At 67.5% G+C, this 56,186-nt stretch carries 53 protein-coding genes; 1 reads left to right on the plus strand and 52 read right to left on the minus strand.

The annotated features are described in order from the left end of the window. Positions 1-86 precede the first annotated feature (86 nt). The 17 genes from ACM0PK_RS14340 to flhB all read right to left on the minus strand — a co-directional run bounded on the left by ACM0PK_RS14340 (position 87) and on the right by flhB (position 20,069). Positions 87-860, minus strand: coding sequence for a flagellar brake protein (locus ACM0PK_RS14340; RefSeq protein ID WP_061480762.1), 774 nt, complete (start codon positions 858-860; stop codon positions 87-89). A 160-nt stretch (positions 861-1,020) separates the two neighbouring features. After that, positions 1,021-3,270 (minus strand): methyl-accepting chemotaxis protein, encoded by a 2,250-nt coding sequence (locus ACM0PK_RS14345; RefSeq protein ID WP_414607986.1) that lies wholly within the window; start codon positions 3,268-3,270, stop codon positions 1,021-1,023. A gap of 372 nt (positions 3,271-3,642) precedes the next feature. Beyond that, a complete protein-coding gene (locus ACM0PK_RS14350; protein ID WP_414607987.1) occupies positions 3,643-5,631 on the minus strand; it encodes a chemotaxis protein CheA in 1,989 nt (662 codons plus the stop codon). A gap of 45 nt (positions 5,632-5,676) precedes the next feature. Then, positions 5,677-6,042 carry a response regulator gene (locus ACM0PK_RS14355; protein ID WP_005409521.1) on the minus strand — a complete coding sequence of 122 codons (366 nt, stop codon included), beginning with the start codon at positions 6,040-6,042 and terminating at the stop codon, positions 5,677-5,679. Further along, entirely contained in the window at positions 6,039-6,347 is a 309-nt protein-coding gene (locus ACM0PK_RS14360; RefSeq protein WP_065184917.1) for an STAS domain-containing protein, read from the minus strand. The genes ACM0PK_RS14355 and ACM0PK_RS14360 overlap by 4 nt, the downstream gene beginning before the upstream one ends. Before the next feature lie 289 nt (positions 6,348-6,636). Continuing rightward, complete coding sequence (locus ACM0PK_RS14365) at positions 6,637-7,896, minus strand: chemotaxis protein CheW (RefSeq protein ID WP_065184914.1); 1,260 nt, start codon at positions 7,894-7,896, stop codon at positions 6,637-6,639. Further along, positions 7,893-8,675, minus strand: a complete 783-nt coding sequence (locus ACM0PK_RS14370; protein ID WP_414607988.1) for a ParA family protein — start codon at positions 8,673-8,675, stop codon at positions 7,893-7,895. Before ACM0PK_RS14370 ends, ACM0PK_RS14365 begins: the two co-directional genes overlap by 4 nt. Before the next feature lie 4 nt (positions 8,676-8,679). Continuing rightward, positions 8,680-9,696: a flagellar motor protein MotD gene (gene motD / locus ACM0PK_RS14375; RefSeq protein WP_065178540.1), complete on the minus strand. Its 1,017-nt coding sequence runs from the start codon at positions 9,694-9,696 to the stop codon at positions 8,680-8,682. 1 nt (position 9,697) lies between these two features. Then, positions 9,698-10,438 carry a flagellar motor protein gene (locus ACM0PK_RS14380; protein WP_049413360.1) on the minus strand — a complete coding sequence of 247 codons (741 nt, stop codon included), beginning with the start codon at positions 10,436-10,438 and terminating at the stop codon, positions 9,698-9,700. Positions 10,439-10,528: 90 nt separating this feature from the next. Beyond that, a complete protein-coding gene (locus ACM0PK_RS14385; protein ID WP_005416421.1) occupies positions 10,529-12,388 on the minus strand; it encodes a chemotaxis protein CheA in 1,860 nt (619 codons plus the stop codon). A 2-nt stretch (positions 12,389-12,390) separates the two neighbouring features. Beyond that, the gene (locus ACM0PK_RS14390) at positions 12,391-12,996 is read right to left on the minus strand and encodes a protein phosphatase CheZ (RefSeq protein ID WP_032129220.1); all 606 of its coding nucleotides are present in this window, start codon (positions 12,994-12,996) and stop codon (positions 12,391-12,393) included. After that, complete coding sequence (gene cheY, locus ACM0PK_RS14395) at positions 12,996-13,388, minus strand: chemotaxis response regulator CheY (protein ID WP_005413247.1); 393 nt, start codon at positions 13,386-13,388, stop codon at positions 12,996-12,998. The genes ACM0PK_RS14390 and cheY overlap by 1 nt, the downstream gene beginning before the upstream one ends. 57 nt (positions 13,389-13,445) lie before the next feature. Continuing rightward, positions 13,446-14,189 carry an RNA polymerase sigma factor FliA gene (locus ACM0PK_RS14400; RefSeq protein ID WP_053498623.1) on the minus strand — a complete coding sequence of 248 codons (744 nt, stop codon included), beginning with the start codon at positions 14,187-14,189 and terminating at the stop codon, positions 13,446-13,448. After that, on the minus strand, positions 14,186-15,073 hold the full coding sequence (locus ACM0PK_RS14405) for a MinD/ParA family ATP-binding protein (RefSeq protein ID WP_072166952.1): 888 nt from the start codon (positions 15,071-15,073) through the stop codon (positions 14,186-14,188). The genes ACM0PK_RS14400 and ACM0PK_RS14405 overlap by 4 nt, the downstream gene beginning before the upstream one ends. After that, positions 15,060-16,688, minus strand: coding sequence for a flagellar biosynthesis GTPase FlhF (flhF, locus tag ACM0PK_RS14410; RefSeq protein ID WP_414607989.1), 1,629 nt, complete (start codon positions 16,686-16,688; stop codon positions 15,060-15,062). Before flhF ends, ACM0PK_RS14405 begins: the two co-directional genes overlap by 14 nt. A gap of 145 nt (positions 16,689-16,833) precedes the next feature. Next, a complete protein-coding gene (flhA, locus tag ACM0PK_RS14415; RefSeq protein WP_172412159.1) occupies positions 16,834-18,894 on the minus strand; it encodes a flagellar biosynthesis protein FlhA in 2,061 nt (686 codons plus the stop codon). A gap of 44 nt (positions 18,895-18,938) precedes the next feature. Further along, positions 18,939-20,069 carry a flagellar biosynthesis protein FlhB gene (gene flhB, locus ACM0PK_RS14420; protein ID WP_346474971.1) on the minus strand — a complete coding sequence of 377 codons (1,131 nt, stop codon included), beginning with the start codon at positions 20,067-20,069 and terminating at the stop codon, positions 18,939-18,941. Positions 20,070-20,265: 196 nt separating this feature from the next. On the opposite strand from flhB, the gene ACM0PK_RS14425 reads away from it, so the two are divergent. Next, entirely contained in the window at positions 20,266-20,685 is a 420-nt protein-coding gene (locus ACM0PK_RS14425; protein WP_235643019.1) for a hypothetical protein, read from the plus strand. 292 nt (positions 20,686-20,977) lie between these two features. Here the strand turns inward: ACM0PK_RS14425 and ACM0PK_RS14430 are convergent, their stop codons facing one another. From ACM0PK_RS14430 to flgE, 35 genes are all read right to left on the minus strand, one after another. Then, positions 20,978-23,113 (minus strand): putative bifunctional diguanylate cyclase/phosphodiesterase, encoded by a 2,136-nt coding sequence (locus ACM0PK_RS14430; RefSeq protein WP_414607990.1) that lies wholly within the window; start codon positions 23,111-23,113, stop codon positions 20,978-20,980. 278 nt (positions 23,114-23,391) lie between these two features. Continuing rightward, positions 23,392-24,183: a flagellar biosynthetic protein FliR gene (gene fliR, locus ACM0PK_RS14435; RefSeq protein ID WP_414607315.1), complete on the minus strand. Its 792-nt coding sequence runs from the start codon at positions 24,181-24,183 to the stop codon at positions 23,392-23,394. A gap of 13 nt (positions 24,184-24,196) precedes the next feature. After that, positions 24,197-24,466 (minus strand): flagellar biosynthetic protein FliQ, encoded by a 270-nt coding sequence (locus ACM0PK_RS14440; protein ID WP_005413254.1) that lies wholly within the window; start codon positions 24,464-24,466, stop codon positions 24,197-24,199. Positions 24,467-24,525: 59 nt separating this feature from the next. Next, positions 24,526-25,305, minus strand: coding sequence for a flagellar type III secretion system pore protein FliP (fliP, locus tag ACM0PK_RS14445; RefSeq protein ID WP_134972542.1), 780 nt, complete (start codon positions 25,303-25,305; stop codon positions 24,526-24,528). Position 25,306: 1 nt separating this feature from the next. Then, the gene (fliO, locus tag ACM0PK_RS14450) at positions 25,307-25,705 is read right to left on the minus strand and encodes a flagellar biosynthetic protein FliO (protein WP_176556944.1); all 399 of its coding nucleotides are present in this window, start codon (positions 25,703-25,705) and stop codon (positions 25,307-25,309) included. 17 nt (positions 25,706-25,722) lie between these two features. Beyond that, positions 25,723-26,058: a flagellar motor switch protein FliN gene (gene fliN, locus ACM0PK_RS14455; protein ID WP_005409543.1), complete on the minus strand. Its 336-nt coding sequence runs from the start codon at positions 26,056-26,058 to the stop codon at positions 25,723-25,725. Beyond that, positions 26,055-27,059 carry a flagellar motor switch protein FliM gene (gene fliM, locus ACM0PK_RS14460; protein ID WP_005416434.1) on the minus strand — a complete coding sequence of 335 codons (1,005 nt, stop codon included), beginning with the start codon at positions 27,057-27,059 and terminating at the stop codon, positions 26,055-26,057. Before fliM ends, fliN begins: the two co-directional genes overlap by 4 nt. A gap of 10 nt (positions 27,060-27,069) precedes the next feature. After that, complete coding sequence (locus tag ACM0PK_RS14465; RefSeq protein WP_005416435.1) at positions 27,070-27,585, minus strand: flagellar basal body-associated FliL family protein; 516 nt, start codon at positions 27,583-27,585, stop codon at positions 27,070-27,072. A 127-nt stretch (positions 27,586-27,712) separates the two neighbouring features. After that, positions 27,713-28,879, minus strand: a complete 1,167-nt coding sequence (locus tag ACM0PK_RS14470; RefSeq protein WP_414607316.1) for a flagellar hook-length control protein FliK — start codon at positions 28,877-28,879, stop codon at positions 27,713-27,715. Further along, a complete protein-coding gene (gene fliJ, locus ACM0PK_RS14475) occupies positions 28,879-29,346 on the minus strand; it encodes a flagellar export protein FliJ (protein ID WP_005416437.1) in 468 nt (155 codons plus the stop codon). The genes ACM0PK_RS14470 and fliJ overlap by 1 nt, the downstream gene beginning before the upstream one ends. 3 nt (positions 29,347-29,349) lie before the next feature. After that, positions 29,350-30,735 carry a FliI/YscN family ATPase gene (locus ACM0PK_RS14480; RefSeq protein ID WP_065178546.1) on the minus strand — a complete coding sequence of 462 codons (1,386 nt, stop codon included), beginning with the start codon at positions 30,733-30,735 and terminating at the stop codon, positions 29,350-29,352. Further along, positions 30,732-31,373: a FliH/SctL family protein gene (locus tag ACM0PK_RS14485; protein WP_414607317.1), complete on the minus strand. Its 642-nt coding sequence runs from the start codon at positions 31,371-31,373 to the stop codon at positions 30,732-30,734. The genes ACM0PK_RS14480 and ACM0PK_RS14485 overlap by 4 nt, the downstream gene beginning before the upstream one ends. After that, entirely contained in the window at positions 31,370-32,356 is a 987-nt protein-coding gene (gene fliG / locus ACM0PK_RS14490) for a flagellar motor switch protein FliG (protein WP_024958226.1), read from the minus strand. The genes ACM0PK_RS14485 and fliG overlap by 4 nt, the downstream gene beginning before the upstream one ends. A 7-nt stretch (positions 32,357-32,363) precedes the next feature. Further along, positions 32,364-34,010 (minus strand): flagellar basal-body MS-ring/collar protein FliF, encoded by a 1,647-nt coding sequence (gene fliF / locus ACM0PK_RS14495; protein WP_180870863.1) that lies wholly within the window; start codon positions 34,008-34,010, stop codon positions 32,364-32,366. Positions 34,011-34,023: 13 nt separating this feature from the next. Then, positions 34,024-34,389: a flagellar hook-basal body complex protein FliE gene (gene fliE, locus ACM0PK_RS14500; protein WP_061478712.1), complete on the minus strand. Its 366-nt coding sequence runs from the start codon at positions 34,387-34,389 to the stop codon at positions 34,024-34,026. Positions 34,390-34,817: 428 nt separating this feature from the next. Then, on the minus strand, positions 34,818-35,234 hold the full coding sequence (locus ACM0PK_RS14505) for a hypothetical protein (protein WP_414607318.1): 417 nt from the start codon (positions 35,232-35,234) through the stop codon (positions 34,818-34,820). 186 nt (positions 35,235-35,420) lie between these two features. Further along, on the minus strand, positions 35,421-36,923 hold the full coding sequence (locus tag ACM0PK_RS14510; protein ID WP_072166963.1) for a sigma-54 dependent transcriptional regulator: 1,503 nt from the start codon (positions 36,921-36,923) through the stop codon (positions 35,421-35,423). Beyond that, positions 36,920-37,297 carry a response regulator gene (locus tag ACM0PK_RS14515; RefSeq protein WP_005409556.1) on the minus strand — a complete coding sequence of 126 codons (378 nt, stop codon included), beginning with the start codon at positions 37,295-37,297 and terminating at the stop codon, positions 36,920-36,922. Before ACM0PK_RS14515 ends, ACM0PK_RS14510 begins: the two co-directional genes overlap by 4 nt. 14 nt (positions 37,298-37,311) lie before the next feature. Beyond that, positions 37,312-38,721 carry an RNA polymerase factor sigma-54 gene (gene rpoN, locus ACM0PK_RS14520; protein ID WP_414607319.1) on the minus strand — a complete coding sequence of 470 codons (1,410 nt, stop codon included), beginning with the start codon at positions 38,719-38,721 and terminating at the stop codon, positions 37,312-37,314. A gap of 284 nt (positions 38,722-39,005) precedes the next feature. Further along, positions 39,006-39,638 (minus strand): response regulator, encoded by a 633-nt coding sequence (locus ACM0PK_RS14525; RefSeq protein ID WP_005413261.1) that lies wholly within the window; start codon positions 39,636-39,638, stop codon positions 39,006-39,008. A gap of 92 nt (positions 39,639-39,730) precedes the next feature. Further along, positions 39,731-40,309, minus strand: coding sequence for a PilZ domain-containing protein (locus tag ACM0PK_RS14530; RefSeq protein ID WP_072166965.1), 579 nt, complete (start codon positions 40,307-40,309; stop codon positions 39,731-39,733). After that, positions 40,306-40,599 (minus strand): hypothetical protein, encoded by a 294-nt coding sequence (locus ACM0PK_RS14535; RefSeq protein ID WP_072166966.1) that lies wholly within the window; start codon positions 40,597-40,599, stop codon positions 40,306-40,308. The genes ACM0PK_RS14530 and ACM0PK_RS14535 overlap by 4 nt, the downstream gene beginning before the upstream one ends. Next, the gene (fliS, locus tag ACM0PK_RS14540) at positions 40,596-41,012 is read right to left on the minus strand and encodes a flagellar export chaperone FliS (RefSeq protein ID WP_005416447.1); all 417 of its coding nucleotides are present in this window, start codon (positions 41,010-41,012) and stop codon (positions 40,596-40,598) included. Before fliS ends, ACM0PK_RS14535 begins: the two co-directional genes overlap by 4 nt. Positions 41,013-41,140: 128 nt before the next feature. Further along, positions 41,141-42,556 carry a flagellar filament capping protein FliD gene (gene fliD, locus ACM0PK_RS14545; protein WP_061478707.1) on the minus strand — a complete coding sequence of 472 codons (1,416 nt, stop codon included), beginning with the start codon at positions 42,554-42,556 and terminating at the stop codon, positions 41,141-41,143. A gap of 441 nt (positions 42,557-42,997) precedes the next feature. After that, a complete protein-coding gene (locus ACM0PK_RS14550) occupies positions 42,998-44,176 on the minus strand; it encodes a flagellin (RefSeq protein ID WP_072166967.1) in 1,179 nt (392 codons plus the stop codon). A gap of 86 nt (positions 44,177-44,262) precedes the next feature. Further along, positions 44,263-45,453 (minus strand): flagellin, encoded by a 1,191-nt coding sequence (locus ACM0PK_RS14555; protein ID WP_072166968.1) that lies wholly within the window; start codon positions 45,451-45,453, stop codon positions 44,263-44,265. A gap of 72 nt (positions 45,454-45,525) precedes the next feature. Beyond that, entirely contained in the window at positions 45,526-46,743 is a 1,218-nt protein-coding gene (locus ACM0PK_RS14560; RefSeq protein WP_005416451.1) for a flagellin, read from the minus strand. Between the two features lie 399 nt (positions 46,744-47,142). After that, entirely contained in the window at positions 47,143-48,345 is a 1,203-nt protein-coding gene (flgL, locus tag ACM0PK_RS14565; RefSeq protein ID WP_414607320.1) for a flagellar hook-associated protein FlgL, read from the minus strand. Then, the gene (flgK, locus tag ACM0PK_RS14570; RefSeq protein WP_053496686.1) at positions 48,342-50,222 is read right to left on the minus strand and encodes a flagellar hook-associated protein FlgK; all 1,881 of its coding nucleotides are present in this window, start codon (positions 50,220-50,222) and stop codon (positions 48,342-48,344) included. The genes flgL and flgK overlap by 4 nt, the downstream gene beginning before the upstream one ends. A gap of 8 nt (positions 50,223-50,230) precedes the next feature. Then, complete coding sequence (flgJ, locus tag ACM0PK_RS14575; RefSeq protein ID WP_072166969.1) at positions 50,231-51,430, minus strand: flagellar assembly peptidoglycan hydrolase FlgJ; 1,200 nt, start codon at positions 51,428-51,430, stop codon at positions 50,231-50,233. A 1-nt stretch (position 51,431) separates the two neighbouring features. Next, complete coding sequence (locus ACM0PK_RS14580; protein WP_072166970.1) at positions 51,432-52,574, minus strand: flagellar basal body P-ring protein FlgI; 1,143 nt, start codon at positions 52,572-52,574, stop codon at positions 51,432-51,434. Positions 52,575-52,576: 2 nt separating this feature from the next. Continuing rightward, positions 52,577-53,269: a flagellar basal body L-ring protein FlgH gene (flgH, locus tag ACM0PK_RS14585; protein WP_414607321.1), complete on the minus strand. Its 693-nt coding sequence runs from the start codon at positions 53,267-53,269 to the stop codon at positions 52,577-52,579. A gap of 22 nt (positions 53,270-53,291) precedes the next feature. Further along, a complete protein-coding gene (gene flgG, locus ACM0PK_RS14590) occupies positions 53,292-54,077 on the minus strand; it encodes a flagellar basal-body rod protein FlgG (protein WP_005416457.1) in 786 nt (261 codons plus the stop codon). A gap of 103 nt (positions 54,078-54,180) precedes the next feature. Beyond that, entirely contained in the window at positions 54,181-54,930 is a 750-nt protein-coding gene (locus tag ACM0PK_RS14595) for a flagellar basal body rod protein FlgF (RefSeq protein WP_188238623.1), read from the minus strand. A gap of 32 nt (positions 54,931-54,962) precedes the next feature. Continuing rightward, positions 54,963-56,186 (minus strand): flagellar hook protein FlgE, encoded by a 1,224-nt coding sequence (flgE, locus tag ACM0PK_RS14600; RefSeq protein WP_005416459.1) that lies wholly within the window; start codon positions 56,184-56,186, stop codon positions 54,963-54,965.

The raw sequence follows: 56,186 nt of genomic DNA on the forward strand, positions 1-56,186 counted from the left end.
TAGTGCGGGCCGCTGGCCGGCAATGGCCGTACCCGCATTGTCGCGACGTTGCCGGCCAGCGGCCGGCACTACCTGTTGGCCGGGCCTTAGAGCTCGCCGTTGCGGCGTGCCTTGCGTTGGCGGTCGATGCGGAAGATGTAGCGCTGGATGGCGCTGTCAGCGCCGCGCGGCAGGCTGTCGAAGCGCATGCCCACGCGCTTGACCTCGATGCCGTTGGGCTGGCGCTGGGGCAACAGGTTGCAGACCACCAGCGCGATGTCCAGGTCGGGGCCGTCCGGCAGCGACAGCTGCGCCGGATAGCGCTTCTGCAGACCAAATACCGCGCAGTCATTGGGCACCACCACGGCCAGGCCGCCACCGCTGATGTCCACCACCCGCATCGACAGCGCTTCGGCCCGCGCTTCGCCGGGGGGCAGCAGCAGCTGCGGTGAATCAGTGACTGGCGTCTCCAGCCGGTATAGTTCGCGGCGCTGCAGGTGCACCAGTTCGTCAGGCAGCGGCGCACGGAAGGCCACGTGGCCGTCGTTGTCCACGCGCTGCAGTTCGTGCAGGCGGAAGCGCACCAGCACCCGTTCGAGCTGGGCGAAGCACAGCAGGTGATCGGCCTGCTCGGCGGCGCGGTTGGAAGCTTCCTGCGGGCTGCCATCGAGCAGCAGGTAGTCCTCGTCTTCGTCGAGGTCGAGCAGCGCAGTGGGGAACGAACGGTCGCGGCCGTCGATGTGCGCGTTGATCAATGATCGCTGGTCGATCAGCGAGCGCAGCAGCTGCCGCAGCTGACGCGGGTTGCGGACCAGGAAGCGCTCGTCAGCGGCGTCGGCCGCGTGGACATCATGCACTGCAGTGTCGTTGCCGTCGGACATGGAATCTACGGTCAGGGGCGGGCGCCAGCACGCATTGGCGCGAGGCTCGATGGGGATATCGGCCTCTGCACCGGATTATGAAGTGAGATTTGCATCACTTTCTACGCGTAAGGGGTCAGATCCCTTTCCTACGGGAAAGGGATCTGACCCCGTGGTTCTGTCAGAACTCCTGCCAGTCGCCGTCAGCGGCCAGTACCGGCTGCGCCGTCGAGCTGCGCAGGGGGCGCGCGGAAGCCGGCTTTGCCGAACGCGCGGCGGCTGCGACCTGGCGGGGTACCGGTGCCGCCAGCGGGCGTGCCGGAATGGCCGTCGTGCCGTGCGATGCCAGCCGGAAGCGGGCCACGGCTTCACCCAGCTGCACGGCCTGGTCCTCCATCGCACGTGCGGCAGCGGTGGCTTCCTCCACCAGCGCGGCGTTCTGCTGGGTGGTCTCGTCCATCTGCACCACGGTCTGGTTGACCTGCTCGATGCCCGCGCTCTGTTCCTGCGAGGCAGCGGAGATCTCGGCCATGATGTCGGTCACACGCTGCACCGAGGCGACGATCTCGCCCATGGTGCTGCCGGCCTGGTGCACCAGGCTGGAGCCTTCGGCGACCTTGCCGACCGAGTCGTCGATCAGGCCCTTGATTTCCTTGGCGGCAGCGGCCGAGCGCTGGGCGAGGGTGCGTACTTCGCTGGCGACCACGGCGAAGCCGCGGCCCTGTTCACCGGCACGCGCGGCTTCCACGGCGGCGTTCAGCGCTAGGATGTTGGTCTGGAACGCGATGCCGTCGATCACCGAGATGATCTCGGCGATCTTCTTCGACGAGGCTTCGATGGCGGACATGGTGGTGACCACCTGGCCGACCACCTCGCCACCCTGCGAGGCGACGCCATGGGCGCCGATGGCGAGCTGGTTGGCCTGGCGGGCGTGTTCGGCGTTCTGGCGCACGGTGGAGGTCAGTTCCTCCATCGAGGCCGCGGTTTCCTCCAGGTTGGCGGCCTGCTGTTCGGTCCGGCGCGACAGGTCGCTGTTGCCGGAGGCGATCTCGCCGGCGGCCAGGGTGATGCTGGAGGCGCTGGCCTGGATCTGGCTGACGATCTGGGTCAGCTGCGCGACCGTGGTGTTGGCATCATCCCGCATGCGGGCGAACACGCCATTGAACTGGCCTTCCATGCGTGCGGTCAGGTCGCCGGTGGCGATCGACTGCAGCAGCTGCGAGAGCTGGCCGAGGTTGCCGTCAGCCACCTGCATCATGGTGTTGAGGTGCTCGATCATCAGCTTGAAGTCGTGCTGGAACCGCTGTACGTCGCCGCGCTGGCTGAAGTCACCGGCGGCGGCCGCCGCAGCCAGGTGCTGGATCTGCGAATTGATGGCCAGCAGGCTGGCCTTGGCCGCGTCCATGGATTCGTGCAGGATCGCGCGGCTGCCGGGCAGGCGGCGTGCATCCGGGCTCAGATTGCCGATGGCGTACTGGTTGAGTACTTCAATGGCATCGACGATCGCATCGAGGTGCTCGAAGATCACCGTGTTGATGCCGTTGGCCAGCTGGCCGTAGACACCCGGGAAATCTTCCGGGATGCGATGGCTGATGTCCGGGCCAGCGTGCATCTGTGCCATCAGCTGTGTCTGCTCGCTGAAGCGTCGTAGCATCGCCGTCATCTCGGCGGTGGCAGCGAGCATCCTGCCGGCTTCGTCACTGCTGGTGGCCTGGGTGCTGACGCTGAGATCACCGCGGGCAACGGCCTGGATGGCATGCACGGCCTTGCCGAGTGGGCCGGTCACTGCACGCGAGATGACGATGGCCAGCGCGGCAGCGACCAGCGACAGCAGCACGATGCAGCCGATGATGGCAATCATGCTGGTGCGGTGGGTGGCGTTGGCGTCGGCGATCTTGCGGTCCATCTGGCCGGCGATGTGGGCTCCCAGTGCCTTCATCGCAGCGAACAGGTCGCGGCGCGCCGGGCGTGACTGTTCGTCGGAGATCTGCCGCGCCAGGACGCCGTTACCGGCGGTCACGGCGTCGCGCATCGCCTTGTTGGCGGCGAAGTAGCGGTCGAGCTGTGCGCTGGCTGCGCGATACAGTTCACGCTCCTTGTCCAGCGCCGGCAGCGCCGCGTACGCCGCCAGCTCGTCATGCACGGCCTTGGCGGTATCGTCCATGCGCTTGTTGTAGTCGGCGACCTTTTCCGGCTGGTCGAGCATGCTCAGCTGGGCCAGTTCGTAGGTGCGGAACTCGCCCAGCTGCGAACGTGCCTCGCCCAGGTGCTGGACCGAAGGGATATCGTTGCCGGCCATGTCGCGCAGCTGCGCGTTGGCCTCGGACAGGCGGATCAAGGCAAAGGCACCCAGTACGACGGTCATCAGGGTGGTGAGGGTGAACCCCACGGCCAGCTTGCGGGCGATGGGCAGATCTTGGAACCACTTCATGCAGGGTGCTCCAGGTGGGCAGAGTGCCGGCGTCTGTGCGCCGGTTTGGGGGTGGTTGCAGAGCGAACGGGGGTGCCCGGTGGGGTTCGGTGACGACCGTCAAGGCGAAATAACGGCGCCGTCCGCGCGGACTTTATGGACGCAGATCACATTCGGTTGCGTAGGGATGACGGCACGAAAGTGCTGGTCTGGCGGGGCTTGCGCTCGGATGAGGTGGTTGCGCGCGAAACCATCGCCTCGACGGAGTTCACAGAAGGGATGGCGTCAGATCCCTTTTCCCTGAAAAGGGATCTGACCCCGGCTGGAATGGAGCACACAAACAAAAACCGCCGCCCCGAAGGGCGGCGGTCCATGACCCGCATGCGGCGTGGATCAGGCGGCCTGCGGTATCCGCAGCGAGCGCACCAGTCCGCCGATGTCAACGATCAACGCGACGCGGCCGTCGCCAAGGATGGTTGCACCGGACACTCCGCCGATACGGCGGTAGTTGTTCTCGATGTTCTTCACCACCACCTGCTGCTGGCCGACCAGTTCGTCCACTTCCAGCGCGATTTTCTGGCCATCGCCTTCCACCACCACCACCAGCGATTCGCTGCCCGGTGCGCGGTTGCCGTAGCCGTAGTACTCGCTCAACGACAGGATCGGCAGGTACTCGCCGCGCACGCGCAGCACGCGGCCTTCGCCGGCCATGCTGCGGATATCCTCGGGCTGCGGCTGCAATGCCTCAAGCACGTAGGCCAGCGGCAGGATCAGGGTTTCGCCGGCCACGGCCACAGTCATGCCATCGAGGATGGCCAGGGTCAGCGGCAGGCGGATCAGCGTGCGGGTGCCGGTACCGAGGCTGCTTTCGATCTGCACCTCGCCACCCAGTGCCTGGATGTTGCGGCGGACCACGTCCATGCCGACGCCACGCCCGGACAGGTCGGTGACCGCATCGGCGGTGGAGAAGCCGGGCTGGAAGATCAGGTCCCAGACCTGCGAATCGGTCGGGTTGTCCGGCACGGCCAGGCCGCGTTCGTAGGCCTTGGCGAGGATCTTGGCGCGGTCCAGGCCACGGCCATCGTCGCTGACTTCGATGACGATATGGCCACCCTGATGCGAGGCCGCCAGCGTGATCGTGCCGGTCTCATCCTTGCCTGCACCGCGACGTACGTCGGGCATTTCCAGGCCGTGGTCGATCGAGTTGCGCACCAGGTGCACCAGCGGATCGGCGATCTTTTCGATCAGGCCCTTGTCCAGTTCGGTGCCTTCGCCGACGGTGCGCAGGCGCACCTGCTTGCCGAGGCGGCTGGACAGGTCGCGGACCAGGCGCGGGAAGCGGCGGAACACCGCATCGACCGGCAGCATGCGCACGCCGATCACCGCTTCCTGCAGGTCGCGGGTGTTGCGTTCAAGCTGGTCCAGCCCGGCGAACAGGCTCTCGGCGTGGACCGGGTCCAGCGCATGCGAGACCTGCTTGAGCATGGCCTGGGTGATGACCAGCTCGCCGACCAGGTTGATCAGCGCATCGACCTTGTCGACGCTGACGCGGATCGAGGTTTCCGCTTCCTGGCTGGCACCACCGCTGGCGGCAGGCGCGGCAGGTGCAGACGGTGCCGCTGCGACCGGAGCGGGAGCCGCAGCGGCCGGTGCCTGGGTGGCCAGGCTCGGCGGCGCGGCGGGACGGATGTCCAGCTCGCAATCGTCCAGCACCCAGGCGAAGGTGTCTTCGATCTTGCTGCGCGGCACCTTGCCGACCAGGCCCAGATCCCACGCAAGATGGGCTTCGAGCGGATCAAGCTGGGCGAAGCCCGGCAGGCGTTCCATGCGCGCAGCGACCTGCAGCGAACCGAGGTGTTCCAGTTCACGGATGATGCGCAATGGATCGTTGCCGCTCATGAACAGCGACGGCGCCGGGGTGAAGCCGATCTGCCAGGCTTCCGGCGTATCGTCCACCTTGGCTGCCGCGGCCGCCGGGGCGCTCGCTGCGGCCTGGCCGGAAAGAACCGCTTCCAGGCGCGCTTTCACCGCAGCGACTGCGGCGGGATCTGCGGCTTGGCCGTGTTCGGCTTCGCGCAGCAGGGCGCGCAGCACGTCCACCGAGGACAGCATGGCGTCGACGGCGTGGCCTTCCAGGGCCCGCTTGCCGGCGCGCAGCTCATCGAGCAGCGTTTCCAGCACGTGGGTCAGGCCGGCGATCGCGTCGAAGCCGAAGGTGCCGGCGCCGCCCTTGATCGAGTGGGCGGCGCGGAACACCGAATTGATGATCTCCGCGTCCTGCTGCCCCGATTCCAGGGCCAGCAGGCCAGCCTCCATCGCATCGAGGCCTTCGCGGCTCTCCTCGAAGAAGGTGGCGTGGAAGCGTTGCAGGTCCATGCTCATGGCAGTGGTGATCCGGAAGCGAGGAGGGGGAGCGGCGCCGGGCGATCAGCCCAGCACTTTCTGCACGGTGGCGACCAGCTGTTCGGGATTGAACGGCTTGACCAGCCAGCCGGTGGCACCGGCGGCCTTGCCTTCGGACTTCTTGTCGGCGGCCGATTCGGTGGTCAGCATCAGCAGCGGGGTGAACTTGTAGTCCGGCAGCTGGCGCAGTTCGCGGATCAGCGCGATGCCGTCCATGTTCGGCATGTTGACGTCGGTCACCACCGCATTGAAGCGCTGGCCCTTGGCACGACCGAGCGCGACCGCGCCGTCTTCAGCTTCTTCGACGGCAAAACCGGCCGAGGTGAGGGCGAAGGACACCATCTGGCGCATCGACGCCGAATCGTCCACCACCAAGATACGTGCGCTCATGCAGCGTTCTCCACAGATTTCAGGTTGTCATGGGTTACGTCCAGGCCCAGGGCCTGGGTGACGCCCAGCAGGCGCGCGGCGTCACTGAAGGTTGCAGTGCAACCGTGGAAGCCGGTGCCCAGGCCTGCCTCGCGGCGGGCCTGCACGAACGCACACAGCACCTGCACGGCGGCCGTGTGGATGCGGGCGACCTGGCTGGCATCCAGGGTCAGCTCGCCAGCCTGGTCCACGAGTGGGGCGAGGCGGTTCTTGAGCTCGGTAGTGCTCTCGATGCCGAGATCCCCACCCAGTTCGACAGTGCTCATCGTTGCTCCGGACAAACGGTTCCGTGATCCATAACGGCACCCCGGTGGGGTTCTTTAGAAGAATCGACGCGGTACGTCGATGCGGTCGCTGCTTAAAAGGGGACGGAGGGAATTAAGTCGCAATCGACCTGGCTCTACTGCAGCTCCCTCGGCAACGGCGACCGCGCAGTGGGGACGTAAGGTGTTGATCCAACGGATCAACTCCTTGCGTCCCCGACAGGCACCCCTTCGGCGCAAAGCGCCGGGTCAGTCGCGACTTAATCCCCTCCGTCCCCTTTTTCTTGGCGGCTCAGCTCAACAGCCGGGTGGCGTCGAGCAGGATCATCGGCCGCTGGCTGACCCGGGCCACGCCGCGGAACAGGTCGTTTGAGATCTGGCAGATGCGCGCGGTATCGGGCGGTTCGATCTGCGAATCGGTGAGGTTGGCGACATCTTCGACCGCTGACACGCGCAGGCCGATGGTTTCGCCGTCCTCCTCCAGGACCACGATGCGGGTCTGTGCGTCGTCTTCGGCGGCCGCGGCGCCAAGGTGCAGGCCCAGATCCATCACCGGTACCACCTGGCCGCGCAGGTTCATGATGCCGAGCATGGCCGCTGCAGTGCCACGCAGTGGCAGCAGCGGCACCGGCAGCACCACTTCCTGCACCTTCAGCAGTTCCAGCGCATAGGCCTGGGTGCCGCAGCGAAGGCGCAGCCAGCGTGAAGTGCGTTCGCCGGCGCGTCGGTTCTGCGGATGCGGGCTGCGAGCCGGTTGGTGGGCCTGCGCCTGCAGCTCCTGCCAGGTGCCGGGACGGTTGCCTGCCGGGGCATCGACGGCGGCGCGCGGCGGCGGAGTGGCGGTGCGCGCGGCCGGGGCCGGGGCTGCAGGTGCAACCGTCGGGGCCACCGGAGCTGCGACCACGGCGGGCGGTGGCGTGGCTACGTCTTCGCCACCGGCGGCCGCTTCGAACGCGGCCTGCAGGCCGGGGCTGTCGGTGTGGGCGAGGCGATGGCTGTCGGCCGGATCGGTCTCGTAGATCACCTCGTCCGGCAGGTCGTCCCAGGTAGGTTCCGGACCGGCGTTTGCAACGACGGCGGGTGCCGGCGCGGTTTCGTGGATGACCTCCTCAGGCAGGTCATCCCAGGTCGGCTCGCGTTCGGAAACCGCTTCTCCCGCCGGACCCTGCCCAGCGCTACCGGAAGCGGCAGCGCTCTCGAAGGCCGCTTCCAGTGCTGCGTCGTCCCGGCTTTGCGCGGCGGCGACGGATTCTGTTTCGTAGATCACCTCGGCGGGCAGGTCATCCCAGGTGGGTTCGCGCGTGGGTGGTGCGGCGCTCTCGAAGGCGGCTTCCAGCGCAGCGCTGTCCCCGCTCGGCGTGGCGGCGATGGTTTCGGTTTCGTAGATCACTTCGGCCGGCAGGTCGTCCCAGGTCGGTTCGCGTTCGGCGACTGCTTCGATCGCCGGGCCTTGCCCGGCGCCTGCGTGCGGCAGCACGGCAGGCGGCGGCGCGACCATCGCTTCGCCCAGCAGTTCGTCCAGGTAATCGTCGAGGATGCCGGTGCTGTTCATGCGGCCTGCTCCGGGGCGCGGGCATCCTCGCCGAGGATCCAGTTCAAGGCGCGCCGGTAGGCGGCCAGGCCACGGCCCGGGTAGTCCTCGCCGGCGCTCGGCAGGGTCAGCCCGGCGGCGTTGCTGATGCGGGTATCGATCGGAATGGCGTCTTCCCACACGCGGCTGCCATGGCGGTCCTGCATGGTGCGCAGCGACTCGTTGCCGGCGCGGGTGCGTCGGTCGAACAGGGTCGGCAGGATCGAGATCGGCAGCAGGCGGCGGCGCGAACGCTCGACCATCTCGCCGGTGCGGACCATGCCATCCAGGCCGTGCAGGGCCAGGGGCTCGGCCTGGGTCGGGATGATCAGGCGATCGGCGGCAGCCAGTGCGTTGATCATCAGCAGGCCGAGGGTGGGTGCGCAGTCCAGCAGGATGTAGTCGTGCTGGCCCTGATGGCGCGCCAGCGCGTTCTGCAGGGCCAGGCCGAGGCCGGGCTGGTTGGCGCTGCGGCGTTCCAGCGTGGCCAGCGCCGACTGTGCGCAGACGTAGTCCAGGCCATGGATATTGCTGGCATGGCACAGGCCGGACAGGTCCGCTGGCGGTGTGCCGAACAGTTCCAGCACGCCGGCCGGCGGCGGGTCCACCGGCACGCCGAAGGCGCGGCTGAGCGAGGCATGCGGATCGAGGTCGATCAGCAGCACGCGATGGCCGAGCGCGGCCAGGCCGCGGCCGAGGGCGAGGGTGGTGGTGGTCTTGCCGACTCCGCCCTTCTGGTTGGCGACTGCCCAGATGCGCATCGGATTACTCCTTCATTGCCGGGGGAACGGCGGCGCCGACGCGGCTGCCAGCCGGCACCGGCGGCAACTTCACCGGTGCGATGGGGGAGGTGGGGGCGCTGGCCGGAGTTGCGTCGGCCTGTTCGGTGACGGTGCTGTCGGTGGCGCCGGTGGCTGCGTTCAGGCGTTGGCCGAGGGGATCCACCGAGTGCGACGTGTCGGCCAGGATGATGACCATCACCCGGCGGTTGCGGTTGCGGCCCTGCGCGCTGTCGTTCTCTTCGCGCGGGCGGAACTGGCCATAGCCGACCATCGCCAGCCGCGACGGCTGCACGCCCTGGTCGGCGAACAGGTGCACTACGCTGGCTGCGCGCCCGGCCGACAGTTCCCAGTTCGACGGGAAAGTGGCGGTGGCGATCGGCACGTTGTCGGTGTGGCCTTCCACGCGCACGCTGTTAGGCACGTCGCGCAGCACCTCGGCCAGGCTGGCCAGGGTCTGCCGCGCATGCACGTCAAGCGCGGCCGAGCCGGTGGGGAACAGGATGTCGCTGTTGATCTCGACTTCGATCCACAGTTCGGTGCGGCGCACGCTGATCATGCCGCGGTCGATCAGCGGCGCCAGTGCGGCGGTGAGGCGATCGGCAATCGTGTTGAGCTGGCGCTCGGCACGGGCGATCTGCTCCTGGTTGTGCACCGACACCGGCATGCGCATCTGCGAGGCCATCGACGGCAGCAGGGTCGGGTCGTGCGAGGGCGCCGGCGCGGAGGGACCGATCTTGGTGCCGGACTTGATCACCGAGGGGCTGTCCCAGCCGCCGCCCTGCACCTGCTTGTTGCCCACCTGCACCGGGTTGATGGTGCGCGGTGCGCCACCGAAGGCATCGGTCAGCGCGTCGGCCATGATCCGGTACTTGCCCTCGTTCACCGAGGAGATCGCGTACATGACCACGAAGAAGGCGAGCAGCAGCGTCATCAGGTCGGCATAGGGGATCGCCCATGCTTCGTGGTTGGCGTGCTCTTCGTGGTGCTTGCGGCGGGCCATGTCAGTGCAGGAAGCCGGAGAGGTTGGTTTCGATGTTGCGCGGGTTCTCGCCCTGGGCGATCGAGATCAGGCCTTCGATGACCATCTCGCGGTCGCGCGTGTTGTGCGAGATCACACTCTTGAGCTTGGCGGCGATCGGCAGGAACAGCAGGTTGGCCGAAGCGATGCCGTAGATGGTGGCGGTGAACGCGGCGGCGATGCCGTGGCCGAGCTTGCTCGGGTCGGCCAGGTTCTTCATCACCGCGATCAGGCCCAGCACGGCACCGATGATGCCGAGCGTCGGTGCATAGATGCCCATCGCCTCGAACACCTTGGCGCCGGCCTGGTCCTGGTGCTCCTGGCTGCCCAGTTCGATTTCCAGCATGTGCCGCATGGATTCGGGCTCGACGCCGTCCACCAGTAGCTGCAGGCCCTTGCGCAGGAACGGGTCCTGCTGTGCTTCCACCTGCGATTCCAGGCCCAGCAGGCCCTGGCGGCGGGCGATGTTGCTCCACTCGACGATCTGCTGGATCAGCTCGCGGCGGTCGCTGTGCGGTGGACGCACGACCCAGCGCACGATGCTGAACGCGTGCTTGAACACCGCCGGCGAGGTGTGCAGCAGGATCGCGGCGACGGTGCCGACGATGACGATCACAAACGCCGCAGGCGACCACAGCGACGCCAGGCCGGCGCCCTTGAGGATGCTGCCGCCGACCAGCGAGGCCAGGGCGAGAAAGAGTCCAATGAGGCTGAGTCTATCCATGGATCCGGTATCGGCTTGTATGAATGGGACTTGAGACACCGGTACAGGCTACTGGTGCGACTTCACGGTTTTACGGGTTCAGCAAGCGGGTCAGTCGTGCGGGCTGCGCAGGCCGTCCACATCCAGGATCAGCGCCATGCGACCATCGCCGATCAGGGTTGCACCGGCGTAACCGCGCAGGCCGCGCAGGGCTTTCGGCAGTGGCTTGATGACCACTTCCTCGCGCCCACGGACCTGGTCCACGACCAGGCCGAAGCGCGCTTCGCCGGCCTGCAGCACCACGATGGTCAGCAGGGTCGACGCGGCGGGCGTCACATCCAGCCACTGGCGCAGATCGACCAGTGGCAGCGTGTGCGAACGGCGGTCGAGCACGGCGCGGCCATCGAACCAGCCCAGCGAGGTGCGCGGTGCGTGCAGCACTTCCATCACGCGCGCCAGCGGCAGCGCATAGACGTCTTCGCCGGCCTGCACCAGCAGGGTCGGCAGGATCGCCAGGGTGAGCGGCACGCGGATCAGGAAGCGGCTGCCGCGGCCCAGCTCCGACTGGATCTGGATCTGGCCACTCAGTTCGCGGATGCGCGACTGCACCACGTCCATGCCAACGCCGCGGCCGGAGATATCCGTGACCTGCTGCTTGGTCGAGAAGCCGGGCAGGAACACCAGGTGCAGGCACTCCTCGCTGCTCAGGCGGGCGGCGGCCTCCGGATCGATCAGGCCCTTCTCGCGTGCCTTCGCGCGCAGCTTCTCCGGATCGATGCCGGCACCGTCGTCCTGCACTTCAATGCTGACGTAGTCGCCTTCCTGCTGGGCCGACAGGCGTACATGGCCCATCCGCGGCTTGCCCTGTGCTTCGCGCAGGTCGGGCATTTCCACGCCATGGTCGATGGCGTTGCGGACCAGGTGCACCAGCGGGTCGGCCAGCGCTTCGACCAGGTTGCGGTCGAGCTCGGTCTCGGCGCCGATCAGCTCCAGGTCCACTTCCTTCTTCAGCGAGCGGGCAACGTCTCGGGCGACCTTGGGGAAGCGCGAGAAGACCTTGCCTACCGGCTGCATGCGGGTACGCATCACCGCCGACTGCAGGCGCGCGGTGGCGATGTCCAGGGTGGACACGGCGCGGTCCAGTTCCTCGTCGCGCAGGCGCGCACGCAGGGTCTTGAGCCGGTTGCGTGACAGCACCAGTTCGCCGATCAGATTGACGATCGCGTCCAGGCGCTTGGTGTCCACGCGCACGGTGTGTTCGGCCTCGGCCAGCGGCTTGGCGGCCGGCTTGGTCGCCGCTGCAGGTGCCGGTGCGGCCGGTGCGGCCAGTGGGCGTGGTGCCGCGATCGGTGCGGGCGCTGCCGCAGCGATGGGCTTGGCGCCGGGTGCGGCGCCACCGTGCAGCTGGTCGAGCAGGGCTTCGAACTCGTCTTCGCTGATCAGGCCGTCGTCGGCCTTCCTTGCCGGCGCCACCGCAGTCGGTGCGTTGCCGCCGTGCAGCTGGTCGAGCAGGGCCTCGAACTCGTCGTCGGTGATCAGGTCGCTGCCACCCGCAGCGGGAGCTGCTGCGGCGGCGGGTGCAGCCACGGCACCGCCATGCATGTCGAACTGGGCGATCAGCTCCGGCGGCGCATAGCCCGGCTCGGTGCCGGAGGAAACTGCATCCAGCATCGCTTGCAGGTAGTCCAGCGATTGCTGGGCGGCATCGAAGTGATGGGCCTGCAGCACGGCCTGGCCCGCGCGCGCGATGCCCAGCGCTTCTTCGGCGGCGTGGCACAACTCGACCATGGCGGTGACGCCGAGGAAGCCGGCGCCGCCCTTGAGCGTGTGGTAGCCCCGGAACACCGCGTTGAGTTGCTCGGTGTCCTGTGGTGCCTGCTCCAGCGACACCAGCTGTTCGCCCAGGCGATCCAGGATTTCCTGCGCCTCGATGATGAAATCGGCAGTGATGTCGTCGGATACCGCGCTCATGCTTACAGCCCCAGGTCCGACAGCAGGTCGTCGGCGTCGTTCTGCGAGACCGCGTGGCGGTCCAGTCCCTTCAGTGCCGGCCCGGCCAGTTCCGGATCGGTGCGATGCTGTTCCGGCGGCAGGCCGAGCGCGCCGAAGCCCTCATGCACACGGCGGACGATGCCGACCACGCGACGGATGATCTGCCCCGTCAGGTCCTGGTAGCTCTGGGTCAGGGCGATCTCGGTGAGGTTGTGGCGGATGCGCTCGAGCTGTGCATCCTGGCCCGGCTGCAGGCCTTCGGCGCGCAGCTGTTCGGTCAGGCTGCGGCATTCCTCGGCCAGGTCCAGGGTGCGGTGCGTCGCCTGTTCGGTCATCGCCACCACGTGGTCCAGGCGTGCGCAGGCATCGTCCAGTTCGCCGGCCTCGCTGGGCACGGTCGGCAGTTCACCCAGGGCCTGCCCGAGCTCGCGGGCCAGCCGCGAGAGGCCGCTCATCATCGGCTGCGTGCGCAGCGCGACCAGTCCGTCGATGCGTTGCCGCCAGGCGGTTTCGTCACCGGACTCCAGTGCGTCCAGTGCTTCCTGCAGGCGCAGGGCGAGGGCATTCTTGTCGACCGTGGTGTCCATCAGGCGCTGGCCGCCAGGCGTTCGAAGATCTTGCCGAGCTTCTCTTCCAGCGTCTGCGCGGTGAACGGCTTGATGATGTAGCCGTTCACCCCGTTCTGGGCCGCTTCGATGATCTGCTCGCGCTTGGCTTCGGCGGTGACCATCAGCACCGGCAGGGTCTTCAGCTTGGCGTCGGCACGGATCGCCTTGAGCAGCTCGATGCCGGTCATGACCGGCATGTTCCAGTCGGTGACCACGAAATCGAACGGCTGGCTCTGCAGCAGCGACAGCGCGGCATGCCCGTCCTCGGCTTCGGCGGTGTTGGTGAAGCCCAGATCGCCCAGCAGGTTCTTGACGATGCGACGCATGGTCGAGAAGTCGTCCACGATCAGGATGCGCATGTTCTTGTTCAAAGCAGAGTTCCTTTGTTGTTCATTCCGGGCGGCCGGGGGCAGCTGCCTCGGGGATGTTCATTCTTCGAGGCCGGCGTCGACGGCCTCGAATACCTTCAGCCGGCCGCGCAGGCGCAGCACGGCCTGGCCGTGGATCTGGCAGACCCGCGACTCGCTCACGCCGAGCACCGCGCCGATCTCCTTCAGGTTGAGTTCCTGCTCGTAGTAGAGCGAGAGCACCAGCTGTTCGCGCTCGGGCAGATGGCCGATGGCCTTGCCCAGCTCGCGGCCGAACTCGCTGCGCTCCAGTACCTGCTGCGGGGTCGGGCCACCCTGGGCGACCGTGTCCAGCTCGCCCTGGTCCTCGATGCGCGACTCCAGGCTCAGCACCTGGCCACGCGCGGCGTCTTCCATCAGGCGCAGGTACTCGGGCAGTGGCATCTCCATCGCGGCGGCCACTTCGGTGGCGCTGGCGGCTCGGCCGCTGCTCTGTTCCAGGCGGCGGATGGTGGCCGCAGCATCGCGTGCACGGCGGTGCACCGAGCGCGGCACCCAGTCGCCACGGCGGATCTCGTCGATCATCGAGCCACGGATACGGATCGAGGCATAGGTCTCGAACGAGGCGCCCTGGTCGGCGTCGTAGCTGCGCGAAGCCTCGATCAGGCCCATCATGCCCGCCTGGATCAGGTCGTCGACTTCGACGCTGGCCGGCAGGCGCGCGGCCAGATGGTGGGCGATGCGCCGCACCAGGTCCGAGTGCTGGGCGATGACGTCGTTGGCCGCCGAGCGCTGGACTTCCCTGTACTGGGCCGCGCCTTTCATGCCGCCACCCCGCGCTGCTTGAGGATGCGTTCGAGGAAGAACTCGACGCCGCCGCGTGGTTCGGTGGGCGCCTGCCAGCGGGCCGTGCGGCGCGCGATCTCGGTGATGGCCAGTGCGGACGGGCTGGACGGGTAGGCCTTCACCACCGGCTGCTGGCGCTGCACCGACAGGCGCAGCCAGTCATCCTGCGGCACGCAGCCCAGATAGTTCAGCGAGACATCGGCGAGGAACTTCTCGCAGACGCGGGTCAGCTTCTCGTACAGTACGCGGCCCTCGTTGGGGTCGCGCACCATGTTGGCCACCACCTGGACGCGGTCCACGCCACGTTCGCGCGAGAGCACCTTGATCAGCGCGTAGGCGTCGGTGATCGACGCCGGCTCGTCACAGACCACCACCACGGTGTCCTGCGCGGCCTGGCAGAAGGTCAGCACGCCGTCGGTGATGCCCGCGGCGGTGTCCACCACCATGATGTCCAGCTCGCGTTCCAGCTCGGAGAACACGTTGACCAGGCCGACGTGCTCGGCCGGGGCCAGCTCGGCCATGTGCCGGCGGCCGGACGCGGCCGGGACCACCAGCACGCCGTTCGGGCCTTCGACGATGACGTCGTCCAGCGAGCAGCGGCCGGCAACCAGGTCGGCCAGCGTATAGGTGGGGTTCAAGCCCAGGATCACGTCGATGTTGGCCAGGCCGAGGTCGGCGTCCAGCAGCAGCGTGCGCTTGCCCATGCCGGCCAGCGCCACGGCCAGGTTGGCCGACACGTTGGTCTTGCCCACGCCGCCCTTGCCGCCGGTCACGGCGATGGTGCGCACAGGGCCGAGCGGCTCGCTGCGGGTGGCCGACAGCGGGAAGGTCTTGGTCAGCTTGGCGTACTCACGCGACGGCATGGTTCAACTCCGGGTTGCAGGGCATATCGGCCGCTCGGCGCAAATCTTCAAGGCGAAGTACGAGATTGGCCGCACTGGCCCGGTGCAGGTCGTCCGGAACGTCCTGGCCGTCGGTCACCCAGGTGATCGGCAGGGCGTGGTCCACGGCCACCGACAGGGCGTTGCCGAAGCGGCCGGTTTCGTCCAGCTTGCTCAGCACCAGGCCCTGCAGGTTGGCGGCACCGAAGCGGCGGACCACCTCGTCCATGTCGCCGAAGCTGGTGTTGGCCGGCAGCACCAGCAGGGTGCGCACCTGGCGCGCGGCGCGCAGCCACTGCAGCTGCGCGGCCAGCGCGCGGTCGCGCGGGCCCAGTCCGGCGGTGTCGATCAGTACCAGCTTGTAGTCCTTCAGGCGTTCCAGCAGCTGGTCCAGGTCGGTGCCGCTGTTGGCCTCGTGCACGGCGATGCCGAGCTGCCGGCCGTAGCCATACAGCTGCTCGCGGGCGCCGATGCGGGTGGTGTCGGTGGTGACCAGAGCCACGTCACGCGGCGCGTGCTTCTCGGCGAACCGCGAGGCCAGCTTGGCGATGGTGGTGGTCTTGCCGGCGCCGGTCGGGCCCACCAGCGCGATCACGCCGCCTTCCTCCAGCGGGTCGACCGGGGCGATCGGCAGCTTGCGCGAGATCAGCCCCAGCATCAGGCCGCGGCCTCGGTGCGCCTCGGTCTCCAGCGGAATCTGCATGGCGACGTCGCGGGCCAGGCCAGCATCGAAGCCGTACTCGTCCATCAGGTCCAGCGCGGTGGCGCGCACCGGGCAGCCGCGCAGGCGCTCGTCGGTGAAGCGGTTCATTTCGCGCTCGATGACCTGGCGCATGCCGGCCACTTCCTGGCGCAGCTGGCGGATCTCGGCGTCGTCCTGGGCGACCACGGTCAGGACCGGGGCTGGGGCGAGCGTCGGCGTCGGCGCGGCTTCGACGGTGGCATCGGCCAACGCCGGTTCGCTGACGGCGACCTCCGGCTGCGTTTCGGACAGGGCTGCGGTCGGCAGCGGTGGCGGCTGCACCGCCGGCGCCACGCTTTCGTGATGCGCCTCGTGCGGCGGATCGATCTGGAAACGGGCGCGGTTGGCCGGCGCGACGAGGGCCGGTGCCGGCGCCGGAGCAACGATGGCCTCGGCGAACGGGGCGAAGATCTGGTCCGGCAGTGCCGGTTCATTGACGGCGGCGCGTGCCAGGGTGGCGGCGAAGCCGGTGCTGCCGCGGGTTGGCACGATCTCGTCGGCGCTATCGAGGGTGCGGCCGGTAGCGCCCACTGCTGCACGGGCGAGGGCGGCCACCGCCGAGGTTGTGGCGGCAACCGGTTCCGGTGCCGGGGTGCTGCTGCGGCGGCGGGTGACGGCGGCGATCACCGCGTCGGCGGCGGTGCGCGGCTTGGGTGCCGGCGGCGGTGCGACGTCGCGGCGCGAGGCTTCCAGCGCACGCTGCACCGCGCTCTCGTCGTAGTTGGCGGCGGCGACGATCTCGATGCCTTCCTCGATCCGGCGGTTGGACAGGATCACGGCGTCAGGACCATGCTCCTTGCGCACCAGGTTCATGGCCGAGCGCATGTCGGCGGCGACGAATCGTTTGATTTTCATGCTGTGGTCACGAGGCGAAGACGGCGGGGTGGCGGTCGGGGAACTCGGGTGGTCGGTGGTCTGCACGGTGCGGGTTCCCCTTGGTGTCTGTCTGTTGCGTTGGTTCGAAAGTGGTGTCTGTTTTCTGGCGCATCGGCGGGCGGCGTCAGCTGATCGTTCCGACCAGCTTCAGGCGCTTGTCCTCCGGCACTTCGCTGTAGGCCAGGACCGACAGCGACGGAACGCTGTGGCGGACCAGGCGGGCCAGCGCGGCGCGCACCGGGCCAGGTACCAGCACGACCGCGGGCTCGTTGCGGGCTTCCTGCTTGCTGACACATTCGGCCAGGCTCTGGTGCAGTCGCTCAGCGAGTCCGGGTTCCAGCGCGGCGCCGTTGCCCTGCGTGGACTCCTGCAAGACACGTTCCAATTGCGGGTTGAGGGTGAACACCGGCAGCTCCGCCGACATTCCGGCGATCTCCTGCACGATGAAGCGGCCCAGTGCGGTGCGCACCGCGGCGGTCAGCACGGCCGGGTCCTGGCTGCTGGGCGCATGTTCGACCAGTGCCTCGGCGATCTTGCGCAGCTGGCGGATCGGAATGCGCTCGACCAGCAGGTTCTGCAGCACGCGCACCACCGCCGACAGCGGCAGCGCCTTCGGCGTCAGATCTTCGACGAGCTTGGGTGCGCTCTTGGCCAGGTTGGCCAGCAGGTGCTGCACTTCCTCATGGCCGAGCAGCTCGGGTGCGTGTTCGCGGATCAGGTGCGACAGATGGGTGGCGACCACGGTGGCCGGGTCGACCACCGTGTAGCCCAGCGTTTCGGCCTGGGCGCGCTGGTGCGGCTGGATCCAGGTGGCATCCAGGCCGAACGCGGGATCCTTGCCGGCAATGCCCTCCAGTGCGCCCAGCGCGCTGCCCGGATCCAGGGCCAGCTCGCGGTCGGGGTGGATCTCGGCGGTGGCCACCGGCACGCCATGCACCAGCACGCGGTAGCCGTTGGCCGGCAGTTCCAGGTTGTCGCGGATGTGCACCGAGGGAATCAGGAAGCCGACATCCTGGGTCAGCTTGCGGCGCACGCCCTTGATGCGCGCCATCAGTTCGCCGCCCTGGTTGCTGTCCACCAGCGGGATCAGCCGGTAGCCGACCTCAAGGCCCAGCGGATCGACCGGGCGCAGCTCGTCCCAGCTCAGTTCGGCGGTCGGTGCCGGCGCGGCGGGGCGGCCCAGCGCATTGAGCGCGGCGGCGTCATTGCCTCCCGCTGCCGGATCGGTGGCGGCGGTCTTGCCCTTGCGGTAGACCTTCCAGGCGATGAAGCCCAGGATCGCGGCCAGCGTCAGGAAAGCGACGTTGGGCATGCCCGGCACCAGGCCAACGACGCCGATGATGCCGGCGGTGATCGCCAGCGCGCGGTACTGGCCGAACACCTGCCCGGTCATGGCCTGGGCCATGTCCTGCGAGCGCGAGGCGCGGGTGACCAGCATCGCCACCGCGCTGGACACCAGCAGTGCCGGCAGCTGCGCCACCAGGCCGTCACCGATGGAGAGCAGGGTGTAGGTGGCAGCGGCGTCACCGAACGGCATGCCATGCTGCAGCACGCCCACGGCCAGGCCGCCGAGCATGTTGATGAACAGGATCAGGATGCCGGCGATGGCGTCGCCGCGGATGAACTTGCTGGCACCGTCCATTGCACCGTAGAAGTCGGCTTCCTCGCGGACTTCCTCGCGGCGCAGCTTGGCTTCCTCGCGCGTCAGCAAACCGGCGTTGAGGTCGGCGTCGATCGCCATCTGCTTGCCGGGCATCGCGTCCAGGATGAAGCGCGCGGTCACTTCCGAGACGCGGCCGGCGCCCTTGGTGATGACCACGAAATTGATGATGGTCAGGATCGCGAACACCACGATGCCGACCGCATAGTTGCCGCCGATCACGAATTCACCGAAGGCGGCGATGACCTTGCCCGCAGCGTCGTGGCCGTTCTGGCCGTTGAGCAGGATCACGCGGGTGGAGGCCACGTTCAGCGCCAGCCGCAGCATGGTCGTGATCAACAGCACGATCGGGAAGATGGTGAAATCCAGCGGGCGCTTCACGTAGACCACCGCCAGCAGCACCATCAGCGAGATGGCGATGTTGAAGGTGAACAGCGCATCGAGCACCGGCGCGGCCAGCGGCACCACGACCATGGCCAGCAGGGCCAGCACGATCAGCGGCGCGCCAAGGCCCTGGCGGATCATTTCCAGGGCACGGCGGGTGTTGAATCCGGTGGCGGGCTGGGCGCTCACGGGCGGCCTCCCTTGCCGAATTCATCCACCTGGATGTGCGGGGCGTCCGGCATCGGGCCAGTGCGCCAGGCGCGCAGCTGGTAGACGTAGGACAGAACCTGGGCGACGGCCGAATACAGTCTCACGGGGATTTCCTTTCCGAGTTGGCCTTCCCGATACAAGGCGCGTGCCAAAGGCGGGGCAGAGACGATCGCGACCTTGTTGCCGTCGGCCACTTCACGGATGCGCAGGGCGGTCTCGTCCACGCCCAGCGCGACCACGGTGGGGGCGTTCATAGCGCCGCCCTCGTACTTCAGGGCCACCGCGTAATGGGTGGGATTGACCACCACCACGTCGGCAGTGGGTACCGCTTCCATCATCCGGCGGTTGGCCATCTGCTGCTGCAGCTGGCGGATGCGGCCCTTCACCTCGGGGCTGCCTTCGCTTTCCTTCATTTCCCGGCGCAGCTCTTCACGGGTCATCTTCAGCTTGCGCATCCAGTTCCAGCGCTGGTACGGCGCATCGATGGCGGCCAGCACCAGCATCGCGCCGGCGGTGGCCAGCAGCAGGCGCAGGGTGAAGCCGAGGCCGTCGGTGATGGCCGTCTCCAGCGGGTGGTGGATCAGGCCGCGCAGGGTGTCAAAGCCGGTCCAGACCACCAGCCCGGCGGCGACGCCGACGAAGGCCACGCGCAGCAGCGATTTGGTGAACTCGGCGATGGCTTCCGGGCCATACAGGCGCTTGAACCCGCTCATCGGGTTCATGCGGTTGATGTCTGGCAGCAACGCCTTCTGCGACCAGCGCAGGCCGCCCATCACCAGCGGGGCGACGAAGCTGGCCAGCAGGCAGACCAGCACCAGCGGTGCGATCACCAGCATGAACTGCAGCAGCAGATCACCGAAGTGGCCGAACAGTTCTTTCGGGTTCTGCCGCAGGCTCTGCTCGGGGCTGAGCGCCTGCTTCATCCAGGCGCTGGCGCCGCGTCCGATCGAGCCGCTCATGGCCATCACCGCCAGCACGCCGGCGCCGAACACGGCGGCGGTGCCGAGTTCGCGCGAGCGCGGCAGGTTGCCCTGTTCACGGGCGTCGCGCAGGCGTTTTTCGGTCGGTTGTTCGGTCTTTTCGCCGGCGGATTCGTTCTCGGACATCACGGGCACTGCGGCAGGGGTTGCCGGAGGGCGTGCAAGAACCGTGCCGCTGTCCGTCAGCCGCGAACGGCAGCACTGTGTGTCTGCTCCTGCTCATTCTGGCGTTCGCAGTGCTGTATGCGCTGCCGCGCTATCGCATCCAGAGGGCGAGGAAGATCGTTCAACTGCTGCTGTACAGGGGGCAGCTAGCAGCTACATGAGGCATGATGCCAAGACACGCAGAGAGAAGGGCGGTGCTGAATGGGTTGCAGGATGGGATATCGCAGCAATGAGCTTTGACATAGTCGTTTTGAAGCTGGAAGACCTCGGTGAAGAAGACCTCTCCAATGTCGAGGCTGTGCAGGACATCGGATGTCCCCAGGCCATAATCGCATCATTGGAGTTGGTGTTCCCCGGATGTGTCCAAGGTGCATTCTCGGATGGTGAGCGCTACTCGCTCGAGTCCGCTCTGAACGGAGACCCGGTGAGCTCCATACACCTTACTCTTCGATTCGGTCGAGCATGGTCTGAGGCAGCCAATTCTGAGTTCATGGCCCTGCTTTCAACACTTTGCCAGCGGTTGCAGTCAGTCGCGTTTGCCGTCTCCGACAACTCGAGGATTACCCCTCCCTGCTGAAGCGGACGATCTTGCTCGCGACAACGGCATGGGAGGCCAGGGTTCGTTGAGCATCGGGTGACTGGCAGGAGGAAGCATCCCCAAGATGAAGCTGGATGGCTTGCCGGCACGTCAGCGTTCGACCTGGCCGCTCCAGGGATGACGCAAATGGCAACGTCGACGTTACCGTGAATTTCGTATTCCTGCAGAAGAGTCCAGAACTCTTGCAGACAACCAACGCACCCTCCGACCATCAGGTCGGTGCGCCGAGCGCATCTCAGCAGGCCATCACCTGTTGCATCGCCAGGTGGATTCAGCGTCCCCCACCTTCGGGCGCTTTGAAGCCGGTGCTCAGCTCGATCCGCGGCCGCGGCAGGTCGTGCAGCTGCATGAAGCGCGCCGCGTCGACCGGGCGGCCGAGCAGGTAGCCCTGCAGGTAGTCGCAGCCCAGGCGCTCCAGGTAGGCGCGCTGGGCGGTGGTTTCCACGCCTTCGGCGACGATGTCCATGTCCAGCGCATGGCCCAGCGCCACGATCGCCGAGACGATCACCACGTCCTCTGCACTGTGTTCCAGGTCGCGCACGAACGCATGGTCGATCTTGATCTCGGTGGCCGGCAGCCGCTTCAGGTACAGCAGGCTGGAATAGCCGGTTCCGAAATCATCGATGGAGATGCCCACGCCCAGCGCCGACAGGGCCTGCAGCAGGCGAAGGCTGGTATCGGTATCGCGCATGACCGTGCTTTCGGTGATCTCCAGCACCAGGTGGCGCGGGGCAATGCCATGGCGTTCGATCACTTCACGCACATCCTGCAGCAGGTGTGGCGAACTGAACTGCACCGGCGACAGGTTCACCGACATCGACCAGCCTTCATGCCCGGCGTCGCGCCAGCGCCGCAGTTGCTGGCAGGCCTGGTCCAGTGCCCAGCGACCGATCTCGTTGATCGCGCCGCTGCGTTCGGCCAGGCGGATGAAGCGGTCCGGTGGGATCAGCCCGTGCTCCGGGTGCTTCCAGCGGATCAGCGCTTCGGCACCGGCCACCTTCTGCGTGGCCACGCGGATCTTCGGCTGATAGTGCAGGAACAGCTGCTCGCTGCCGATCGCACGGCGCAGGTCGGCCAGCAGCCGGAACTGCTGCTCGGCACTGTCGTTCATCCAGTCGGCGAACAGCACGAAGGCGTTGCGTCCGGATTCCTTGGCCTGGTACATCGCCGCGTCGGCGAAGGCCATCAACTGGCGCTCGCTGGCAGCGTGGTCGGGGCAGATCGCCACGCCGATGCTGGCAGTCACCTGCAGTTCGTTGTCCGGCAGCAACGGGCCGCTGCCCACCGCCTGCAGGATGCGCCGGGCGAGGGTGGGCAGGTCCTCGTCGTGCTCGATGCGCACCACCAGCACGAATTCGTCGCCGCCCAGACGGGCCAGCATATCGTTGGGCCGGAGCAGCTGGCGGGTACGCTCGGCCACCGCCACCAGCAGTGCGTCGCCGGCCTGATGGCCGTAGGCATCATTGACCTGCTTGAATCCGTCCAGGTCCATGAACATTACCGCAAATCGGCTGCCGCCCTGTTCGGCTTCTGCCAGCGCCTGCACGATGCGCCGCTGCAGCAGCAGGCGGTTCGGCAGGCGGGTCAGCGGGTCGTGCAGCGCGGCCTGGGTCAGTTCCTGCTGGGCATCGGTCAACGAGGTGCTCAGCATCGAGTTGCGCAGCCGCAGCAGCTGCGCCTCCACCCGCTGGTCCAGCCACGAGACCACCAGCACCACCGCCAGGATCGCAACCGTCAGCACCACCACCAGCATCGCCAGCCACTCGCTCTGCAGGCCATCGCCGACCGCCGCGCCGCAGATGCTGCCTTCCGGGAAACGCGCGGCGGCCATGCCGGTGTAGTGCATGCCGACGATGGCCAGGCCGAGCAGGCCCGCGGCTGCCAACCGGTCACCGACGCGGGTGCGCTGCGCGCGCAGGCGGAACGCAACGTAGAGCGCGGTCCACGACGCGGCCACCGCCACCACCAGGGAGAGCAGCAGCCAGCCCGGGTCGTAGTCGATCCCGGGCTGCATGCGCATCGCTGCCATGCCGACGTAGTGCATGCCGGCAATGCCGGTGCCCATCAGCAGGGCACCGCCGGCCAATCGCGGATGGGGCAAGGTGCGCAGCGAGACCAGCCACAGTGCGAACACCGACGAGGCGATCGCCAGGGCCAGCGAGAGCAGGGTGATGGGCAGGTCGTAGCCCAGTGCAATGGGCAGATCGAACGCCAGCATGCCGATGAAGTGCATCGACCAGATGCCCAGGCCCATGGCGAATCCGCCCCCCAGGCGCCACCACCAGGCGGCTGCCCGGCCCGGGGCGGTGACCGTGCGCCCGGCCATGGCCAGCGCTGTGTACGACGCCATCACGGCGACCAGCAGTGAGATCGCCACCAGCCACGGGTTGTACGTGCCTACCAGCATTCGTCAGTCTCCCGGACCTGCCTGTCGACGGAAACCACGGTGGGGCATGCATGAGGCAGGCCAACGCGAACGGGCGTCGGCCAGGTGCGGCATCCCCCCGGTTGCCGCGCATTCACTCTAACGCGCAGACCCGGGGGGACTTCAAGCGGCAATCCGTGAAATTGCGCCCCTGTAGAGCCGAGCCCATGCTCGGCTGCCACTCCTGCCGAAGGCAGCCGAGCATGGGCTCGGCTCTACAGAAACAAATGCATGGCAAGCAGTAGAACGTGACGACCGGGTCAGCGTGTGACCGCGTCCGCGGCCTGGAAGGCGGCGTCGAACAGGCGCTGTACCGGCGGCCCCATTTCCCCGGCCAGCAGCGCCAGGAGGAACAGGCCCAGCAGCAGCGAAACCGGCAGGCCCAGCTGGATCGGGTTCAGCGCAGGCGCGGCACGCGCCAGGACACCGAAGGCCAGATTCACCGCCAACATCGCCACGGTCAGCGGGATGGCCAGGCTCAGCGCGCCGCGCAGCACGGTCAGCAGGAAGGTCGGGGCGATGCTGAAGAAGGCATGGGGATCCGGCAGCGGGGCGCCAATCGGCAGCGCGCGATAGCTGTCCACCAGCAGCGAGATCAACGCCAGGTGGCCGTTGGCGGTGAAGAACAGCAGCCCGAACAGCAGGTAGAACCACTGTCCGATCACGCCGGAGGTACCACCGCGCAGCGGATCGCTCATCTGCGCGAAGGCCAGGCCGGTGCCCTGCGCGATCAGTTCGCCGGCCATCGCGCCGGCTTCGAACACCAACCGCAGCATGAAGCCGATGGATACGCCAATGGCCAGTTCACGGGCAATGGTCAGCACCGTAGCCGCGTCGAAGCCGGTCCAGTCCGGTACCGGGGGGAGCAGCGGGGCCAGTGCGATGGCCAGGGTGCCGGCCAGCACCACGCGCACCCGCGATGGCACCGCACGCGTGCCGACCATGGGCATGGCCATGACCACTGCGCCGATGCGCAGCATGGTCCACAGCACCGTGCCGATCATGCCGAAGGCCTGCAGGCCGTCGGCCGCCATCTGTGTCGCGGCGTCCATCGAAGCGCGTGCCCTAGCCGATCAGGTGTGGGATGCGCTGGAACAGCAGCGTGGTGAATTCAACCAGGTGGCCGATCAGCAGGCTGCCCAGCGCGAACAGCACTGCGGTCAGCGCTGCCGCCTTGGCGACGAAGGCGATGGTCGGTTCGTTGAGCTGGGTCGCGGCCTGCACGACACCGACCACCACGCCCACCACCAGTACGGTGAGCAGCAGCGGGCCGGCCACCCACAATACGGTGATCAGGCCGCCACGCAGTTCAGTCAGGGCAAGTTCGGGAGACATTCGGGTTCCATCTGCTCATGTAGAGTCGAGCCCTGCTCGATTGCGCGTTACGGGGGATATCAGGCCGGATTGAAGCTCGCCGCCAACGTACCCACGGTCAGCACCCAGCCATCGACCAGCACGAACAGCAGGATCTTGAAGGGCGCCGAGACCAGCATCGGCGACAGCATCATCATGCCCATCGACATCAGCACGCTGGCAACGACCAGGTCGATGATCACGAACGGGATGAAGATCAGGAATCCGATCTCGAAGGCGGTCTTCAGTTCACTGGTGACGAACGAAGCGACCAGCACCGGGAACGGGATCGCGTCGGGGCTGGCGTAGGTGCCATGCCCGGCGATGCCGGCAAAGGTCATCAGGTCGGTCTCGCGGATCTGCGCCAGCATGAAGCCGCGCAGTGGCTGCGTGGTCAGCGTCCATGCGGTCTGGAAGTCGATGTCGCCGTTGAGGTAGGGCGCCATGCCCGTGCTCCACGCCTTGTCCCAGGTCGGCATCATCACCATTGCGGTGAGGAACAGGGCCAGGCCCAGCAGCACCTGGTTGGACGGCGTCTGGCCGGTGCCCAGCGCCTGGCGCAGCAGGCCCAGCACGATGATGATGCGGGTGAACGAGGTCAGCACCAGCAGCATCGACGGGATCAGGGTGATCGCGGTCATCAGCAGCAGGGTCTGCAGCGGCAGGCTGACCGGCTGGCCGCCGATCTTGCCGACGTTGACGTCCGGCAGCGGGGTGGCCGGAGCGCCGGGCGCGGCGAACGCCAGTGCCGGCAACAGGCACAGGGCAAGCAACAGCAGCCACGGCATCAGGGTGGCGGGACGGGTACGGGGGACACGCATGTCAGGGATCCTTGCGCAGCCGCTGCTGCAGCAGCTGGGCGAAATTCGGCAGATTCTTGAAGTCCGGCACGCGCACCGGCGCCGGTGGCGGCAGCGGTTCGGGCAGGGTGTGCAGGGTGTTGATGCCGCCGGCGGTGACGCCCAGCAGCAGCTGCTGGCCGTTGACCTCCACCACCACCACGCGTTCCTTGGCACCGACACTCAGGCTGGCCACCACCTTCATGCCTTCGGCCGGGCGGAAGCCGCTGCCGGGCATGCGCTTGAGCAGCCAGCCCAGGCCGATCACCAGTGCCAGTACCGCCAGCAGCGCCAGCACCGCACCGAACAGGCTGGGTGCGGCGGCCGCATGCTGGCCGACCTGCGGGCCGACCGGCGCGGCGGCCTTGCCGACCGCCAGCAGGGTGGAGGCCAGCAGGCTCAACGCAGTCTCCGGATACGCTCGCTGGGGCTGACCACGTCGGTCAGGCGCACGCCGAAGCGGTCATTGATCACTACTACTTCGCCGTGGGCGATCAGGGTGCCGTTGACGAACACGTCCAGCGATTCGCCAGCACCGCGCTCCAGTTCCACCACCGACCCCTGGTTGAGCTGCAGCAGGTTGCGGATCGGCAGGCGGGCACGACCGACTTCCAGTGACAGGGTCACCGGCACATCGAGGATCACGTCCAGGTTCAGGTCCGGACCATTCGCCTCATCGGCCTGCAGGCTGCTGAACTGGGCCGGGGTCGGTTCGAGGGCGTCGATATCGTTCATTGCGGGTCTTCCTGGATGACGGGTACGCGCGGGCGGGTGCCCGGCGGATGGGTAGCGGTGATCTTCACGGCGTTCATGCCGTTGGCGATGCCGAACTCGCCGGTGAACACGGGGATGTTCTCCACGCACAGCGGCACCTGCGGGCTCAGCTCGATCGGCAGGATGTCGCCGACCTTCAACTGGGTCAGGTCGCGCAGGGTCATGCGCTTGCTGGCCAGCACGCTGGACAGGGTGACTTCGGCGACGTTGAGCTGCTCACGCAGGGTCTTGCCCCAGCTCTCGTCGCGGTCGTTGCGGTCGCTCTGGATGCCGGCGTCGAGCAGTTCGCGGATCGGTTCCAGCATCGAGTAGGGCAGGGTGACGTGGATGTCGCCGCCGCCACCGTCGAGCTCGACGTGCAGGCGGCACACGACCACGTACTCGCGCGGGGTCACGATGTTGGCGAAATGCGGGTTGATCTCCGAGTTGATGTACTCGAAGTCGACATCCATCACCGGTGCCCACGCTTCGCGCAGATCGGCGAAGGTCTGCTTCAGCAGCAGGTGGATCACCCGCATTTCAGTAGCTGTGAACTCGCGGCCCTCGATGCGGGTGGGGTAGCGCCCGTCGCCACCGAAGAAATTGTCGACGATGGCGAACACCAGGGTCGGCTCGAACACGATCAGGCCGGTGCCGCGCAGCGGCTTGAAGCGGATCAGGTTCAGGTTGGTCGGTACATACAGCGAGTGCATGTAGTCGTTGAACTTGATCAGCTCGATGCCGCGCACCGACAGTTCGGCCGAGCGGCGGATCAGGTTGAACAGGCCGATCCGCCACAGGCGCGCGAAGCGCTCATGGACCATTTCCAGGGTCGGCATGCGACCACGGATGATGCGGTCCTGGCTGGCGAAGTCGTACGAGCGCGCTTCGCCTGACGGGGGTTCCGCATCGGTCTCGACCGCGCCACTGTCCACGCCGTGGAGCAGGGCATCGATCTCGTCCTGGGACAGCAGATCATTCATCGGTGGGCCCTTACTGGGTCACGAAGCTGGTGAACAGCAGATCGTCGGCGCCGTTGCTGCCGGTCTCGGCCTTGAGCACCTTCTGCACCTCGGCCAATGAGGCGGCCTGCAGCTTCTGCTTGCCGGCGACATCGGCGATCTGGTCCGGGCTGACCTGCGAGAACAGCATCAGCAGGCGCGCACGGATGGCCGGGGCGTGGGTCTTGATCGCTTCCAGCGCGGCCGGGTCGCGGGTCATCAGCTGAACCTCCAGCTGCAGGTAACGTGGGCCGTCGACCGGGCCATTGAGGTTGACCACGAAGGCCGGATCCAGTGCGAAGTACTGGGCCGGGGCTGGAGTCGCGCTCTTCTTCGGCGCCTGTGCGGTCTTCTCTTCGTGCTTGGACTGGGTGAAGAACCACACGCCGCCACCGGCAGCAGCGGCGGCCAATACGGCCACCAGCGCGGTGATCAGGATCGGACTACGCGGCTTGGCGGCCTTGTCCTTCTCTGCGGTCTTCTTGGTTTTGTCGGCGGCTGCGGCCACGGGTGAAGCTCCTGAGGGTTGCTTCACCGGGATATGCAAGGGGCGTGCCGAAGGCCGGGCAGCGGGATGCGACGGAATTCCGTCGGATACCTGTGCCGGTAGGTGCCAACCTTGGTCGGCACGCCTGTCAGGCGTAGGCGTCCAGCAGTCCGCGCTGGCGGATCAACTGCGCCGACGACACGCTGGCCTCGCCCGGCGTCGGTTCTCCGTCGCCGATGATGCCGCTGCCACCGGGCTGGCCCGGCGCATTGCCGTCACCACCCGGTGACTGGTGGCCGACATCGGCGTGGGCCAGCTGGAAGCCCTGTTCGCCCAGCAGCTCGCGCAGGCGCGGCAGGCTGCTTTCCAGCGCTTGCCGCACGTCCACGTGCGGGCTGCTGAAGCTGGCATGCACCTTGTCGCCGTTCAACTGCAGGCGCACGTCGACCGGGCCCATGTCGTCCGGGCTCAGGCGGATGTGGGCGTGGCCGATCTTCTGGTCGGCCAGCCAACCCAGGCGTGCGCCGATGGCCTGGTCGAAGCCATCGTCACCCAGCACGGGTTTCGGCGTCGGCTCGCCATTGAAGATCGCATTGCCGGCGGCGAGCGCCGCCTTGAGGTCCTGTACGGCGGCTGCTGCCGGGGCGTGCAGCAGGGGTGTGCTGGCGCGGTCGCCAACGGCGGCCACGTCACTGCCTTCGCCGCGCTCGCTGCGCTTGCCGGGCAGGATCATCTCCGGCAGTGGCAGCGCCGCATCGTCCGCACTGGCCGCCGCCGGTTTGGCGTCAGCCGCCACTGGGGTTGTGGTGGCCGTCGCCGGCGCGTCTACAGGCAGTGTCGGGTTCGTGGCGGGGGCAGCAGCAGGCAGCGCGCTACCGTCGCTGGCCAGCGCCGGTGCAGCGGTGGTCGGCAGAGCAGCGGCCGGATCGGCAGGCATCGGCATCGCCAGCACCAGGCCGGCCAGGCCGGGCGGTGGCCACGGGGCGTCCTCGGTCGCGGCGGGCTTGTCCTTCTCGGTGCCGGGTCCCGCTGGGGTCACGGCAACGGGTGGCAGCGACGGCGTTTCAGCAGTTGCCGCTTCGGCGCCCGCATTGCGTTCATCCGGTGCCTGGCCATTGCTGTCGGCAGTCGATGGCGGGCTCGGCGTGGATGGCGTCGGCGTCGTGGCGTTTCCCGCAGACGCGGGCGCGCAGGGCGCACCGCCCTGCAGCAGCTGGCTGAAGTCCTTTCCGCCTTCGCTGCGCGAGGCGCGTGCGGCACTGTTGCTGGTGGCGGGCGTGGCCGTGTTGGCGCTGCTGGCGAGCGGGGCGGGCATCACGAGCGGCCTCCCTGCTCGGCGCCGTCCTGGTCTTCGGCCTGCACCAGGCGTGCACGCCGTGCACCAATGTCGTCCATCTCGCGCTGGTCGCGGCGGTCGGTCACCACCTTTTCCTGCGCCCGGTAGCTGGCGGCCAGCTGCTCCAGCACCGCCTTGTCACGGCTGGCCAGGATCAGGCGCGCGCGCTCGGCCTCCACTTTCTCGCGGTTGCCATTGACCGTGGCCTGCTGCTGCTCGACCGCGCTGTCCAGTCGATCGAGGAAGGCGCGGCGGTTGAGCAACTGTGCCGGGCTGGTCGCCGCCATCTGTGCGTTGGCGTACTCCTCGGCATAGCGGCGCAGTTCGTCCAGTCGCGACAGATGGGTGTCGAGCACGCGCTGGCGTTCGGCCAGGTCGCGGGCGACTGCGTCCTCATGTTCCTGGGCTCGCTTGAGCAGGGGATCGATGCGCTTGGACTGGTTCATGGCTTAACTCTCTTGTTCCACCAGGCGCTGCAGCGCCGCCTGGCTGTGCGGGAGATCTGCGGCCTTGGCAACGTCCTGGCCGAGGAACTCCATGATTTCCGGCCAGCGTTCCAGGGCTTCGTCGGTGGCCGCGTCGTTGCCGCGCTGGTAAGCACCGATCGCGATCAGGTCCCGGTTGGCCGAGTAGGCCGAGACCAGTCGCTTCAACTTGCGGATGCGCAGGCGCCACGGTTCGTCGGCGATTTCCGTGACCACGCGGCTGACCGACGACTCGACGTCGATGGCCGGGTACAAGCCGCTGTCGGCCACGCGGCGCGAGAGCAGGATGTGGCCGTCGAGGATTGCGCGCGCGGCATCGGCGATCGGATCCTGCGGATCATCGCCTTCGGTCAGCACCGTGTAGAACGCGGTGATCGAGCCACGGCCCTTGGCGCCATTGCCGGCGCGTTCGACCAGTGCCGGCAGCTTGGCGAACACCGACGGCGGATAGCCGCGGGTGGTCGGCGGTTCGCCGACCGACAGGCCGATCTCGCGCTGCGCCTGGGCGAAGCGGGTCAGCGAGTCCATCAGCAGCAGCACGTTCAGGCCCTGGTCGCGGAACCACTCGGCAATGGCGGTGGCGCGGTAGGCACCATGCAGGCGCGCCAGCGGCGGCCGGTCGGCAGGGCTGGCGACCACCACGGCGCGGCGCAGGCCTTCCTCGCCCAGCGTGGTCTCGACGAAATCGCGCACTTCGCGGCCGCGTTCACCGATCAGGCCGACCACGATCACGTCGGCGGCGGTGTAGCGGGTCATCATGCCCAGCAGCGTCGACTTGCCGACGCCGGATCCGGCGAACAGGCCGACGCGCTGGCCGCGGCCGATCGGCAGCAGCGCGTTGATCGCGCGCACGCCCACGTCCAGCGGCTGGGTGATCGGTTCACGCGCCAGCGGATTGATCGACACGCCGGCCATGCCAACATGGCCTTCGGCGCGGATCGGGCCCTTGCCATCCAGCGGCACGCCGTCGCTGTCGATGACGCGGCCGAGCAGGCCTTCGCCCACTTCCACGCCGCCCCGGCGCGCCGATGGCACCACCCGGGCGTTGGGCAGCAGGCCATGCAGTTCGGCGCTGGGCATCAGGTAGGTGCGTTCGCCGGCGAAGCCGACCACTTCGGCGTCGACCCAGCCACCATCGACCACTTCCACCTTGCAGCTGGCACCCAGCGGCGCTTCGCAGCCGACCGCTTCCAGGGTCAGCCCGACCGCACGGCGCAACACGCCCTCGCGGATCAGGCCACGACCATGCGCGGTGTCCACGCGCAGGCCATCCAGGCGCCGGGCCAGGCGCAGGTTGCGGGCCACGGCCCAGTCGGCCGGCGGCGGAGTGGTTTGTGGTCCGGCACTCATGCCGTCGCTCCGGTCTGGCGGATCACTGCATCCAGCGCACCGCGCAGGCGGGCTTCCAGGGTGCCGTCGACGCGCACGGCTTCGGCGTGCACGCGCAGGTCGCCACGGCTGAGGCTGGTATCCGGTACCAGGCGCTGCGTCGGCGAAAGATTCAACAGCGGGGCGAGGGCAGCGATGTCATCCGGATGCAGCCGCACTTCCACCTCGCGGGTGCTGCCGCCCACGGCGTCGATCGCTTCGCCGACCAGCTGCGCCAGCAGTGCCGGCTCGGCTTCGTAGGCGCGGCCGACCAGTGCGCCGGCGATGCGAACCGCCAGTTCGCCGAGTGCACCGACCACTTCGTTCTCCAGCCGCACCAGCGGCCGGCTGAAGTTGTCCAGGATCCCTTCGATCTGCGCGGCGAGGCGACGTACTTCGGCCTGGCCCTGGCCGTAGCCGTCGGCATGGCCCTGTTCGAACCCTTCCTTCTCGGCGCTGTCCTGGATTGCCTGGATCTCTTCAAGGGTCGGCAGCTGCAGCGGCGGCTCCGGATCGTGTTCCGGATCCGGCTCGGTGAGTTCGAACGCACCCTCCTGCTCCAGCACCGGTTCGGGCTGGGCCAGCAGGTCCGGGGCAAGCCAGCGCACGACGTTGCTCACAGCATGGCCTCCGCGCTGCCACCGATGGTGACGGTGCCTTCATCGGCCATGCGCTTGACGATGGCCAGGATCTCGCGCTGCGCGCCTTCCACGTCGGACAGGCGCACCGGACCGCGGGCCTCCATGTCTTCGAGCAGGATTTCGGCCGCGCGCTGCGACATGTTGCGGGTGATCTTGTCGCGCACCTTGATGTCGGCACCGCGCAGGGCCAGGCCCAGGCGCTCGCCGCTCACCTCGCGCAGCACCAGCTGCATCTCGCGGTCGTCCAGGTCGACCAGGTCGTCGAACACGAACATCAGGTCCTGGATGCGGTTGCTCAACGGCGCATCGATGCGCGCGATTTCGCCCAGGATCGCCTGGTCCTGGCCACTGTCCATGAAGTTCAGGATGTTGGCTGCGCACTGCACGCCGCCGATGTTGGACGACTTCAGGTTCTGGTTGCCGGCGAACTGGCGCTCCATGATCTCGTTGAGTTCATTGAGCGCGTTCGGCGGAATACCGTCGAGGGTGGCGATGCGCAGCAGCACATCCACGCGGGTACGGTCCGGCAGCAGCTTCAGCGCGTCGGCAGCCTGGTCGGTTTCCAGGTGCGCCATCACGATGGCGATGATCTGCGGGTGCTCGTTGCGCACCAGGTCGGCCACCGCACGCGGGTCCATCCACTTCAGCGCGTCCAGGCCGGTGGTGTTGCGGCCGAGCAGGATGCGGTCGATCAGGTTGCCGGCCTTCTCGCTGCCCAGCGCCTGCACCAGCATGTTGCGGATGTAGTCATCCGAGCCCACGCCCAGCGAGGTCTTCGAGCCCAGTTCCTGGCCGAACTGGTCCATCACTCGCTCCACCTGCTCGCGGGTGATGTCGGTCATGGTGGCCATGGCGATGCCGATCTTCTGCACCTCCTTGGGTTCCATGTGGCGCAGCACTTCGGCCGCATCCAGCTCACCCAGCGAAAGCAGCAGCACGGCCGCGCGCTGTACACCGGTCAGTTGTGCCTCAGTCATTGGCCACCCAGCCCTTGACCACCTGGGCCACGCGCTTGGAGTCGGTCTTCACGGCTTCACGCGCCATCCGCAGTCGTTCCTCATATGAATCCACCGGCAGTGCGAGCGCATCCGGTCCGCCCAGGCTTGCCCGGTCGGTGCCCAGCGCCGGCAGCGGCATGCCATCGTCATCCACCAGCTGCACGTCCGCGGTGTGCGGCTCCAGTGCCTGCGGGTCGTCCTTCCTGTTCTGGCCGGTGATCGCGCGCAGCGCCGGGCGCAGTACGCCGAACAACAACGCCAGCACCACCACCGCGCCGAGGAGCATGCGGCCGGCATCGTGCACCCATGGCAGTTCCCACCAGGCCGGGCCTTCGACCGGCGTGGTGTCACGCACGAACGGGGCGTTCATCACCGACACGGTGTCGCCACGCTCGGCGTTGAAGCCGACGGCCTGCTTCACCAGCGCCTCGACGCGGGTCAGTTCCGCGGCCGACAGCGGCTGCGGGCTGACCTTGCCGTTGGCGCCGGCGCGCGGCACGTTGTCCACCAGCACCGCCACCGACACGCGCTTGATGCGGCCGGCCGGCTGGCGGGTGTGCTGCAGGGTGCGGTCCAGCTCGTAGTTGCGGGTGGCGTTCTTGCTGCTTTCGGTCGGGGCCTGCGCGGCGGCCGGCGCGGCCTGCTGGCCCGGCGGGCTGTTGCTGGTGGCACCCGGCACGCCCTGCGGACCCGGCGTGCTGGTGGTGTTCTCGCTCATCTGCTCGCTGCGCAGCTTCTGCGGTTCACCGTTGTAGAGCTCACGGGCTTCCTCGGTCACCGAGAAGTCCATGTCCACGCTCACTTCCGGATTGACCCGGCCGGGGCCGGTCATCGGCTCCAGCAGCTCGCGGATGCGCTGGTTGAACGAGGTTTCCTGGCGGCGCACCTGCTCAAACTGCGCGGCGTTGACCGCCGCCTCGCTGTTCGGGTCGGTGATGCTGAGCATGCGCCCGCTCTGGTCGACCACGGTCACCCGTTCCGGCGCCAGGTCCGGAATGCTGGCCGCAACCATGTGCACGATGGCATCCACCTGGCTGCGTTCCAGCTGCTGGCCGCCACGCAGTTCCAGGGTGACCGAGGCGCTGGCCACGTCACGCTGGCGGGTGAAGGCGCTGGGCTTGGGAATGGCCAGATGCACGCGTGAATCACGTACCGGGCGCAGCGTGTTGATGGTGCGCGACAGCTCTGTTTCCAACGCGTGCTGGTAGCGCGCGCTTTCCACGAACTGGCTGACGCCGAAGCCCGGATCGCGTTCCATCAGCTCGAAGCCGAGCTTGCCGCTGTCGGTCAGGCCGGAGCCGGCCAGTTTCAGGCGGGCGTCGTGCAGGTTCTTTTCCGGCACGGTGATGCCACCGGTGGCCGGATCGAGCGCGAACGGAATCTGTGCCGCGCGCAGCAGGTCGGTCGCTTCAGCGGTCGCCTTCTGGTCCAGGCCGGTGTACAGCGGGACCATGCCCGGCTTCTGTGACCAGAAGAACACGGACAGGCCTGCCGCCACCGCCACCGCGATCATCGCCATCAGGCCCAGCCGACGGGTGATCTGCAGACTCTGCAGGCGGTCGAACCATTGCCCGGCCTTCTCGGCGTTCAGGCTGTCCTTGGAGAGCGTCAGTGCCATGCGTCAATGTTCCTTACAGCGGCATGTTCATCACGTCCTGGTAGGCCTGGACGAGACGGTTGCGGACTTCCACGGTGGCGCGGAAGGCGATCTGGGACTGCTGCGAGGCGACCATCACCTTGGCCAGGTCGGCGCTGGGGTCGCCCATTTCGAAGGCCTTGGCGAGGGCGCCGGACTTCTGCTGCGCATCGTTGACGCCGGCAATCGCACCACGCAGGGTTTCGGTGAAGCTGGCCGGCTGGGCCTGCGGCGCGTCCAGCACCGTGCCCGGCAGGGCGTTGCTGCGCGGCGCTTCGCCCAGCGGGTTGAGCGCCGGCTGTCCCATCTGGGTCTGATAGGAGCGGATCTGCGAAAGGATCGAAGTGACGGAGTGGGACATCTGCAACGGTTCCAGAAACAGGGATGGGGTTGTCTGCTGGAACCAGTGCAAGTGCCGTGCCGAAACCGGTTTTCGATTCAGTGAAGTGAGGGTTGTGGGTGTGCTGGCAGGGCTGCGCCCTGCACCCGCCGACGCGACGTCAACATCAACGTCAAAATCGGGCTATCCGTGGGGTGGCGGGGTGGGTCCGGTTGCGGGGGACGCCGTGAATACGTCCCTGTAGGCTCGGTCGCGCCATCCATGGCGCTCACGCCCCCGCAACCGGACCCACTCCGCCTTCGACAGTTGGCCGCGATCTGTTGGAACCTGCTGCTGATGGTGGGTGCCGACCGTTGGTCGGCACTAATCGGATGGGGTCAGATCCCGTTGCAACGCAACGGGCTCTGACCCCGGTCGTGGCGCCATTTATCCGGCGTCGGTTTTCTGGCCTAGGGCTGCAGGGTCCAGCGGCCGGAATTCTGGCGCTGGCGCGGGGCGATGGGGCCGTCGTGCTGGGTGTAGATGAAGCGACCCTGGCGGTCGCTCTGGCAGGTCAGCAGCAGGGTGTAGTGGGCGGGACCGGCCGGGTGGGCCTCGGTCATCTGGATTTCCGCGATATGCGGGGCCAGGCGCTGGTAGCGGTAGCTGCCGCCGATGCGCAAGTCAGTGCCGAGGATGTCCAGCACGTACTGGCTGCCGGCAAAGCTGAGCTGCACCATGCGTCCGGCGTTGGGGTTGTCCGGGGCGTACAGCGGGTCGCTGAGGTTGATGAACTGGCGCTGGTCCAGCGTTGCGGGCAGGGTGCAGTTGGCGGCAGTGACCAGGGCCGGGTAGAGCAGGCTGGCGAGCAGGGCAAGGCGATGCATGGTGGAACCTCCATGGGTGTGTCCTTGCCATGCTCCGCACTGCGGCCGTGTTGTCTCTAGGAAAACATGCAAAAGCAATGGGCTCAGATCGCGTTCCGCAGCAAAGGGATGTGAGCCCAGGCGCCAGAAACACCAACGCCCGGGCAAGCCCAGGCGTTCGTGCCCCCTTCATGCTGGCAATGCGTTTCAGCCGGCCAGTTCGGCCTGCTCGCGCTCGATGCCGTACTTGCGCAGCTTTTCCACCAGGGTGGTGCGGCGCAGGCCGAGCAGCTGGGCGGCGTGGGCGACAACGCCCTGGGTGCGTTCCAGTGCTTCGTTGATCAGGCCCAGTTCGATGTTGGCCATGTGGTTGCGCAGGTCCATGCCTTCGTCAGGCAGCGCCGCCGGTGCCGCCGGGCGATTGACGGCGATGCCGTGCTCCAGCGCCGGCTGGTTGCCGCTGCCCGGGGTGTGGAAGGAGAAGCTGCGCAGGTCCAGGCGTTCTTCGCTGGCGGCCGGCTGTGCCGGTGCCGGCGTGGCGGCCGCCAGTGCCGCATCGCCACGGTAACGGGCCGGCAGGTCCTGCACGCGCACCGAACCACCCGGATGCAGCACCGCCAGGCGCTCGACCAGGTTGGTCAGCTCGCGCACGTTGCCCGGCCATTCGTAGCCGGCAAGGGCCTGCAGCGCTTCCGGGGTGAAGCGCACTTCGCCACGGCCGGTGCGGGCCAGCTGCGCGGCGATGGTTTCCACCAGCGCTGGCAGGTCTTCGCGGCGCTCGCGCAGCGCGGGCACTTCGATCGGGAACACGTTGAGGCGGTAGAACAGATCCTCGCGGAACTTGCCCTCGGCGATGCGGGTCTCCAGGTCGCGGTGGGTCGCGGCCACCACGCGCACGTTGCAGCGGATGGTCTGGTTGCCACCGACGCGCTCGAAGCTGCGTTCCTGCAGCACGCGCAGCAGCTTCACCTGCATCGGCAGGCTCATGTCGCCGATTTCGTCGAGCAGCAGGGTGCCGCCCTCGGCCATTTCGAAACGGCCCTTGCGCGCGGTCAGCGCGCCGGTGAAGGCGCCCTTCTCATGGCCGAACAGTTCGCTTTCCAGCAGGTCGGCCGGAATGGCGCCGCAGTTGATCGCCACGAACGGGCCGTCACGGCGCGGCGAGCGCTGGTGGATGGCGCGCGACACCACTTCCTTGCCGGTACCGGATTCGCCCAGCACGAGCACGGTGGTATCGAATGCGGCGACCTGCTCGATCATGGTGCGCAGGGCGGTCACTGCCGGGCCGTTGCCGGTGGGGCCCTGGTCCTGGGCGGCGCCTGCCTGGTGCTCGGCATCCAGGCGCTTGAGGCTGGCGCGGCGCAGCAGGGCTTCCATCTGTGCGTGGCGCAGCGGCGTTTCCAGCGGCCAGATGTTCGCTTCATGCAGCCCGTGCTGCCGGGCAAACACTGCAGCATCACCATCGGCCAGCAGCACCGGAGGCGGCAGGCTGCTGCCGCCCAGCCAGTTGTACAGCGCGGTGCTGGCGGGGCTGTCGTCCAGGCTGCCGACGATCACCGCCATCCAGTCGTTCTGGCGCTGCCGGCCCAGGTCGAAGTCGGCCGCGTCGGATACCCAGCGCGGGTTGAAGTCCATGAATTCCAGCAGGGCAACGGTGCGCTCTGCGCGCACGGCGTCGTTGTCCAGCACCAGGATGCGCGATTCACTCACGACTGTTCCTCCCTGAGGCCTTCCAGGATCGGCATCACTTCCTGGATGTAGGACAGCTTGCTGACAAAGTTGTCGGCACCGGCACGCAGCGCGTGTTCGCGGTGCTCGGCGTCATCGAAGTGGCTGGCGATCACGATGTACGGTGCATCGTCCTGCGACTTGATCAGGCGGGTGGCCTGCAGGCCACCCATCTCCGGCATGGCCAGGTCCATCAACACCACCTGCGGGCGCAGCGTTTCCGAGCGCTCGATCGCTTCCAGGCCGTTGCCGGCACTGCCGACGATCTGCAGCCAGTCGATCTTGCGGAAATGGCGCATCGCCGCGTTGATGAAGCCCTCGTGGTCATCGACCAGCAGGACCGTGAGCTTGTTCATGTCCAACATCCTTTTCAGCCCACCCGGGCCAGCTGCGGTTGCCTGGCGCTGAGCCGGCGCCGTTCGCGGGCCGGGGCGATATCCAGTTGTTCTCGGTATTTTGCGACGGTTCGGCGGGCAATGTTCACCCCCTGGCGTGACAGCAGGCCGGCAATGGCCTCGTCGGCCAGCGGACGGCCGGCGGGTTCGGCGTCGATCAGGCGGCGGACCATGGCTTTCACCGCCTGGCCGGAGACGCTGGCGCCTTCCAGGCGCACCGCGAAGAAGTGCTTCAGTTCGAAGGTGCCGCGCGGTGTCTGCAGGAACTTGCCGGTGGTGATGCGTGAGACGGTGGACTCGTGCATGCCGATTTCCTCGGCCACTTCCTTCAGGGTCAGCGGGGCCATGGCCTCTTCGCCACGGACCAGGAAGGCGGCCTGGCGCTCGACGATCACCCGCGCGGTGCGCAGCAGGGTGTCGTAGCGCATCGACAGGCCGCGGCTGAACCAGCGTGCCTCCTGCAGCATCTCGCGCAGTGCCGGCGCGGCTTCGCTGGTTTCGGCCAGCGCCTGTTCGTACTGGCTGTTGATCGAGACGCGGCGGCTGGTGGCCGGGTTCAGTGCCACCTTCCATTGCCCATCGGCGTGCCAGGCGACGACGTCCGGCACTACCACAGCGTTGCGTTCGGGCAGCAGGCTGTCGCCGGGGCGCGGCTGCAGCGAGAGGATCAGGCGCACCGCCTCGCGCACGTCGTCGATCTCGGCGTCGTGCTGGCGGGCGAGGGCGGGGTAGTCGTGCGCAGCCAGCGCATCGAGCGCGCCATCGAGGATGCGGGCGGCCAGGTGGCGAGCAGGGACCACGCCGTGCAGGCTGCGCAGCTGTGCCTGCAGGCCTTCGCGCAGGTCCTGCGCAGCCATGCCAGCGGGTTCACCGTGCAGCAGCTGCTGGCGGATGGCCTCGACGCCTTCGGCGGCGATGTCGAACTGGGCGCTGGCCAGCAGCTGCAGCTGCGCCAGCGGCGCCTGCAGGTAGCCGGCCTCATCGCAGTGGTCGAGCCAGAACGCGGCCACCGCCAGTTCGCGGTCGTCCATGTCCAGCGCCAGGCGCTGCAGCACGCGCAGCTGCGGGTCGGTCGACTCACCGGCGGCAATGCGCGCCATGCGATCGTCGTCGCCGTCCTGCCAGCTGGCGCCGGCCACGTCCCACATCGAAGACTCCGGCAACTCGTCGAACGCAGCGGTTTCCAGCGTGGTGGCGGCGGCCTCGGTGACGTCAGCGGCAGGCGCTTCGGCCTCTTCGATCTCCAGCAGCGGGTTGGAGTCCAGCAGGCGCTGGATTTCCTGTTCCAGGTGCAGGCCATCGAGCTGCAGCAGCCGGATCGACTGCAGCAGCTGAGGGGTGAGGTGAAGTTGTTGGCCCAGCTGGGTCGAGAGTGCAGCCTTCATCGTGGTTCCCCGGCGCCGCTCCCCGGCGCTTTGTGGAACGCATCTTGCTTTTGATCCGGCGTGGGCGGAATCGGGGGGTTCCTGAGGGGGTTCGTGGTTGTCCCGACAGGATGTAGGGGTTATCCCTACATTGGCTCGGGATATTGACGAAGCGGGCCGCCAAGTCATTGATTCGTCGTGCCGAAGCGGCGGGGTTCGCGGCGGCCGGTGTACGGATTCCTGTCAGGGAATGTCGGGGTGACGGGAATTCGTCGTCAGTGCAGGGCCTTGCCCGCTACTGGCGCTTACTCCAGCTCGTGCTGGTGGCGCGCGGCCAGCAGCAACAGGTCATTGGCGCGGCGGCAGCCCAATGACTCCATCATGCGTGCGCGGTGGGTTTCCACCGTCTTCACGCTGATGCCGAGGTCGGCGGCGATTTCCTTGTTGCTTTCGCCCTTGCCGATGCGGCGCAGGATCTCGCGCTGGCGCGGCGACAGCGCGGCAATGCCGGTAGGCTTCTCGCGGCCCAGCATGGGGGCCAGCATTTTGGCCGAGATCTGGGGACTCAGGAACACCTGGCCGGCATGCGCGGCGCGCAGCGCCAGTTCCAGCTCCTGCGGTGCTGCATCCTTCACCACGAACCCGACCGCGCCACGATCCAGGGCATCGCGCACATGCGCGGCATCGTCGTGCATGGTCATCATCACCACCCGGGTGCCGGGGGCGCGCAGGCGGATGTCGCTGAGCGCTTCCAGGCCGGTGCGGCCCGGCAACGAGAGATCCATCAGCACCACATCCGGCGCGTGCTGCAGGGCCAGCTGCAATGCCTGTTCGGCGTTGCTGGCCTCGGCGACGAGCTGCACGTCGGCAAACCCCTGCAGCAGCCGCGCCAGGCCGGCGCGGACGAGGGTGTGATCGTCGACGATGAGAACTCGCACAGGCACGCAACAGATCCGTGTAGGGGAGTCCACCTTAACTTAGCTGAACGGGCGCGCCGAGGCTTGCCCGCCAAGCGTGATGGTGGCAGCTTTCAGCGCGCCCGGCGTGCCTCGGCCACCTGGCGGCGGTGCAGTCGGAACAGGTGCCGCTCCATGGCCATTTCCAGGCCGTCGCCCAGGCGCTGGAAGCGCAGCCATAGGAAGTGGCCGCCGCCGCCGTCGGCTGCCTCGGCGATCACTTCCACCGGCAGGTCGATGTGGTCGGGCAGCCAGTCGCTGGGCTGCAGGCGCACCACGCCGGCCTGGCCGGGGCTGGCACCGCTGCGCGGGCCCAGCTGCAGGCGGATGCCACGGCGCGACCAGCGCACCGGGCGCAGGGGCAGTTCCAGGCCCTGCTGGCGCACCAAGCGGCCGAGCAGCACCATCGCCAGGTCCAGCTTGGCTTCAAGGCGTTGCAGCTGCAGGGTGGCCTCGTTGCGTTCGTCGTGCTCGTCAACACGGCTGTCTTCGACCAGTGCCAGGCTGCGCAGCAGGCCTTCGGCACCGCTGGTGCGTCCGGCCGCGCTGCCCGCCTGGAACTCGGCCGGCAGGGCCAGCTCGCAGCTGAGCGTTTCGTCGAACAGCTCGCTTTCGGCAGGATGGTGCAGCGACGTGGCCGGCAGCTGGGTCATGCCAGCGATCCTGCCTGCAGGTAGGCATGGGCGGCGCGAAGCGAGCGCTGGCCGTCATTCATCAGTGCGGCCGCTGCATCGCGGCGCTGGCGCAGCAGGCCCAGAAGGCTCTGCTGGCGCTCGAACAGGGCGCTCAGCGGCCCGTGGTCCGCAGCGGTCAGCGGCTGGCTGAGCAGGGCATGCAGGGTGCTGTCGTGCCCGTCGAGCAGGCTGTCGGCCTGGTCCAGGGCATCATCGCCCAGTGCCTTCTCGAAGGCATCCAGCTGCGCGTGCAGTTCGGGCAGGCTCATGGCGCCACCGCGGCCGGGCGGCGCTGTTCGTGCGGGATCGCGTTCCAGGCGCTGTCGATCTCGCCCAGCAGCTGCAGCGATTCATCCAGCGCGGCGCGGTCGTTGTGCAGGTTGGCTTCGGTGAGGCGCTGCAGCACGTAATCGTACAGGGCCGACAGGTTGCCGGCGATCTCGCCGCCGGCCTCATGGTCCAGCGAGCCGTTGAGGTGGCCGACGATCGCGCAGACTTCGCCGATCGCCTTGCCCTTGCCGGCCTGGTCGCCCCGCTCGAGGCTGGCCAGGGCGCGACGCACGCGCTCCAGCGCGCCGGCCAGCAGCATCGCCACCAGCTTGTGCGGATCGGCATCGGCGACCGCACTGGTCACTCCCACCTGGCGGTACTGCTCGGCATATTGACGGCTGGAACCGTACATTCGTGATTCTCCTTGCGCGGGGTGCCGTCGGGTGATCGTGGGGATCGGTGCCGGCGGCGCGGCGATGATTGCTGTTGCGTCCGTTATCGGTGCATTGCGCGGCAAACTTGAGTGCCACGCACGCATCGTCAGCGGTTCAACTGTGCCAGCTGCTGCTGCAGCGCCGTGTTGCTCTGCTGCAACTTGCCCATCAGGCTGTCCAGCGCGATGAACTGCTTCTTGTAGCGCTCTTCCACGCTCTTCATCCGCGTGTCGAGGTCCTTGCGGCGCTTGTCGATGTTGTCCAGCGTGGTGTTCAGGCCCTTGGTGCGCGCGACGAACGCGCCTTCCTTGCCGACCGTGGTGCTGACATAGCCGTCGACCAGCGTGTACAGCTTGCCGGCACCGCCGGAATCACCGGTGATCGCCTGGCGCATCTTCTCCGGCTGGCTGGCCAGTGCGGCGGCGAACTTGGTGGTGTCCAGGATCAGCGTGCCGTCGGCATTGGGGTAGCCGCGGGTATCCAGACCGATCGCCTTGGCATCGAGCTTGTCACCGGCCAGGTCCTTGAGCACGCTCGACATCACCGAGCGCAGCTGGCTGGTGGCGCCGCGCATCTGCGCATCGCCGGTCAGCGTGGAGGCTTCCTTGGTCTTGGCGTCGTACTTGGTTTCGGTGTTGATCGCCGCCAGTGCGGCGTTGTAGGCCGTTACGAACTCCTGCATCACCTTGGTGGCCGCCGCAGTGTCGGTGCTGATGGTCACCGTGCTGGTGCCCGGCATCTTCAGGTTCAGGGTCAGGCCCGGAACCGCATCGGCCACGGTGTTGCTGGCGCTGACGACCTTCACGCCATCGATGGTCAGCTCGGCGTCGGCGGCGGCGGTGTTCTGCTTCAGGCTGTTGACCAGCCCCCCCAGCTTGGCGTCGCTGCCTGCGTACTCGAGCTTGATCGCGTTGGCGGCACCGGTCTTCTCCTGTGCGATCGACAGGTACTGGTTGTCGCCGGAGCTGATCAGGGTGGCCTGCACGCCTTCCTTGCGGCCGGCCGCATCGATCTTGTTGCGGATGGTGGTCAGCGTGTCGCCGTCCTCCACCTCCACGTTCATGGTCTTGGCCTTGTCGCCCACGCCAACGGTCAGCGTCAAGGTTCCGGCAGCAAACGTGTCGGTCTTGGGTACCGAAGTATCGGCGATCAGTTTGTGCGCGGTGGCCAGCGAGGTGACATTGACCACGTGCGTGCCGTTGGAGGCCGCAGCCTTGGTGGTGCCAACGTCATACAGCGCGACCGACGCCGTCAGGATCTCGTCGGTGCCCTTGTCGCCGCCTTTGCTGGCGGTCACCGTGCGCGTGTCGAACGCGGTGGTGGCCTTCAGTGCGGTCAGCGCCGTCTTCAGCTTGTCGAAGGCCGAGGTGATGGTGCCGATCGACGACAATTGCATCTTGGCCTTGGACTGCTGCAGGTTCAGCGCATTGTCGGCGGGCTTGCGGTCAGCTGCGACCAGCTGGTTGACGATGCTGGAAATATCCAGTCCCGAGCCAATGCCACCGTATCCAAAGTCTGCCACGTCGTTTCTCCTGGTATCCGGGCCCGGCCGTCGTGCGCTGGCCCGTCGTCAACGAAAATAGCGGCCTGCGCCGCTGGGTCTTGAGGACTTCGTTGATGCACGTGCCGTGCCACTCGCCTGGCGCAGGTTCTGGCACGCGGGTTGCAGGAGAGCTGGGGCAGGGTGCGGGTGGGTTCACCGCGGGCTGCCGGGAGTCTGCAAAAAGCCCTCCCCCAATGCAGGGGAGGGATCAGGCTACTGACAATCGGGGGGAGACGAAGCCGCCCGGTACGTACAGTCAAAGGTACAGCGCTGAAAGAGAGGTCCGCAGGAGCGGGCGATGCCAAGCCGGTTCGGGACTGATCCCGGGCCGGGCATGGCCCGCGCCTTCGTGCATCGTGGCTTCCCGGTTGCCGCTACCGTCGGTTCGACCCGACGGTAGCGGCGCCTTCTTGCCGTGGATCAGCGCAGCAGGCTGAGCACGCCCTGCGGCACCTGGTTGGCCTGGGCCAGCATGGCCGTACCGGCCTGCTGCAGGATCTGGGTGCGGGTCAGCTCTGCGGTTTCCTTGGCGAAGTCGGTGTCCTTGATGCGGCTGCGCGATGCCGACAGGTTTTCCGACGAGGTCTGCAGGTTGGCCACCACCGAGGTGAAGCGGTTCTGGATCGCACCGAGGTCGGCGCGGGTGCTGTTGATCGCACCCAGGGCCTTGTCGACCACTTCCAGGGCCTGCTGGGCACCGAGTACGGTGCTCACGTCCAGCTTCTGCACGTTGGCCGAGGTGTCGGTGCCAGCAGTGTAGGCGCCGGCAGCCGCTGCGGTGCCCCAGGTCTTGGCGGTGGCGTCGTAGTCGCTGCGCATCAGGGCGATATCGGCAGCGGCAACGGCCTTGCCTTCCTTCACCGAGCTCAGCTTCAGGGAGCCGTCGGCATTGGCTTCGGCGTAGATGCCGGCCTCGCCGATCTTGGCGTTGATGGCGGTGGCGACGGCCTTGGAGGCATCCGCCGTGGTGGCGCCGGCCTTGACTTCAACCGTGCCGATGTCCACGCCCATCACGGTGCCGGAGAAGCGTGCGCCGTCGGTGCTGGCGGCCAGGGCGGCGGTCGCGCCAGTGGCGAAGGTCGAGGTGCCCAGCGAGCCGGCCTTGGCATCGATGGTCTTGTCGATGGCGATGGCCTGGCCGGCATTGGCGCCGACCTGGAACAGCTGGCTGGAGAAGGTGCCGTCCAGCAGCTTGGTGCCGTTGAAGTCCGACTGCTTGGCGACGCGGTCGATTTCCGAGACCAACTGGGTCACTTCGGCCTGCAGCGCCTTGCGGTCGCTGGCCGAGTTGGTGGCGTTGGAGGCCTGCACCGACAGCTCGCGGACGCGCTGCAGATTGTTGCCGATTTCGGTCAGCGAACCTTCGGCGACCTGGGCCAGCGAAATACCGTCGTTGGCGTTGCGGATGGCGACGTCGGTACCGCGGATCTGCGTGCCGAAGCGCTCGGAGATCGCCAGGCCGGCGGCGTCGTCCTTGGCGCTGTTGATGCGCGAACCGGAGGACAGGCGCTGGATGGTGGTGGCCAGCGAGCTGCCGCTGGTGCTCAGGTTGCGCTGAGCATTCAGGGACATGGTGTTGGTGTTGATGACTTGTGCCATGGTGCATTTCCTTTGGCGAAGGTGGAACGTGTTTCAGGATCCGGGCGCGACGTCATGCAGCGCCCGGAGGTCGATCAGTAAGCGGATCAGCGCAGCAGGCTGAGCACGCCCTGCGGCACCTGGTTGGCCTGGGCCAGCATGGCCGTACCGGCCTGCTGCAGGATCTGGGTGCGGGTCAGTTCTGCGGTTTCCTTGGCGAAGTCGGTGTCCTTGATGCGGCTACGCGAAGCCGACAGGTTCTCCGACGAGGTCTGCAGGTTGGCCACCACCGAGGTGAAGCGGTTCTGCACGGCGCCCAGGTCGGCACGAGTGCTGTTGATCGCACCCAGGGCCTTGTCGACGATTTCCATCGCCTGCTGGGCGCCCTTCACGGTGCTGACGTCCAGGTTGCTGGCGTACTTCGCGGCCGGCGCTGCAGCAGCAGTGGTGGCGGTGAAGGTCGGTGCGGTAGCGCCGGTCCAGGTGCCCACAGAAGCGGTGATGGCCTTGAACGAGCCATCGGCGTTGACGCTGTCCTTGACCGAGGTCAGGGTGACGCCAGCGGTGCCGTTCACTTCGGCGTAGACACCGGTCTCACCGATCTTGGCGTTGATGGCAGTCACCAGCGCCTCGCGGGAGGCCTTGCCGGTGGCAGCGGCGTCGGCACCCTGCTTGACATCGACGTCGGCGATGGTCACGCCATTGATCTGCAGGCCAGTGACCTTGAGGTCGGCGTTGGTGCCCGGGTCGGCCAGGGCCAGCGAGTTGGTGTCGAACTTGGCGCCGCCCAGGGCGTTGGCCTTGGCATCGATGGTCTTGTCGATGGCGATGGCCTGGCCGGCGTTGGCACCGACCTGGAACAGCTGGCTGGAGAACGAACCGTCCAGCAGCTTGGTGCCGTTGAAGTCCGACTGCTTGGCGACGCGGTCGATTTCCGAGACGAGCTGGGTCACTTCGGCCTGCAGGGCCTTGCGGTCGCTGGCCGAGTTGGTGGCGTTGGCGGCCTGCACCGACAGCTCGCGGACGCGCTGCAGGTTGTTGCCGATCTCGGTCAGCGAGCCTTCGGCGACCTGGGCCAGCGAGATGCCGTCGTTGGCATTGCGGATGGCGACGTCGGTACCGCGGATCTGCGTGCCGAAGCGCTCGGAGATCGCCAGGCCGGCGGCGTCGTCCTTGGCGCTGTTGATGCGCGAACCGGAGGACAGGCGCTGGATGGTGGTAGCCAGCGAGCTGCCGCTGGTGCTCAGGTTACGCTGAGCATTCAACGACATCGTATTGGTGTTGATGACTTGTGCCATGAGGAGAGGTCCTTGAGCGGTTGCACGTGAGTTGGGTCAGACGCCCCCGACGTGCCCCGGGGGCGGCTCATGTCAGCGCTGCAACAGGCTGAGCACGTTCTGCGGTACCTGGTTGGCCTGGGCCAGCATGGCCGTACCGGCCTGCTGCAGGATCTGGGTGCGGGTCAGTTCGGCGGTTTCCTTGGCGAAGTCGGTATCGCGGATGCGGCTGCGCGATGCGGACAGGTTCTCCGAGGAGGTCTGCAGGTTGGCGACCACCGAGGTGAAGCGGTTCTGGATCGCGCCGAGGTCGGCGCGGACGCTGTTGACCGATTCCAGGGCCTTGTCGACGATCGACATCGCCTTCTGTGCGCCTTCGGCGGTGGTGACGTTCAGGTCCTTGACGAAGCTGGCCGCTGCACCGGTCAGGGTGCCGCCGTTGGTGCTGGTCTCGGTCAGGCCCAGGCCGGCGATGGTCGCGGCGGTGACGCCGGCCGGCGGGGTTGCCGCGCTGACGCCCAGGGCGAAGGTCTGGCCATCCTTGACCGAAGCCAGGCTGATGACGCCGGCATTGACCGAGGCCACCACGCCGGTTTCACCCAGCTTGTTGTTGATCGCCGCAGCGGTGGCCGAGGTGATCGACTCGCCGGCCTTCACGGTGAAGTCGCTGATGGTGACCGTGGTGGCGGTGCCGCCCGGCGGGGTGACCGAGACCTGCAGGCCGGAGTAGGTGGTGTCGGCCGTGGCCTTGTCCACCGCCAGCGCGGTGCCGGTGTAGCCGTTGGCGAAGGTGGCAGCCCCCAGCGAATCGGCCTTGGCGTTGACCACGCTGTTGATGGCAATGGCCTGGCCGGCGTTGGCGCCCACCTGGAACAGCTGGCTGGTGAAGCTGCCGTCCAGCAGCTTGGTACCGTTGAAGTCGGCCTGCTTGGCCACACGATCGATTTCCGAGACCAGCTGGGTCACTTCCGCCTGCAGGGCCTTGCGGTCGCTGGCCGAGTTGGTGGCGTTGGAGGCCTGCACGCCCAGTTCGCGGATGCGCTGCAGGTTGTTGCCGACTTCGTTCAGCGAACCCTCGGCGACCTGGGCCAGCGAGATGCCGTCGTTGGCGTTGCGGATGGCCACGTCCAGACCGCGGATCTGGGTGGTGAAGCGCTCGCTGATGGCCAGGCCGGCCGCGTCGTCCTTCGCGCTGTTGATGCGCAGGCCGGACGAGAGGCGCTGGATGGTGGTAGCGAGCGAGCTGCCGCTGGTGCTCAGGTTGCGCTGAGCGTTGAGCGACATCGTATTGGTGTTGATTACCTGTGCCATGGGGTCGTCTCCTCTTATATGGAACCCGTTGGTGAATGAAACGAAGCGCCGCCTGTTTTTTTGTGTGGCTGTGTGCTTCGCCGTTGCCAAATGAATAACGGCGCTTTGTCAACAACCTTTAGCCGTGAATTCCGCTGAAGCCGGAATTCGTTGCCTGAAGCTGTTTTCCCGGGGTTTTCAGCCTTGTTGCCAGGATGGAAGCGACCCCGGGAGGGGCGGTCGGGCAGGGCCTGACCAGCGCTGATGAAGGTATCGGCGGGGTGCGACCCGGCTTGATGGGCAATCACGGAACATCGGCCGGAGATGGCCTGAGGGCCGCGTGGCGGCGGGCAGGCGCGCAAACGAAAAAGGCCGCGATGCAGGGCATCGCGGCCTTTCGGGACTGACTCGGGCGTGGCGTCAGCGCAGCTTGTTGAACAGCGACATCGACTGCATCTGCGAGAAGATGGTCTGCGCCGCCTGCAGTGCGGTGCTCTGCAGCTGGTACTGGCTCAGCGCATCGGCGTAATCCAGGTCGCGCATCTGCGACAGCGTGGTTTTCAGGGTCACGCCATTGGCCTCGCGCATGTCCGCCGCGTTGTCCAGCGCCTTCAGCTGCGCGCCTCCCGCAGCGCGCGAATCGATCATCCGCTCCGAGGCGCGCGCCACGTCGCGCAGTGCGCTCTGCAACTGATTCTGCTGCGCAGTCATCTGCGCGGTGGTACCGGTGTCGGCACCCAGCGCGGCGACCAGGTTGTCCATGGTGGCGAAGATGTCGCGGCTGCTGGCGGCCTGTACGCTGAAGCTGTCGCCCGCTGCGGGTGCACCCGTGATGCGCAGGCGTACACCGTTCACTTCCAGGTCGTCGCCAGCCTTGTAGGTGCCGGTGCCGGTCACGTTGCCCGCACCATCCACCACCTCGTACTGGGTGCCGGTGGTGAAGCGCACGCTGAAGCCCTGGCCGTTCCAGCTGTCGCTGCCGTCGCGGGTGATGTTGGTCAGCACGCCGTTGCCGGTGTTGCCGGCCGCGGCGCTGCCGTCAACGAAGCCGTCGCCGGTGGGAATACGCATGAAGATCTCGCTGCCGGGCAGGGCGTCGCGCACATAGGTATCGGGGCCGACTTCAACCTGGCGCTGGGTCTGGTCGCCGCGATAGACGACCTTGCCGTTGATCTTGGCAAAGGGCGGGTCACCGTCGTTGGTGCCACCGAACACGTAGCGGCCGGTACCATCGTCGGCGTTGGCCAGCGACAGCAGGCCATCGCGGATCTGGTTGAACTCGGTGATCAGCGTCTTCTTGTCGGCCGCGCTCAGTGCCGGATTGCTGGCCTGGATGGTCAGATCGTTGACGCGCGCCATCAGGTCGTTGACCTGCGCCAGGGTGTTTTCCTGCACGCCCAGGCGGTTCTGCACATTGCCGGCGTTGAGCTTCATGCGGTCCAGTGCGGCCAGGCTGCGGTCAAGGCCGACTGCAGTGCCGGCGGCAACCGGATCGTCCTTGGCGCTGACGATCTTGCTGCCAGTAGCAATCTGCTGCTCCAGGTGGCTGAGCTTGGCCTGCTTGGCCATCATCAGCGACACCGACTGGTTGAACATCATGCTGGTGGAGATGCGGCTGCTCATCGGCGGACGGCCCCCAGGATGGTCTGGAACATGCTGTCGGCGGTGGAAATCAGCTGTGAGGCAGCCTGGTAGGCCTGCTGCAGGCGCAGCATGTCGGCGGCCTCTTCGTCCAGATTCACGCCGGAGACTTCGTCGCGGGCTTCCTGTGCCTTGTCATTGATCACCAGCTGCGCATCGAGCGAGTACTCGGCCGAGCGGGCGGCGGCGCCGACCTGGGTGGTCAGGCCACCCAGTGCACCGTTCAGTGTCACCGTTCCGGCGTTGAAGGCCTTCGTGCTTTCCACCTTGGCCAGCCTGGAGGCATTGCTGTTGTCCGACGAACCGGCCGGGGTCGGGGTGATGTTGAAGGTATCGCCCACCTTCGGCGCACCGTCCAGTACGAAGCTCCAGCCGTTGGCACTGATGGTCTGGCCAGGCGTATAGGTCTGAGGCGGGCCACCGTCGATGGTGTAGGTGGTCGCCGAGGTGAACACGATCGCCGACGGATTGCGCAGGTTCGCGTTGGCCGAATCGGTGACGGTGACGCCGCTCAGCTTGCCGGTACCGGTGTTGGCGGTGGCGGCTGCGCCCTTGACTGCGGCGGCCGCGGCAATGCGCGACGGATCGGTGATGGCCATCTCCAGGCTGCCGGCCACGCCGGCGGTGGGCTGCAGCAGGAAGCGGTCATTGGCCGCCGGGGTGCCGCCGACGACCAGGTTCACGCCGTTGATCACCAGCGGATCGGCGGCGGTGCCGGTACCGGTCAGGGGAATGCTGGCGCCGGTGTCGGCGCGGCTGGCCTTCCAGGTGGTGCCATCGAACTGCAGCACCACGTTCTGCGCGTCCAGTTTGCCCAGGTCGCCATAGGTGGCGCTGAGGCTGGCGGTTCCGGTATTGCTGTTGTTGCCGGTCACGCGTGGGCTGCCGATGTTGAAGAAGTCCCCGCCCATCTGGCCATACAGATCCACACCCTGGTGGTGGACCTGGTTGAAGCTCTCGGCCAGGCCCACCGCCAGCTTGCCCAGTTCGGCCTGCGCAGGCGTCAGCACGGTGTCGCGGAATTCCAGCAGGCCCCCGATCTGGCCACCGACCGCTTTCGGGTCGAGACGGATGGTGTTGCCCTGGGTCTCCAGTGCCAACTGCAGGCGCTCGGGCTGGTAAGGATCGGCTACGGTGGTGACCTTGGTCGCCGTGGTACCCACCACCAGCGCGTTGCCGCCGGCAGTGTAGACATTCATGATGCCGCCGTCCTGGATCACCGCGGTGCCACCGGTGTAGCCGATCAGCTGGGTGATCAGCTGGTCGCGGCGGTCGAGCAGGTCCGGTGCAGCCGAGGCGATGTTGGTTCCGATGGCACCGTTGATCTGCGCGATCTCCTGCGCAAGGCGGTTGACCTCGGTCGCACCGGCCAGCAGGCCGTTGTTGACCTCGCTGTTGAGATTGTTCAGGTGCGTGTTGAGCTGCACGAAGCGGTTGGCCAGCGCCTTGCCACCGTCGAGCATGTTCTGGCGGTCGGCGGTGCCGGCCGCGTTGGACGACAGGCCACTGACCGAGTCGAAGAAGTTCGACCAGACGCCAGCCACGTTGGTGGCAGCATCGGAGAACAGCGCGTTGACCCGGTCGGCCATGCCCGAAAGCTGCTTCAGGCGCGCCAGCTCACCGCTGCTGTCGAGCAGGCGCGAGATCGCCAGCTGGTCGGCCGTGCGACGGATGTCAGTGATGCGGGTGCCGTTGCCGACCGTGCCGTAGCCATAGTTCTGTGGATCGGCGGTGGCGAAGTTGACCTTCTGCCGGCTGTAGCCGGGTGTATTGAGGTTGGCCACGTTGTGGCTGGTGGTCGCCAACGCTCGCTGGAAGGCGAGCAGGGCACCGGTACCGGTGGAAAGTACGCTGGACATGGTGTTCCTCAACGACGAGTGATACCCAGCGCCGCGGTCGCGGTGCTGGCGAAGGTCTGGCCAAGGCGCGAGCCGGCGTCGGCCACGGCGGCTACGGCGCGCTCGATGGTCGGGCCGCCGGCGATCGCAGCGATCTTGGCGGCGTAGCGCGGATCGGTGGCGTAACCGGCGCGCTGGAGGCCACGGGCGAAGCCCTGCACGTCGGTGCCGGCCTGCAGGGCCTGCTGGTAGCGCGGGCTTGTCTTCAGCAGGCGCACGTAGTCGGCAAAGCTCTCGGCCGCTGAACCGTAGGCGCGGAAGCTGGCGGTTTCGTTGCGGCGCACGCCATCGACATATTCATGGGTGCCGGCCGTGGCGCGCTGGCCGTTCCAGCCAGTGGCCTTGATGCCGAACAGGTTGTGCGAGGTGCTGCCATCGGCATGCTTGATGTGGCGCTTGCCCCAGCCGGTCTCCAGCGCTGCCTGGGCGACCAGGGCGCGGGCATCCACGCCCAGTTCCCTGGCCGCGCTCTGTGCGTGCTGCCAGATGCTGGCGACGAAGCCCTCCGGGGTATGCTCGCCGAGCTGGGCGACGGCGGTGCGCGTGGCCAGGGCATCGGCCGGGCTCATGGCCGTGCCGCGATTGCTGGCCGTCGCCGTCCACTGGTCGCTGTTGGCGGCCCAGTCCTCGCCCTGCAGGCTGCCGATGTACGGATCCTCGGTGCCCAGCGAGCGGTGCAGGCCGCTGCTCTCACGGCCGGCGATCAGGTCCAGTGCCTGCTCCATCGGTGCCAGCGCGGCCTGCGCACCGTGCTGCGCGCCTGCGGCCATCTGCTGCAGCATGCGCACGGCCTGGCTGCCATCTTCCAGGGGCAGCGACGGTGCCGGCCTGGCCGGCGCGTTGAGCTGGTAAGCGCGGCTGGCCTTGGCCGGATCCACGCGGGTATCCAGTGCCGGACCTTCGGCGGCCTGGCCGGACAGCTGGCGGGTGATCATGCCGGACAGGCCCAGGCCCTTGCCGCGGGTCATCGCCTCGGCAATCTTCTGGTCGTACATGTCGCGGAACATCTTGTTCTCGCCGGGAAACAGCGAGTCGCCGAAGCTCGCATCGCGCATGCTCTTGACCAGCATCTGTGCGAACTGGCCTTCCAGCTGGCGTGCGACCTTGTCGATCTTCGCCGGATCGTTCTGCTGCGCCGGGTGCAGGTCGAATGCGGGATTGATGCGCATGTCAGATCACCTCGAGCTCGGCACTCAGTGCGCCGGCCTGCTTCAGGGCTTCCAGGATCGCGATCAGGTCGCCCGGTGCCGCACCCACGGCGTTCACCGCATGCACGATCTCGTCCAGGGTGGTGCCGCCGCTGAACTTGAACATGCGGCTGCCGTCGTTGGTGGCAGTGATGGTGGATTGCGGGCTGGCCACGGTACGGCCGCCCGACAGCGCATTGGGCTGGCTGACGTTGGTGTTCTCCTGGATCGTCACCGTCAGCGAACCATGCGAAATCGCCGCAGGGCCGACCCGCACCTGCTGGCCGATGACCACGGTGCCGGTGCGCGAATTGACCACCACCTTGGCCGGGGCGCTGCCGGGGGTCAGTTCAAGGTTCTCGATGCGCGCCAGCAGGCCGATGCGTGCGCCCGGATCGGTCGGTGCGGTGACGGCGACGGTCACGCCATCGATCGCGCGTGCCGCACCTTCGCCGAACGCGTTGTTGAGCGCGGCGACCATGCGCGAGACCGTGGTGAAATCATTGTTGTGCAGGTTCAGGGTGATGTCGCCGCCGTTGGCCAGCGGATCGGGCAGGGCACGCTCCACGGTGGCGCCGTTGGGAATACGGCCGACGCTGGGCACGTTCACCGAGACACGGGAACCGTCCTTGCCCTGCGCGCCAAAGCCACCCACGATCAGATTGCCCTGGGCGATGGCATAGATCTGGCCATCGGCGCCGCGCAGCGGGGCCATCAGCAGCGAACCGCCGCGCAGCGACACCGCGTTGCCGATCGAAGACACCGTGATGTCGATCGGCTGGCCGGGCTTGGCGAACGGCGGCAGCTCGGCGTGGATCGCCACGGCGGCCACGTTCTTCAGCTGCGGGTTGACGTTCGGCGGCACGTTCACGCCCAGCTCGCCGAGCAGGTTTTTCAGGCTCTGCACGGTAAAGGGCGCCTGGCTGGTACGGTCGCCGCTGCCATCCAGGCCGACCACCAGGCCATAGCCCACCAGCGCATTGCCGCGCACGCCGCCGACCTGGGCGAGGTCCTTGATGCGCTCGGCGCTGGCCGGGGCGGCCACCGCGAAGACCATGAACACGCCACAGTAGAGCGACGCCATGCGTCGCTGCCAGGAAGAAGAGGAGAAGAGTTTCATGGCCATACTCAGAACGGCGTCAGGCCGGAATTGAAGAAGCGGCTCAGCCAGCCCATCGCGTTGGACTGCGCGACCGGTCCGCGGCCGCCGTAGACGATGCGGGCCTCGGCCACGCGGCTGGAGGGAATGGTGTTGTCCTGGCTGATGTCGCCCGGGCGCACGATGCCCTGCACCTGCACCAGTTCATCGCCCTGGTTCAGCCGCAGGTTCTTCTGCCCCTGCACCACCAGGTTGCCGTTGGGCAGGCGCTGGATCACCGTGACCGTGACGCTGCCCTGCAGGCGGTTGCTCTGCGCGCTGTTGCCCTTGCCGGTGAAGTCACGCGCGCCCTTGGCGGTGGCACTGAGGATGTCCTTGCCGCCCAGGGTGACCGGCGCACCAAGGATGGACGGCGTGCCCAGGCTCAGGTTGGATTCCTTGTTGGTGGCTGTGTTGGCGCTGGTCTGCGCGGTGGTGTTTTCCAGCAGGGTGATCGTCAGCAGGTCGCCGACATCGCGTGCGCGGCGGTCCGAATACAGCTGCAGGGTCGGGCCAGCGGCGTAGATCGCACCGGCGGTGGGCGCGGCCTGCGGCGGCATGATCGGCTGGATCGGTCCCATCGCCGGATAGGGGCGCACGTCGCCCGCGATCACGCAGCCACCGAGCAGGGCGACCACGGTGCAGGCGAGGGCAGTACGGGCGAGGTTGGAAATGGGCGACATGGCGGTTTCCCGGTTGGGCCGGTCAGATCTTGTTGTTGAGATAGCCGAGCATCGAGTCGGTGGTGGAGATCGCCTTGGCATTCATTTCGTAGGCGCGCTGGGTTTCGATCATCGACACCAGCTCTTCCACCACATTGACGTTGCTGCCTTCCAGCGCACCCTGCACCACGGTGCCGAGACCGTTCAGGCCGGGATTGCCGTTCTGTGCCGGGCCCGAGGCCGTGGTTTCCAGGAACAGGTTCTCGCCGCGCGCCTGCAGGCCGGCCGGATTGACGAAGTCGGTCAGGGTCAGCGCACCGACTTCCACCGACGCGGCGTTGTCGGCCATCTTCACGCTGATGGTGCCGTCGCTGCCGATGGTGACCGACTGCGCGCCCTCGGGAATCTGGATGCCCGGCTGCACCGGGTAGCCGCTGTTGGTGACCAGCTCGCTGTCCTGGTTGATCTTGAACGAGCCATCACGGGTGTAGGCCGAGCTGCCGTCGGGCATCTGCACTTCGAAGAAGCCGCGTCCGTTGACCATCACGTCCAGTGCGCGGCCGGTCTGCTGCTGTCCACCCTGCTCGAAGTTCTTGGCGGTGGCGACCACGCGCACGCCGGTACCCAGCTGCAGGCCGGTCGGCAGCTGCGTCTGCGCCGACGAAGAGCCGCCCGGCTGCCGCACCTGCTGGTACAGCAGGTCCTCGAAGCTGGCGCGGTCCTGCTTGAAGCCGGTGGTGTTGGTGTTGGCGAGGTTGTTGGAAACCACCGACATGCGCATCTGCTGCGCATCCAGTCCGGTTTTCGCGATCCACAATGCCTGGTTCATCTTCGGAGTCCTGTCTGGGTGAAGCCGGCCGCGCAATGCGGCCCTTGGTAGCGGGTGTGCAAGCGGTGTGCCAGCGCCGCGCCCGGGCGGCGCCGGAAATCCGTCAGCTGCCCAGGCGGAGCAGGCTGTTGGCGCTGCGCGCGTTGTCGTCGCCGTGCTTGATCACCTGAACCTGCATTTCGTACTGGCGCTGCAGCTGGATCATCTGCACCAGCGCACCGGCGGCATCGACGTTGCTGCCCTCCAGTTGCCCGCTGTGCACGGCGGTGCCCTGTGCCGGTGCGAACGGCTGGCGCGGGTCGGTGTTGCGGAACAGGCCATCCAGGCCGCGCTCGAGGCGCTCGTCCGGCGCCTGCACCACCTTGATCCGGCCGATCTGCGCCATCGTCTGCGGGCCTTCGCCCTGCGGGATGATCGAGATCGTGCCGTCGGCGCCGATCTCCATCGCCTGGTAGGGCGGAATGGCGATCGGGTTGTTGTTGTCATCCAGCACCGTGCGGCCGCTGGAGGTCACCAGCTGGCCGTTCGGCGTCACCGACAGGGCTGCGCCACGCGTATACGCTTCGCTGCCATCGCTCGCCTGCACCGCCAGCCAGGTGCCGCTCTGCAGTGCAAGGTCCAGCGGTTTGCCGGTGATGTGCTGCGCGCCGGGCCGGCGGTTGAAGCCGGCGTCGACGTGCAGCGCATCTACCCGCGAGGCAAAGCCCGGACCCTTGATCGGGAAGGCTTCGGTGTTGGCCAGCGCTTCCTTGAAGCCAGGAGTGTCCGAGTTGGCGAGGTTGTGGCTGAGCGTTCCCTGCGCCTGCAGGGAGGCGCGGGCACCGGTCATCGCCACGTAAAGGGCTTTATCCATGCGGGGAGTTCCGTGACAGGGTCAGCAGCTCATCAACGGATGTTGATGACGGTCTGGGTGATCTGGTCCTGCGTGGTGATCATCTGCGCGTTGGCCTGGAAGTTGCGCTGCGCGGTGATCATGTTGACCAGCTGCTCGGTGAGATCGACGGTGGACGCTTCCAGCGAGCCGGCCTGGATCTTGCCGAGATTGGAGGTGTCCGGCATTCCGGTGCGCGGCGTGCCTGACTCGAAGGTCTCCACCCACAGGTTGTTGCCCTTCGATTCCAGTCCCTGGGTGTTGTTGAAGGTGGTCAGTGCGACCTGGCCCAGCGGTTTGTCGTCGCCGTTGGAGTAGCGCGCATAGACCACGCCCGACTCGGACACAGTGATCTCGTTGAGCTTGCCGGCGGCATAGCCGTCCTGCTGGGTGTTGCGCAGGGCGAACTTCTCGCCGTACTGGGTCGAACCGCTGATGTCCAGCGTCATGTTGAGCTGGCCAGCGCCCGTGGTCGGGGTGAAGGTGCCGAGGCCAACCTTGCCGTTGGCCGGGGCGGTCAGCTTGCCGCTGTTGTCGAAGGTGACTGCGGTCGGGGTGCCAGCGGGCTGGCCATCGACATAGTTGTGCACGGTCCATTCGTTGGGGTTGGCGCCCTTCACGAAGTACGAGACCTGGATGTGGCTCACGCCCAGCGAGTCGTACACGGTGATGCCGCCGCTGGAGTGGTTGTAGCTGTTGGAGTCGGTCGGGTCGAACGTGGCCACGGTCGGCTGCTTGGCGTTGGCCGGCAGGGTGAAGCCCACCTTCACTTCGCTGGTCTGCTTCGGCGGGCTGTCGGTGGTCAGCAACTGCAGGTCGACCAGGCGGCCGGCGTCGAAGTTGGTGCCATCGGCATTCGGCGCGAACACCTGCAGGCGCGCGCCCTGCGGATTGACCACGTAGCCGGCCGAATCGGTCTGGAAGTTGCCGGCACGCGAGTACACACGCGAACCGTTCATGTTCATGGTGAAGAAGCCCTCACCGGAAATGGCCATGTCCAGGCTGCGCCCGGTCTGCTCGTTGTGGCCCTGGATGAACTGCTGGGCGACGTTGGAGACGCGCACGCCCGAGCCGGTCTGGTTCTTCGACAGGCCGTAGCTGGTGGAGGCGAACAGATCGGCGAACTCGGCGCGCGACTGCTTGAAGCCGGTGGTGTTGACGTTGGCGACGTTGTTGGCGGTGACGCTCAGGTCGGTGTTGGCGGCATTGATGCCGGACAGCGAGACATTGAAGCCCAT

The organism is Stenotrophomonas sp. FR010, from assembly GCF_047520755.2.
GTDB lineage: Bacteria > Pseudomonadota > Gammaproteobacteria > Xanthomonadales > Xanthomonadaceae > Stenotrophomonas > Stenotrophomonas sepilia.

Coding starts and splice junctions, on each gene's coding strand:
- ACM0PK_RS14365 (WP_065184914.1), bottom strand. CDS start 7,896: ATGAACAGCACCGGCATCCTCGACGATTACCTGGACGAACTGCTGGGC.
- ACM0PK_RS14535 (WP_072166966.1), bottom strand. CDS start 40,599: ATGAGCCTGCCCGAACTGCACGCGCAGCTGGATGCCTTCGAGAAGGCA.
- fliM (WP_005416434.1), bottom strand. CDS start 27,059: ATGAATGATCTGCTGTCCCAGGACGAGATCGATGCCCTGCTCCACGGC.
- flgE (WP_005416459.1), bottom strand. CDS start 56,186: ATGGGCTTCAATGTCTCGCTGTCCGGCATCAATGCCGCCAACACCGAC.
- ACM0PK_RS14515 (WP_005409556.1), bottom strand. CDS start 37,297: ATGAACAAGCTCACGGTCCTGCTGGTCGATGACCACGAGGGCTTCATC.
- ACM0PK_RS14405 (WP_072166952.1), bottom strand. CDS start 15,073: ATGCCGTCGCGTGAGTACGCCAAGCTGACCAAGACCTTCCCGCTGTCG.
- rpoN (WP_414607319.1), bottom strand. CDS start 38,721: ATGAAGGCTGCACTCTCGACCCAGCTGGGCCAACAACTTCACCTCACC.
- fliR (WP_414607315.1), bottom strand. CDS start 24,183: ATGGACGCCGCGACACAGATGGCGGCCGACGGCCTGCAGGCCTTCGGC.
- ACM0PK_RS14470 (WP_414607316.1), bottom strand. CDS start 28,879: ATGCCCGCCCCGCTCGCCAGCAGCGCCAACACGGCCACGCCCGCCACC.
- ACM0PK_RS14340 (WP_061480762.1), bottom strand. CDS start 860: ATGTCCGACGGCAACGACACTGCAGTGCATGATGTCCACGCGGCCGAC.
- flgK (WP_053496686.1), bottom strand. CDS start 50,222: ATGTCCAGCGTACTTTCCACCGGTACCGGTGCCCTGCTCGCCTTCCAG.
- flhB (WP_346474971.1), bottom strand. CDS start 20,069: ATGTCCGAGAACGAATCCGCCGGCGAAAAGACCGAACAACCGACCGAA.
- flgH (WP_414607321.1), bottom strand. CDS start 53,269: ATGTCGCCCATTTCCAACCTCGCCCGTACTGCCCTCGCCTGCACCGTG.
- ACM0PK_RS14345 (WP_414607986.1), bottom strand. CDS start 3,270: ATGAAGTGGTTCCAAGATCTGCCCATCGCCCGCAAGCTGGCCGTGGGG.
- ACM0PK_RS14400 (WP_053498623.1), bottom strand. CDS start 14,189: ATGAAAGGCGCGGCCCAGTACAGGGAAGTCCAGCGCTCGGCGGCCAAC.
- motD (WP_065178540.1), bottom strand. CDS start 9,696: ATGGCCCGCCGCAAGCACCACGAAGAGCACGCCAACCACGAAGCATGG.
- ACM0PK_RS14385 (WP_005416421.1), bottom strand. CDS start 12,388: ATGAGCGCGGTATCCGACGACATCACTGCCGATTTCATCATCGAGGCG.
- ACM0PK_RS14580 (WP_072166970.1), bottom strand. CDS start 52,574: ATGGCCATGAAACTCTTCTCCTCTTCTTCCTGGCAGCGACGCATGGCG.
- ACM0PK_RS14360 (WP_065184917.1), bottom strand. CDS start 6,347: ATGAGCACTGTCGAACTGGGTGGGGATCTCGGCATCGAGAGCACTACC.
- flgL (WP_414607320.1), bottom strand. CDS start 48,345: ATGAGCAGCCGCATCTCCACCAGCATGATGTTCAACCAGTCGGTGTCG.
- ACM0PK_RS14595 (WP_188238623.1), bottom strand. CDS start 54,930: ATGGATAAAGCCCTTTACGTGGCGATGACCGGTGCCCGCGCCTCCCTG.
- flgG (WP_005416457.1), bottom strand. CDS start 54,077: ATGAACCAGGCATTGTGGATCGCGAAAACCGGACTGGATGCGCAGCAG.
- ACM0PK_RS14425 (WP_235643019.1), top strand. CDS start 20,266: ATGAGGCATGATGCCAAGACACGCAGAGAGAAGGGCGGTGCTGAATGG.
- ACM0PK_RS14440 (WP_005413254.1), bottom strand. CDS start 24,466: ATGTCTCCCGAACTTGCCCTGACTGAACTGCGTGGCGGCCTGATCACC.
- fliP (WP_134972542.1), bottom strand. CDS start 25,305: ATGCGTGTCCCCCGTACCCGTCCCGCCACCCTGATGCCGTGGCTGCTG.
- flhA (WP_172412159.1), bottom strand. CDS start 18,894: ATGATCCGCCAGGGCCTTGGCGCGCCGCTGATCGTGCTGGCCCTGCTG.
- fliF (WP_180870863.1), bottom strand. CDS start 34,010: ATGGCACTGACGCTCTCCAAGGACAGCCTGAACGCCGAGAAGGCCGGG.
- ACM0PK_RS14390 (WP_032129220.1), bottom strand. CDS start 12,996: ATGGACACCACGGTCGACAAGAATGCCCTCGCCCTGCGCCTGCAGGAA.
- fliN (WP_005409543.1), bottom strand. CDS start 26,058: ATGAACGATATCGACGCCCTCGAACCGACCCCGGCCCAGTTCAGCAGC.
- ACM0PK_RS14505 (WP_414607318.1), bottom strand. CDS start 35,234: ATGCATCGCCTTGCCCTGCTCGCCAGCCTGCTCTACCCGGCCCTGGTC.
- ACM0PK_RS14560 (WP_005416451.1), bottom strand. CDS start 46,743: ATGGCACAGGTAATCAACACCAATACGATGTCGCTCAACGCTCAGCGC.
- fliJ (WP_005416437.1), bottom strand. CDS start 29,346: ATGAACCAGTCCAAGCGCATCGATCCCCTGCTCAAGCGAGCCCAGGAA.
- fliS (WP_005416447.1), bottom strand. CDS start 41,012: ATGTACGGTTCCAGCCGTCAATATGCCGAGCAGTACCGCCAGGTGGGA.
- flhF (WP_414607989.1), bottom strand. CDS start 16,688: ATGAAAATCAAACGATTCGTCGCCGCCGACATGCGCTCGGCCATGAAC.
- ACM0PK_RS14480 (WP_065178546.1), bottom strand. CDS start 30,735: ATGAGTGCCGGACCACAAACCACTCCGCCGCCGGCCGACTGGGCCGTG.
- ACM0PK_RS14350 (WP_414607987.1), bottom strand. CDS start 5,631: ATGAGCATGGACCTGCAACGCTTCCACGCCACCTTCTTCGAGGAGAGC.
- ACM0PK_RS14550 (WP_072166967.1), bottom strand. CDS start 44,176: ATGGCACAAGTCATCAACACCAACACCATGTCCCTGAATGCTCAGCGC.
- ACM0PK_RS14355 (WP_005409521.1), bottom strand. CDS start 6,042: ATGAGCGCACGTATCTTGGTGGTGGACGATTCGGCGTCGATGCGCCAG.
- flgJ (WP_072166969.1), bottom strand. CDS start 51,430: ATGCGCATCAATCCCGCATTCGACCTGCACCCGGCGCAGCAGAACGAT.
- ACM0PK_RS14555 (WP_072166968.1), bottom strand. CDS start 45,453: ATGGCACAAGTCATCAACACCAATACGATGTCGTTGAATGCTCAGCGT.
- ACM0PK_RS14430 (WP_414607990.1), bottom strand. CDS start 23,113: ATGCTGGTAGGCACGTACAACCCGTGGCTGGTGGCGATCTCACTGCTG.
- ACM0PK_RS14380 (WP_049413360.1), bottom strand. CDS start 10,438: ATGGATAGACTCAGCCTCATTGGACTCTTTCTCGCCCTGGCCTCGCTG.
- fliE (WP_061478712.1), bottom strand. CDS start 34,389: ATGTCCCACTCCGTCACTTCGATCCTTTCGCAGATCCGCTCCTATCAG.
- ACM0PK_RS14530 (WP_072166965.1), bottom strand. CDS start 40,309: ATGACCCAGCTGCCGGCCACGTCGCTGCACCATCCTGCCGAAAGCGAG.
- ACM0PK_RS14370 (WP_414607988.1), bottom strand. CDS start 8,675: ATGCGCATCTGGGCAGTCGCCAACCAGAAGGGCGGAGTCGGCAAGACC.